General features: G+C 69.3%; 61 protein-coding genes and 3 pseudogenes (1 of these 64 cut by a window edge). 31 read left to right on the forward strand and 33 right to left on the reverse strand.

Going from position 1 to position 53,533, the window contains the following annotated elements:
• The first annotated feature begins 135 nt into the window (after positions 1–135).
• The 5 genes from rpmG to rpmF are packed head-to-tail and all read left to right on the forward strand — an operon-like array spanning position 136 to position 1,241.
• A complete protein-coding gene (gene rpmG, locus ACWEPL_RS40275) occupies positions 136–300 on the forward strand; it encodes a 50S ribosomal protein L33 (RefSeq protein ID WP_364382251.1) in 165 nt (54 codons plus the stop codon).
• Positions 297–536, forward strand: coding sequence for a type B 50S ribosomal protein L31 (locus tag ACWEPL_RS40280; RefSeq protein WP_452439276.1), 240 nt, complete (start codon positions 297–299; stop codon positions 534–536). The genes rpmG and ACWEPL_RS40280 overlap by 4 nt, the downstream gene beginning before the upstream one ends.
• On the forward strand, positions 536–772 hold the full coding sequence (gene rpmB, locus ACWEPL_RS40285; protein ID WP_363973182.1) for a 50S ribosomal protein L28: 237 nt from the start codon (positions 536–538) through the stop codon (positions 770–772). Before ACWEPL_RS40280 ends, rpmB begins: the two co-directional genes overlap by 1 nt.
• Entirely contained in the window at positions 772–1,071 is a 300-nt protein-coding gene (gene rpsN / locus ACWEPL_RS40290; protein ID WP_452439277.1) for a 30S ribosomal protein S14, read from the forward strand. Before rpmB ends, rpsN begins: the two co-directional genes overlap by 1 nt.
• Before the next feature lie 2 nt (positions 1,072–1,073).
• Positions 1,074–1,241: a 50S ribosomal protein L32 gene (gene rpmF / locus ACWEPL_RS40295; protein WP_185074868.1), complete on the forward strand. Its 168-nt coding sequence runs from the start codon at positions 1,074–1,076 to the stop codon at positions 1,239–1,241.
• A gap of 57 nt (positions 1,242–1,298) precedes the next feature.
• Here rpmF and ACWEPL_RS40300 read toward each other — a convergent pair whose 3' ends face one another.
• From ACWEPL_RS40300 to ACWEPL_RS40310, 3 genes and pseudogenes are all read right to left on the reverse strand, one after another.
• On the reverse strand, positions 1,299–1,766 hold the full coding sequence (locus ACWEPL_RS40300) for a recombinase family protein (protein ID WP_452439278.1): 468 nt from the start codon (positions 1,764–1,766) through the stop codon (positions 1,299–1,301).
• 31 nt (positions 1,767–1,797) lie between these two features.
• A pseudogene (locus ACWEPL_RS40305) lies at positions 1,798–2,133 on the reverse strand (recombinase family protein); the annotation flags it as partial.
• 118 nt (positions 2,134–2,251) lie between these two features.
• Positions 2,252–2,713 carry a MarR family winged helix-turn-helix transcriptional regulator gene (locus tag ACWEPL_RS40310; RefSeq protein WP_452439279.1) on the reverse strand — a complete coding sequence of 154 codons (462 nt, stop codon included), beginning with the start codon at positions 2,711–2,713 and terminating at the stop codon, positions 2,252–2,254.
• Positions 2,714–2,847: 134 nt separating this feature from the next.
• On the opposite strand from ACWEPL_RS40310, the gene ACWEPL_RS40315 reads away from it, so the two are divergent.
• A complete protein-coding gene (locus ACWEPL_RS40315; RefSeq protein ID WP_452439280.1) occupies positions 2,848–3,231 on the forward strand; it encodes an FAD-binding oxidoreductase in 384 nt (127 codons plus the stop codon).
• On the forward strand, positions 3,201–4,283 hold the full coding sequence (locus ACWEPL_RS40320) for an FAD-binding oxidoreductase (RefSeq protein WP_452439281.1): 1,083 nt from the start codon (positions 3,201–3,203) through the stop codon (positions 4,281–4,283). The genes ACWEPL_RS40315 and ACWEPL_RS40320 overlap by 31 nt, the downstream gene beginning before the upstream one ends.
• Before the next feature lie 243 nt (positions 4,284–4,526).
• Here ACWEPL_RS40320 and ACWEPL_RS40325 read toward each other — a convergent pair.
• Positions 4,527–5,821: pseudogene (locus ACWEPL_RS40325) on the reverse strand (transposase).
• A gap of 111 nt (positions 5,822–5,932) precedes the next feature.
• Here ACWEPL_RS40325 and ACWEPL_RS40330 point away from each other — a divergent pair.
• Positions 5,933–7,003: a serine hydrolase domain-containing protein gene (locus tag ACWEPL_RS40330; protein ID WP_452439282.1), complete on the forward strand. Its 1,071-nt coding sequence runs from the start codon at positions 5,933–5,935 to the stop codon at positions 7,001–7,003.
• Positions 7,004–7,011: 8 nt separating this feature from the next.
• Here the strand turns inward: ACWEPL_RS40330 and ACWEPL_RS40335 are convergent, their stop codons facing one another.
• Positions 7,012–7,566 (reverse strand): TetR/AcrR family transcriptional regulator, encoded by a 555-nt coding sequence (locus ACWEPL_RS40335; protein ID WP_452439283.1) that lies wholly within the window; start codon positions 7,564–7,566, stop codon positions 7,012–7,014.
• A 112-nt stretch (positions 7,567–7,678) separates the two neighbouring features.
• Here ACWEPL_RS40335 and ACWEPL_RS40340 point away from each other — a divergent pair, with 112 nt between their 5' ends.
• Genes ACWEPL_RS40340 through ACWEPL_RS40350 form a run of 3 tightly spaced genes read left to right on the forward strand, consistent with a single transcriptional unit; the run spans position 7,679 to position 9,956 of the window.
• Positions 7,679–8,023 carry a hypothetical protein gene (locus ACWEPL_RS40340; RefSeq protein ID WP_452439284.1) on the forward strand — a complete coding sequence of 115 codons (345 nt, stop codon included), beginning with the start codon at positions 7,679–7,681 and terminating at the stop codon, positions 8,021–8,023.
• A complete protein-coding gene (locus tag ACWEPL_RS40345) occupies positions 8,020–8,511 on the forward strand; it encodes a hypothetical protein (RefSeq protein WP_452439285.1) in 492 nt (163 codons plus the stop codon). The genes ACWEPL_RS40340 and ACWEPL_RS40345 overlap by 4 nt, the downstream gene beginning before the upstream one ends.
• Complete coding sequence (locus ACWEPL_RS40350) at positions 8,508–9,956, forward strand: MFS transporter (RefSeq protein WP_452439286.1); 1,449 nt, start codon at positions 8,508–8,510, stop codon at positions 9,954–9,956. The genes ACWEPL_RS40345 and ACWEPL_RS40350 overlap by 4 nt, the downstream gene beginning before the upstream one ends.
• 66 nt (positions 9,957–10,022) lie before the next feature.
• On the opposite strand, the gene ACWEPL_RS40355 is transcribed toward ACWEPL_RS40350, so the two are convergent.
• From ACWEPL_RS40355 to ACWEPL_RS40385, 7 genes are all read right to left on the reverse strand, one after another.
• Positions 10,023–11,837, reverse strand: coding sequence for a CocE/NonD family hydrolase (locus ACWEPL_RS40355; protein WP_452439287.1), 1,815 nt, complete (start codon positions 11,835–11,837; stop codon positions 10,023–10,025).
• Between the two features lie 121 nt (positions 11,838–11,958).
• Complete coding sequence (locus ACWEPL_RS40360; RefSeq protein WP_452439288.1) at positions 11,959–15,294, reverse strand: S8 family serine peptidase; 3,336 nt, start codon at positions 15,292–15,294, stop codon at positions 11,959–11,961.
• Positions 15,295–15,545: 251 nt separating this feature from the next.
• Entirely contained in the window at positions 15,546–15,671 is a 126-nt protein-coding gene (locus ACWEPL_RS40365) for a hypothetical protein (protein ID WP_363973216.1), read from the reverse strand.
• 145 nt (positions 15,672–15,816) lie between these two features.
• Complete coding sequence (locus ACWEPL_RS40370) at positions 15,817–16,602, reverse strand: ABC transporter permease (protein WP_452439289.1); 786 nt, start codon at positions 16,600–16,602, stop codon at positions 15,817–15,819.
• On the reverse strand, positions 16,599–17,528 hold the full coding sequence (locus ACWEPL_RS40375; RefSeq protein WP_452439290.1) for an ABC transporter permease: 930 nt from the start codon (positions 17,526–17,528) through the stop codon (positions 16,599–16,601). The genes ACWEPL_RS40370 and ACWEPL_RS40375 overlap by 4 nt, the downstream gene beginning before the upstream one ends.
• Entirely contained in the window at positions 17,525–19,072 is a 1,548-nt protein-coding gene (locus ACWEPL_RS40380; protein ID WP_452439291.1) for an ABC transporter substrate-binding protein, read from the reverse strand. Before ACWEPL_RS40380 ends, ACWEPL_RS40375 begins: the two co-directional genes overlap by 4 nt.
• Positions 18,954–19,895, reverse strand: coding sequence for a class I SAM-dependent methyltransferase (locus ACWEPL_RS40385; RefSeq protein WP_452439292.1), 942 nt, complete (start codon positions 19,893–19,895; stop codon positions 18,954–18,956). The genes ACWEPL_RS40380 and ACWEPL_RS40385 overlap by 119 nt, the downstream gene beginning before the upstream one ends.
• Before the next feature lie 201 nt (positions 19,896–20,096).
• Here ACWEPL_RS40385 and ACWEPL_RS40390 point away from each other — a divergent pair, with 201 nt between their 5' ends.
• The 4 genes from ACWEPL_RS40390 (at position 20,097) to ACWEPL_RS40405 (ending at position 24,218) form a co-directional block, all read left to right on the forward strand.
• Entirely contained in the window at positions 20,097–20,348 is a 252-nt protein-coding gene (locus tag ACWEPL_RS40390) for a transposase (protein WP_452439293.1), read from the forward strand.
• Positions 20,349–21,082: 734 nt separating this feature from the next.
• Positions 21,083–21,688 carry a TetR/AcrR family transcriptional regulator gene (locus ACWEPL_RS40395; RefSeq protein WP_363973235.1) on the forward strand — a complete coding sequence of 202 codons (606 nt, stop codon included), beginning with the start codon at positions 21,083–21,085 and terminating at the stop codon, positions 21,686–21,688.
• Positions 21,685–22,461, forward strand: a complete 777-nt coding sequence (locus tag ACWEPL_RS40400; RefSeq protein WP_452439294.1) for an ABC transporter ATP-binding protein — start codon at positions 21,685–21,687, stop codon at positions 22,459–22,461. Before ACWEPL_RS40395 ends, ACWEPL_RS40400 begins: the two co-directional genes overlap by 4 nt.
• Positions 22,446–24,218, forward strand: a complete 1,773-nt coding sequence (locus ACWEPL_RS40405; RefSeq protein WP_452439295.1) for a hypothetical protein — start codon at positions 22,446–22,448, stop codon at positions 24,216–24,218. Before ACWEPL_RS40400 ends, ACWEPL_RS40405 begins: the two co-directional genes overlap by 16 nt.
• An 89-nt stretch (positions 24,219–24,307) precedes the next feature.
• Here ACWEPL_RS40405 and ACWEPL_RS40410 read toward each other — a convergent pair.
• Positions 24,308–25,770 (reverse strand): annotated as a pseudogene (locus tag ACWEPL_RS40410) (alpha/beta fold hydrolase).
• Positions 25,771–26,070: 300 nt separating this feature from the next.
• Between ACWEPL_RS40410 and ACWEPL_RS40415 the strand changes: the two are divergent.
• On the forward strand, positions 26,071–26,466 hold the full coding sequence (locus ACWEPL_RS40415) for a LysR substrate-binding domain-containing protein (protein ID WP_452439296.1): 396 nt from the start codon (positions 26,071–26,073) through the stop codon (positions 26,464–26,466).
• A 129-nt stretch (positions 26,467–26,595) separates the two neighbouring features.
• Here the strand turns inward: ACWEPL_RS40415 and ACWEPL_RS40420 are convergent, their stop codons facing one another.
• Together ACWEPL_RS40420 and ACWEPL_RS40425 are read right to left on the reverse strand one after the other, a co-directional pair.
• On the reverse strand, positions 26,596–27,189 hold the full coding sequence (locus tag ACWEPL_RS40420; RefSeq protein WP_363973247.1) for a hypothetical protein: 594 nt from the start codon (positions 27,187–27,189) through the stop codon (positions 26,596–26,598).
• The gene (locus ACWEPL_RS40425) at positions 27,186–27,701 is read right to left on the reverse strand and encodes an RNA polymerase sigma factor (protein WP_452439297.1); all 516 of its coding nucleotides are present in this window, start codon (positions 27,699–27,701) and stop codon (positions 27,186–27,188) included. Before ACWEPL_RS40425 ends, ACWEPL_RS40420 begins: the two co-directional genes overlap by 4 nt.
• Positions 27,702–28,060: 359 nt before the next feature.
• On the opposite strand from ACWEPL_RS40425, the gene ACWEPL_RS40430 reads away from it, so the two are divergent.
• Together ACWEPL_RS40430 and ACWEPL_RS40435 are read left to right on the forward strand one after the other, a co-directional pair.
• Positions 28,061–28,366: a hypothetical protein gene (locus ACWEPL_RS40430; RefSeq protein WP_452439298.1), complete on the forward strand. Its 306-nt coding sequence runs from the start codon at positions 28,061–28,063 to the stop codon at positions 28,364–28,366.
• Between the two features lie 303 nt (positions 28,367–28,669).
• On the forward strand, positions 28,670–29,179 hold the full coding sequence (locus ACWEPL_RS40435) for a zinc ribbon domain-containing protein (protein ID WP_452439299.1): 510 nt from the start codon (positions 28,670–28,672) through the stop codon (positions 29,177–29,179).
• Between the two features lie 46 nt (positions 29,180–29,225).
• Here ACWEPL_RS40435 and ACWEPL_RS40440 read toward each other — a convergent pair whose 3' ends face one another.
• The 3 genes from ACWEPL_RS40440 to ACWEPL_RS40450 form a co-directional block, all read right to left on the reverse strand.
• On the reverse strand, positions 29,226–29,510 hold the full coding sequence (locus ACWEPL_RS40440) for a hypothetical protein (protein ID WP_452439300.1): 285 nt from the start codon (positions 29,508–29,510) through the stop codon (positions 29,226–29,228).
• A gap of 309 nt (positions 29,511–29,819) precedes the next feature.
• Positions 29,820–31,028 (reverse strand): MFS transporter, encoded by a 1,209-nt coding sequence (locus tag ACWEPL_RS40445; protein ID WP_452439301.1) that lies wholly within the window; start codon positions 31,026–31,028, stop codon positions 29,820–29,822.
• A 195-nt stretch (positions 31,029–31,223) separates the two neighbouring features.
• A complete protein-coding gene (locus ACWEPL_RS40450; protein ID WP_452439302.1) occupies positions 31,224–32,714 on the reverse strand; it encodes a carboxylesterase/lipase family protein in 1,491 nt (496 codons plus the stop codon).
• A gap of 97 nt (positions 32,715–32,811) precedes the next feature.
• Between ACWEPL_RS40450 and ACWEPL_RS40455 the strand changes: the two genes are divergently transcribed.
• Positions 32,812–33,423 carry a TetR/AcrR family transcriptional regulator gene (locus tag ACWEPL_RS40455; RefSeq protein WP_363973269.1) on the forward strand — a complete coding sequence of 204 codons (612 nt, stop codon included), beginning with the start codon at positions 32,812–32,814 and terminating at the stop codon, positions 33,421–33,423.
• Positions 33,424–33,553: 130 nt separating this feature from the next.
• Here ACWEPL_RS40455 and ACWEPL_RS40460 read toward each other — a convergent pair whose 3' ends face one another.
• Positions 33,554–33,691, reverse strand: a complete 138-nt coding sequence (locus ACWEPL_RS40460) for a hypothetical protein (protein WP_452439303.1) — start codon at positions 33,689–33,691, stop codon at positions 33,554–33,556.
• A gap of 45 nt (positions 33,692–33,736) precedes the next feature.
• Between ACWEPL_RS40460 and ACWEPL_RS40465 the strand changes: the two genes are divergently transcribed.
• Positions 33,737–34,252, forward strand: coding sequence for a tetratricopeptide repeat protein (locus ACWEPL_RS40465; protein WP_363973275.1), 516 nt, complete (start codon positions 33,737–33,739; stop codon positions 34,250–34,252).
• Between the two features lie 222 nt (positions 34,253–34,474).
• Here the strand turns inward: ACWEPL_RS40465 and ACWEPL_RS40470 are convergent, their stop codons facing one another.
• Both ACWEPL_RS40470 and ACWEPL_RS40475 read right to left on the reverse strand, forming a co-directional pair.
• Positions 34,475–35,392: a recombinase family protein gene (locus tag ACWEPL_RS40470; RefSeq protein ID WP_452439304.1), complete on the reverse strand. Its 918-nt coding sequence runs from the start codon at positions 35,390–35,392 to the stop codon at positions 34,475–34,477.
• Between the two features lie 190 nt (positions 35,393–35,582).
• Positions 35,583–36,698: a hypothetical protein gene (locus ACWEPL_RS40475; protein ID WP_452439305.1), complete on the reverse strand. Its 1,116-nt coding sequence runs from the start codon at positions 36,696–36,698 to the stop codon at positions 35,583–35,585.
• Between the two features lie 304 nt (positions 36,699–37,002).
• Between ACWEPL_RS40475 and ACWEPL_RS40480 the strand changes: the two genes are divergently transcribed.
• Together ACWEPL_RS40480 and ACWEPL_RS40485 are read left to right on the forward strand one after the other, a co-directional pair.
• Positions 37,003–37,365, forward strand: a complete 363-nt coding sequence (locus tag ACWEPL_RS40480; RefSeq protein ID WP_452439306.1) for a hypothetical protein — start codon at positions 37,003–37,005, stop codon at positions 37,363–37,365.
• A gap of 230 nt (positions 37,366–37,595) precedes the next feature.
• A complete protein-coding gene (locus ACWEPL_RS40485; protein ID WP_452439307.1) occupies positions 37,596–37,802 on the forward strand; it encodes a hypothetical protein in 207 nt (68 codons plus the stop codon).
• 481 nt (positions 37,803–38,283) lie between these two features.
• Here ACWEPL_RS40485 and ACWEPL_RS40490 read toward each other — a convergent pair whose 3' ends face one another.
• The 3 genes from ACWEPL_RS40490 to ACWEPL_RS40500 form a co-directional block, all read right to left on the reverse strand.
• Complete coding sequence (locus ACWEPL_RS40490; protein ID WP_363973287.1) at positions 38,284–38,838, reverse strand: hypothetical protein; 555 nt, start codon at positions 38,836–38,838, stop codon at positions 38,284–38,286.
• Positions 38,839–38,911: 73 nt separating this feature from the next.
• Positions 38,912–40,369, reverse strand: a complete 1,458-nt coding sequence (locus ACWEPL_RS40495; RefSeq protein ID WP_452439308.1) for an nSTAND1 domain-containing NTPase — start codon at positions 40,367–40,369, stop codon at positions 38,912–38,914.
• Complete coding sequence (locus ACWEPL_RS40500; RefSeq protein WP_452439309.1) at positions 40,347–41,225, reverse strand: nSTAND1 domain-containing NTPase; 879 nt, start codon at positions 41,223–41,225, stop codon at positions 40,347–40,349. Before ACWEPL_RS40500 ends, ACWEPL_RS40495 begins: the two co-directional genes overlap by 23 nt.
• A gap of 146 nt (positions 41,226–41,371) precedes the next feature.
• Between ACWEPL_RS40500 and ACWEPL_RS40505 the strand changes: the two genes are divergently transcribed.
• Positions 41,372–41,551 (forward strand): hypothetical protein, encoded by a 180-nt coding sequence (locus ACWEPL_RS40505; protein WP_452439310.1) that lies wholly within the window; start codon positions 41,372–41,374, stop codon positions 41,549–41,551.
• 718 nt (positions 41,552–42,269) lie between these two features.
• Here the strand turns inward: ACWEPL_RS40505 and ACWEPL_RS40510 are convergent.
• Positions 42,270–42,509 (reverse strand): hypothetical protein, encoded by a 240-nt coding sequence (locus ACWEPL_RS40510; RefSeq protein ID WP_452439311.1) that lies wholly within the window; start codon positions 42,507–42,509, stop codon positions 42,270–42,272.
• A gap of 130 nt (positions 42,510–42,639) precedes the next feature.
• Here ACWEPL_RS40510 and ACWEPL_RS40515 point away from each other — a divergent pair, with 130 nt between their 5' ends.
• Together ACWEPL_RS40515 and ACWEPL_RS40520 are read left to right on the forward strand one after the other, a co-directional pair.
• Complete coding sequence (locus tag ACWEPL_RS40515; protein ID WP_452439312.1) at positions 42,640–42,933, forward strand: hypothetical protein; 294 nt, start codon at positions 42,640–42,642, stop codon at positions 42,931–42,933.
• Between the two features lie 331 nt (positions 42,934–43,264).
• Entirely contained in the window at positions 43,265–43,447 is a 183-nt protein-coding gene (locus tag ACWEPL_RS40520) for a hypothetical protein (RefSeq protein ID WP_452439313.1), read from the forward strand.
• Positions 43,448–43,507: 60 nt separating this feature from the next.
• On the opposite strand, the gene ACWEPL_RS40525 is transcribed toward ACWEPL_RS40520, so the two are convergent.
• Positions 43,508–43,960, reverse strand: a complete 453-nt coding sequence (locus tag ACWEPL_RS40525; protein WP_452439314.1) for a hypothetical protein — start codon at positions 43,958–43,960, stop codon at positions 43,508–43,510.
• Positions 43,957–44,103, reverse strand: a complete 147-nt coding sequence (locus tag ACWEPL_RS40530; protein ID WP_452439315.1) for a hypothetical protein — start codon at positions 44,101–44,103, stop codon at positions 43,957–43,959. The genes ACWEPL_RS40525 and ACWEPL_RS40530 overlap by 4 nt, the downstream gene beginning before the upstream one ends.
• A 386-nt stretch (positions 44,104–44,489) precedes the next feature.
• Between ACWEPL_RS40530 and ACWEPL_RS40535 the strand changes: the two genes are divergently transcribed.
• Both ACWEPL_RS40535 and ACWEPL_RS40540 read left to right on the forward strand, forming a co-directional pair.
• The gene (locus tag ACWEPL_RS40535; RefSeq protein WP_452439316.1) at positions 44,490–44,621 is read left to right on the forward strand and encodes a hypothetical protein; all 132 of its coding nucleotides are present in this window, start codon (positions 44,490–44,492) and stop codon (positions 44,619–44,621) included.
• 6 nt (positions 44,622–44,627) lie between these two features.
• Entirely contained in the window at positions 44,628–44,885 is a 258-nt protein-coding gene (locus ACWEPL_RS40540; protein ID WP_452439317.1) for a hypothetical protein, read from the forward strand.
• 180 nt (positions 44,886–45,065) lie between these two features.
• On the opposite strand, the gene ACWEPL_RS40545 is transcribed toward ACWEPL_RS40540, so the two are convergent.
• The 3 genes from ACWEPL_RS40545 to ACWEPL_RS40555 all read right to left on the reverse strand — a co-directional run bounded on the left by ACWEPL_RS40545 (position 45,066) and on the right by ACWEPL_RS40555 (position 48,839).
• Positions 45,066–46,577, reverse strand: a complete 1,512-nt coding sequence (locus tag ACWEPL_RS40545) for an FAD-dependent monooxygenase (RefSeq protein ID WP_452439318.1) — start codon at positions 46,575–46,577, stop codon at positions 45,066–45,068.
• A gap of 172 nt (positions 46,578–46,749) precedes the next feature.
• On the reverse strand, positions 46,750–47,643 hold the full coding sequence (sigJ, locus tag ACWEPL_RS40550; protein WP_452439319.1) for an RNA polymerase sigma factor SigJ: 894 nt from the start codon (positions 47,641–47,643) through the stop codon (positions 46,750–46,752).
• On the reverse strand, positions 47,640–48,839 hold the full coding sequence (locus ACWEPL_RS40555; RefSeq protein ID WP_452439320.1) for an NAD(P)/FAD-dependent oxidoreductase: 1,200 nt from the start codon (positions 48,837–48,839) through the stop codon (positions 47,640–47,642). Before ACWEPL_RS40555 ends, sigJ begins: the two co-directional genes overlap by 4 nt.
• Before the next feature lie 163 nt (positions 48,840–49,002).
• On the opposite strand from ACWEPL_RS40555, the gene ACWEPL_RS40560 reads away from it, so the two are divergent.
• The 3 genes from ACWEPL_RS40560 (at position 49,003) to ACWEPL_RS40570 (ending at position 50,985) form a co-directional block, all read left to right on the forward strand.
• The gene (locus ACWEPL_RS40560) at positions 49,003–49,176 is read left to right on the forward strand and encodes an Rmf/CrpP fold protein (RefSeq protein WP_452439321.1); all 174 of its coding nucleotides are present in this window, start codon (positions 49,003–49,005) and stop codon (positions 49,174–49,176) included.
• 349 nt (positions 49,177–49,525) lie between these two features.
• The gene (locus tag ACWEPL_RS40565) at positions 49,526–50,389 is read left to right on the forward strand and encodes a metalloregulator ArsR/SmtB family transcription factor (RefSeq protein WP_452439322.1); all 864 of its coding nucleotides are present in this window, start codon (positions 49,526–49,528) and stop codon (positions 50,387–50,389) included.
• Positions 50,386–50,985, forward strand: coding sequence for a dihydrofolate reductase family protein (locus ACWEPL_RS40570; protein ID WP_452439323.1), 600 nt, complete (start codon positions 50,386–50,388; stop codon positions 50,983–50,985). The genes ACWEPL_RS40565 and ACWEPL_RS40570 overlap by 4 nt, the downstream gene beginning before the upstream one ends.
• 42 nt (positions 50,986–51,027) lie before the next feature.
• Here ACWEPL_RS40570 and ACWEPL_RS40575 read toward each other — a convergent pair whose 3' ends face one another.
• The 3 genes from ACWEPL_RS40575 to ACWEPL_RS40585 form a co-directional block, all read right to left on the reverse strand.
• Positions 51,028–51,285: a hypothetical protein gene (locus tag ACWEPL_RS40575; protein WP_452439324.1), complete on the reverse strand. Its 258-nt coding sequence runs from the start codon at positions 51,283–51,285 to the stop codon at positions 51,028–51,030.
• A 207-nt stretch (positions 51,286–51,492) separates the two neighbouring features.
• Positions 51,493–52,335, reverse strand: a complete 843-nt coding sequence (locus ACWEPL_RS40580; RefSeq protein WP_452439325.1) for a tyrosine-type recombinase/integrase — start codon at positions 52,333–52,335, stop codon at positions 51,493–51,495.
• Positions 52,336–52,620: 285 nt separating this feature from the next.
• Complete coding sequence (locus ACWEPL_RS40585) at positions 52,621–53,094, reverse strand: DoxX family protein (protein ID WP_452439326.1); 474 nt, start codon at positions 53,092–53,094, stop codon at positions 52,621–52,623.
• On the opposite strand from ACWEPL_RS40585, the gene ACWEPL_RS40590 reads away from it, so the two are divergent.
• On the forward strand, positions 53,093–53,533 hold the 5' portion of the coding sequence (locus tag ACWEPL_RS40590) for a TetR/AcrR family transcriptional regulator (RefSeq protein ID WP_452439327.1). The gene runs 156 nt beyond the window's last position; the window shows 441 of its 597 coding nt (coding positions 1–441); the start codon lies at positions 53,093–53,095; the stop codon falls past the right edge of the window. The two genes, ACWEPL_RS40585 and ACWEPL_RS40590, sit on opposite strands and share 2 nt — an antisense overlap.

The following is a 53,533-nucleotide window of genomic DNA, read 5'->3' on the forward strand; positions in this document are numbered from 1 at the left end:
GCCTGGGTGGCGGGGCGGGCCGTGGCGTGCAGGCCCGCGACGAGGACGACGGGGGTGGACACTGAGCCTCCAGGAGTTGAAGTGAAAACCGTTTTCGTTATCATTGCATGGCTTCGCCAGTGGAAAGGAACCGCTTTGGCCAGAAATGAGGTGCGACCCGTGATCAAGCTGCGATCCACGGCAGGCACCGGATACACCTACGTGACCAGGAAAAGCCGCAGGAACACCCCGGACCGGCTCACCCTGCGCAAGTACGACCCGACCATCCGCCGGCACGTGCTGTTCCGGGAGGAGCGATGAAGAAGGGCACCCACCCCGGCTATAGCCCGGTTGTCTTCCGTGATCCCGGCGCGGACTTCGCGTTCCGCACGCGCTCCACGATCAGGAGCGACAAGACGATCGAGCGGACCGACGGCAACACTTATCCGGTCGTGGACATGTCCTCAGCGAGCCACCCCTTCTACACCGGCCGCAACCGCGTCCTGGACGCCGCAGGCCGCGTCGAGCGGTTCAACCAGCGCTACGGAAGGACCTGATGTCCGCGCACTGCCAGCTCACCGGCGTCAAGCCGGTGTTCGGCAACAACGTTTCCCACTCCCACCGCCGCACCCGGCGGCGCTGGGACCCCAACATTCAGCAGCGCCGCTACTGGCTGCCCGGCGAGGGCCGCTATGTCCGGCTCACGCTCAGCGCCCGGGCGATCAAGACCATCGACCGGATCGGCATCGACAGGGCGATCGCGCAGATCCGGGCCCGGGGAGAGAAGGTCTGATGGCCAAGAAGAGCAAGATCGCCGCCAACGAGCGACGCAAGGCTGTGGTCCAGCGCTACGCCGCACGCCGGGCGGAGCTGAAGGTACTCATCCGTACCGGCACTCCGCAGGAGCGGGCGCAGGCCGCACGGGAGCTGACCCGACAGCCGCGCGACGCCAGCGCCACCCGCGTCCGCAACCGCGACTCCGTCGACGGCCGTCCCCGTGGGCACCTCACCAAGTTCGGGCTCTCCCGCGTCCGCTTCCGCGAGATGGCCCACCGCGGCGAACTGCCCGGCATCACGAAGGCGAGTTGGTAGCCATGGCCGTGCCCAAGCGCAGAACCTCGCGCAGTAACACCCGGCACCGCCGTAGCCAGTGGAAGGCCGCCGTTCCCGACCTCGTCCCGATCATCGTGAACGGGCGGGAGCTGCGCGTCCCCCGCCGCCTCGTCCGCGCCTACCAGCGGGGACTGATCACGATCGACTGAGGCCATACGGGCCACCGGGCACGACGACGTGCCCGGTGGCCAGTGCATGTCGTCGTCTCATTGGGTGGGTGGCGCGATCTTGCCAGGCTCTCCGGCGAGACGGCAGGTGCCGCAGGTGCCGTAGACCTCAAAGTGGTGACGTTCGGCCTGAAAGCCGTGCTCGGTGTCCAGGCGTCGTAGCCACCGGCGTAGTTCGGGCACTGGAGGCCCCTCGATCACCGTGCCGCAGGACTGACAGACAAGATGATGACGGTGGTTCGGGCCGAACAATCGATAGGTCGTTTCTCCGTGATCTTCGAAGACCGGGGTTGAGGAACCCAGGAACAGCCGTTGGCACTGAAGCTTGCCGTTCTTCTTCGCCAGCGCCATGCCTTCGCGAGTGCGCAGGTGCCCCAAATTGGCCTCGAACTCGGCGACGATGGCGAGGGTTTGCAGGAACAGCCGCCCGAACGGGTCGTTCCAGTCGTAGATGTTGGCGCCCAGGCCGAACAGGACGCCGCTCTGACAGGCCAGTGAGGATCTCATTGGCCTCAGCCATGTTGCGGGCGAACCGGTCGAATTTAGTCACCGTGAAGACGGTGCCGGTCCACCCGGCGGCGAGAGCCTGGTCGAGGCCGGCTCGATTACGGCGCGTGGTGCCGGAGAACCCGCGGTCAATGTAGATCCGCTCCTCCGGCATGCCGAGCGCGAGCAGCTGCTCGGTCTGGACGATCACGTCTTGTTCGTCGGTGGAGCAGCGGGCGTAGCCGACGCGGCTTCCGTTCACGCGCGCCAGTGTTCCGGATAGGGGGCCTTCACCGGAACAGTTCGCGGAACATCTGTACGGAACACCCTGACCTCGGGCGGTTGCCCGGCGGCTGGTGTTCCGGTGGGGGATCCCCTTGCGGAACATCGGTTCATCTCAGCCGCACCAAGCCTCAGCCTTCACCGAGGCCCAGCACAAAGATCGACACTCTGGTACGTGCCGTCGTACTGGGTGGTCGCAGATCGACAACGAGAGGGCCCGACGCCTAGCTTCTTTCGAAGCGGACGACCTCTTCCAGCACTATGCGCATGCCGGCGATTCGATCCTGGCCGAGGCGCTGTGCCCACCGCCGCTCAATATCCCCGAGGATTCGAGCGGCGGCTATCTGTGCCTTCATTCCCCGTTCGGTCAGTCGGATGATCTTGGCACGATGGTCGTCTGGATCGGTCGTCCGCTCGACGTAACCGTGCCGCTCGAGCTCGGTAACCACCTCACCGAGCGCCTGCTTGGAGAGCCCTGAGCGTTCAGCCAGCATGGTCAGCCGCGAGCCCTCATCGTCGATGAACCGGAAAACGGCGCCGTGGCTGTAACGAATCCCCTCGAATCCCTCCTTGTCGAGTTGCCGGTGCAGCTCCGCGAGCGTGACGTCCTTGGCCTGCGTGAACAAGGTGGGAAGCGGGATCTCGCTCACACCTTGGTCGCCCTGCCTTCCGGCGCGCGTCGTCATCCCGGACGTCCCCCTTCCGCCGTGATTCGTCAGGCGACTTGACAATACCGTACCGACAGATAGTACGGTCACCTTACTATCTACGGCCGCCGTGTCCGATCGAGTGCCAATACCGACAGACCCGAGGAATGATCATGAGCAGTTCGCATCCACAACGCTTCCAGCCCGCCGGCATCGACCCAGCCAAGGTCAAGGCCTTGACCAAACGGGTGAGAGGCCCGGTGCTCACACCCGAAGACGAGGGCTACGACACCGAACGAGCCGGGTACCAGCTCGCTCGCCAGCATCGGCCCGACCTCGTGGTCGGCGCGACCGGAACCGCGGACGTGCGGGCCGCAGTGGAATTCGCAAGAAGCCACGCGCTCCCGGTGGCCGTGCAGGGCACCGGACATGCGTCAGCCGGCATCGCCGGTGAGGGCGGAGTGTTGATCAACACCACCCGGATGACGGGTGTCCGGGTGAACCTCTCGAGGCGAACACGGCCTGGGTGGCAGCCGGAACCCGATGGGACGAAGTGATTCACGAGGCCGCGCCTGCCGGGTTGGCACCGTTGTCAGGCTCCTATCCGGGCCTCGCCGTGGTGCCCTACACCCTGGCCGGAGGACTCAGCCTGCTCTCCCGGCGCTACGGCTACGCCGCCGATCACGTACGCAGCATCGACGTCGTCACAGCGGACGGCCAGCTGCGGCATGTCACCGAGAAGTCCTACCCAGACCTGTTCTGGGGACTACGTGGCGGTCGGGACAACTTCGGTGTGGTCACCGGCATCGAGATCGGCCTCGTGCCGATCACCACCCTCTATGGCGGATCACTGCAGTTCCCCGGCGAACTGGCCGCCGAGGTGTTCGACACCTACCTACGCTGGACGGCCACCGTGCCCGATGAGATGAGCTCATCGATCATGCAGATGTCCTACCCGGACATCCCTGCATTTCCAGCGGCATTGCGAGGCCGACAAGCCGTCCATGTCCGCATCGCCTACGCCGCGGATGTACTCGATGCCGCCGAGAACCTGGTCGAGCCGTTGCGGGCACTCGGCCCGATGAGCGACACCCTCGACGTACTGCCCTACACGGAAGCCGGGTCCATCTATGCCGATCCCCCCTTTCCTGGATACATCGAGGCCAATACCACCCTGCTCGGCGAACTCGACACCACGGCGGTACGCACCATCCTCGATCTGGCCCCACCCCACGCCCCGGTGCCGCACATCTTCGAACTGCGTCACCTCGGCGGCCGACTCGCCCTCCCACCGGCCGCCGCCAACGCCGTGGGTCACCGGGACGCGCGATACCTGTTCAACGTGGTCTCCCGGCTGGAACGTGCCGACATCACCAAAATTCGGCCGGCACACAAACGCATGCTCGAAGCGCTCGTCCCGTGGAGCACCGGCGGCCGTCTCCTGAACTTCATGAATGGCGAGGACGCCGCCAAGGAGGTGCGCTCAGCGTACGAGCCCAAGGACTACCAGCGCCTCACCGAAATCAAGGCCGTCTACGATCCTGACAACACTTTCCGGCTCAATCACAACATCCCACCCGCCAACACCGAAGACCCCACATCAGCCTGAACCCGTCCGCCCTATTCCGAGGTCGAAAAGCGACGGGACAGCCATTAGCCGTTTTGAGCTGTTCGAGCAAGTCAAGGCGATGCTCAAGCAACGGCGTTGGTTCAGGTCTTCGGCCCGGAGACGGCGGGTTGTCCCCGCGCTCCTCGACCTCGGATTCGCCGGATCCGATGGGTGACGCTCATCGGATCACAGGGCTCGAGGAAGCTTCGGGAGAAGACCCGGGCCGCAAGCCTAGGTCTACACCTACTCATCGTCCACGCCGCCGCCGTCGGGTATCTCGCCGAGCTGCCGAAGACCATCAGCCGGCGCGGAGGAGGAGATGGAGTAGCGGCCCAGGACGTTGAGGCGGGCGTGGCCGAGCGGAGACAGCCGTGCGGCGTCCTCATCCTTGGCCGGGACGCCTTCGGCGCGCAACTGGTCGACCGCGGCCGACAGGTATCTGGAGTTCCACAGCGCGACCGCGTTGACGACCAGCCCCAGAGCCGCCAGCTGATCTTCTTGCCCTTCACGGTAGGCCTTGCGAATCTGCCCGCCTGCGCCGTGGCAATCTTGCGGGCCAGCCAGTGCCGGGACTCCTGGACGGTGAGCTGCTTGTTCAGCTTGCGGCGGTAGGTGTCGTCGATCGGGTCCAGGATGGACAGCAGGTGCAGGGTCTTGTCGACGCGGCCGTACTCGGCGAACGCCTGCCCGAGCGGGGTGGGCCACCCGTTGCGGGCGAACATGCGCAGCAGGTCGTAGGCGCGGACCTGGTTGGTCACCAGCGACCCGGCGACCCGGATCATGTCCGACCACTGGATGTGAATTTTCTGCCGGTTGATCTTGTTGCGGGCGATCGCCTCCAACGGCCCGCAGTCGCCCGGGGTGTTGCTGCCGGGCACCTCAGAGCGCCAGAACCGCTGGTCGCCCAGGTCGGCGAAGCGGGGCGCGAACCGGTAGCCGGGCATGGAGAAGATGCCGAACACCGTGTCCGAATCGGACGCCTGGTCCGTCGTGACGACCTCGGGCTGCGGGCCCGCATCGATGTTGATCAGGGTATCCAGGATGTACAGCGAGTCGCGCGGCGTGCCGGGTACGACCATCTGCCCGATTCCCATTACTTGATCATTGACTGCGTTGAGAAGCGTCAGACCGCGCTTGTCCCCAAAATACTTCGGCGAGGGAGCGGCGTTGATCGTCTGGACCGGGACGACGAACCGCAGCCCATCGACCGAGGCGAGCAGCCCGCCGCCCCACAGTGCCACGATCGGCACGCCGCGCTGGGCCTCGATCAGGATCGCGTTCGCGGCTGCGTGCGTCTCGGTCCGCACGTAGTTCTGGTCGACATGGCACAGGCGGCCGCGCGTGAGCGCCTCGTCCCCGTCCTTGATCACCGGGGTGTGGCCGACGTTGCAGGCCTCGCTGATCAGCAGCGCCGCCAGTGATCTCGGCAGGTCGTGCATGCGCGTGGAGATGTCGGCCGGATGCACGTAGGCGTCCAGGAACCCGGTCCAGGAGTGCACCTCCAGCAGCAGTTCGGGCAGGTCGATGCGCGGCAGCATCGCCTGGCAGGCCCTTTGCCACAACGGTAGCGGGTGAGCTGCGGTTTTCCGCAGTTGATCGTGCGGTGGCCCGCATGGTCCGGCGCTTCCGGCGTTCCTAGCGTTGCCTCCATGATTCTCATGAAGACCCTGGCCGTCACGCTCGCCCTGACCAGCCTCAGCCCGACGCACGACTCCTTGGAGCGGCAAGTGAACGACCTGGTGACGTCGAAGACCATGTCCGCCGTCCTCGTACGGGTGAGCGGGGACGGTCGAGACTGGACGGCCGCGGCCGGCTACAGCGACGCGGTCTCACGCAAGCCTGCCGACGCCTCCGGCTATTTCCGGATCGGCAGCGTCACCAAGTCGTTCGTGGCCACCGTCGTGCTCCAGCTCGCCGACGAGGGCAAGCTGTCCCTCGATGACCCGGTCGGCAAGTATCTGCCCGCCGCCCCGCCCGAGAGCAGTCCGATCACGGTGCGGCAGGTGCTCAACCACACCAGCGGCCTGTTCGACTACGCGGGAGCGGGCATCCCAGGCTGGTCGGTCAGGGACTACCGGCCGGTCGAGACGCTGTACGACCAGACGCCGCAGGAGCTCCTGGCGGTCGGCCTGTCCAAGCCGCCCTACTTCAAACCCGGCGCAGGCTGGCACTACTCCAACACCAACTATGTCGTGGCGGCCATGCTGATCGAGAAGCTGACGGGAGGCTCGTACGCGGACGCGATCAAGACGAGGATCCTGCATCCGCTCGGCCTCACGCACACGCTTCTGCCCGGCCACGCGAAGGCGATACCCCGCCCGCACGCGCACGGCTACGCCACCTACAACGGCAAGATCGTGGACGCCACACGGATGAACCCGTCGCTGGAGTTCGGCGCAGGCGAGATGATCTCGACGACGGCCGACCTGGCCCGCTTCTTCGATGCCCTCCTGGGAGGCAAGCTCGTCAGTCGATCCGCGCTCGAGCAGATGCGGGCCACGAAGCCGGCAGGCGCGGGCATGGGGTACGGGCTCGGCCTCCAGGAGTTCAAGCTGACCTGCGGCAAGAGCGTGTACGGGCACAGCGGCGGCACCTTCGGCTACCTCACCTACGCCCTCAGATCCGACTCGGGCCGTACGCTCGTGATCTCCGCGAACCCGTACACGGGCAACGCCCCGGCCGACACCCTGCAGAAGGCTCTGACCACGACGTTCTGCTGACCGGCGGGTCAGGTTTCGAGCAGCGCGCGGCAGATGCGGGTGACCTCGTCGAGCAGCCGCCGTTGATCGTCCGGGGCGTGCAGGATGTGATCGGCGGTCCCGTGCATGGCGTGGTAGAGCACGATGGCGGTCGCTCCGGGGTCGGAAAGTGTCGCGGTCTCTTCGAGGAGGTTGCGCAACGCGTCGATCGCCAGGTTGGGGCGAGGTTGCTCGCCCGGCCGGGAGACGTGGGAGTTGTGCCGGAACAGGACGTCGTGCAGGCGGGTGTCGGACAGGTATTCGGTGATTCCGGCCCGCAGCCAGGCGTGCACCCGGGGGGTGCCGCTCTCCGCTTCTGAGGCTTGCCGCTGGCGCGCAACGAACCGCTCGACGTATCGGTCGCGCAGCGCCGCCAGGAGCTCGTCTTTGCTGGCGAAGTGCAGGTAGAAGGTGCCTTTGGCGACTCCCGCACCGACGACCACGTCGTCGATCTTGAGCGCGTCGACACCGTGGGCCAGGACGAGTGACTCGGCGGCGTCGAGCAGGTCGCTGCGCCGCTGCTCGCTGGGTTTGGTCCTGGCCATCTGCCTCCTTCCGGCTGCTGTCGACCTTAGCGGATCTCCGCATCCATCCTCTTGTCAATGAAAATCGTTTCCGTTATGGTCCGACTGACTGTCAGTCATTTAGGAGGCGATAGTGCGGGACCCAACTGTGCTCCGGCAAGCCGGCCGGTTCCGCATCGGTCCGGTCGTGGACCGGTACGGCGACTACTGCGGCTGGCTGATCGGCACGCAGCCGGCGCTGTTCGCCCTTGCCGTGCTGGATCCGGTGGCCGACCTGCCCGCCGTTCTGGCCGTGATGGCCGCGGTGCTGGTGGTCTCCGCGTTTCACGACACCGCCGTCAACGGCCTGCCGGCACGCCTGCTCGCCCCGGACGAGCGCGGCACCGCCAACGGCATCCAGACCGCCGCCGCGTGCCTGTCCATCCTCGTCGGCTCGGGCGGCGCCCTGCCGCTATACACGTGGGCGGGTGGGCGGTGACGCCGGCCGCCGTGGCGGCGGTGTTCTGCGTCCCGCTCGCCGTGCTGGCCAGGTTCACCGAACCCGGCCCATGGCCAGCCGGCGATGCGGTCCCGCCCTGGCGGTCGCTGACCGGGGTGTTCCGGTCGCGCAGATCGGCGGCGTGGACGCTGCTTGTGATGCCGCTCTCGGTCCCTGCGCTGTACCTGGCCACCGCGGTGCAGTCGGCGATGTTGCCGGCGGCCGGATGGGGGATGGAACGCATCGCGCCCGTCCAGTACACCTTCGCCCCCATGGCCGGGGCGGCCGCCACCGACGTCACCGTGCAGGTCTCCGTGCGGGGCGTGCTGCGCATGCTGCTCGGCGCGGCCGAGCTGGTGCTCGCGGGCCTCGCCGGCTACCCGCTCCTCATCGCGGCCTCCGTGCTGCTCTCCCTGGCCGGGACCGCCGTGGCCGTGCTCTGGGCCCGGCGGCACACGTACTCGAATCTCGCACCACAGAGGGGATGACCTTGTCCACCACCCCGCGACGCAGGGGAACGCTGATCGCCGCGTTCTCCGCCACCTTCATCGCCCTGCTCGACCTCACCATCGTCGCCGTCGCGCTCCCCGCCATGCAGACCGACCTGCACACCACCATCACGGGGAGCCAGTGGATCGTCGACGCCTTCTCCATCTGCCTGGCCGCCTGCATGTTGTCCGGCGGCTCGCTGGGAGACCGGTACGGCAGGAAGCGCTGGTTCCTCATCGGCATGGCGCTCTTCCTGGCCGGCTCCCTCCTCTGCGCCCTGGCGCCGACGCTGGGCTACCTGGTCGCCGGCCGCGCCGTGCAAGGGATGGCCGCAGCTCTCCTCGTCCCGGGCGCCCTGTCGATCATCGGGCAGGCCGAGCCGGACCCGGTGCGCCGAGCCCGCCTCCTCGGCTACTGGGGCATGTGCGCCAGCGCCGCCGTCCTCGCCGGGCCGATCATCGGCGGCCTCCTCGTGGACGGCTTCGGCTGGCCCGCGATCTTCCTGGTCAACCTGCCCATCGGAGCCGCCGCCATCCTGCTCGGTCGGCGGACGATCGACGAGAGCGCCGACCCCGACCACGCCGCGCTCGACCCGGCCGGCCAAGCGCTCGGCATCGCCACCCTGGCGATCCTGATCTACGCCATCATCGAGACCCGTGCCAACGGCTGGGGCTCGCTGATCACGATCATCCTGCTGGCGCTGGCCGTGGCCGCAGGGACGGCGTTCGTCATCGTCGAGTGGCGGCAGGCCACGCCAATGCTGCCCGTCCGCCTCCTCGCCGACCGCCGCTTCGCGAGCGTGAACGCCGCCTCCGTCCTGCTCGGCTTCGGCGCCAACGGCGCCTTCACCCTCCTGTCGCTCTATCTCCAGCAGGCTCAGGGGCACAGCGCACTGGCCACCGGGCTGCTCCTGGCGCCTATGACAGTCGCCATCATGCCCGCTTCCGTCCTGGCCGGGCGGCTGACCGCATCCCGTGGCCCGCGCCTGCCCATGCTGCTCGGGTACGCCCTCGTCGGCGCGAGCCTGCTGGGACTCGCCACATTCGACATCGGCCGGTCTCCTTTCGCGATGGGAGCGCTCTTCGTGCTCTGCGGCATCGGCCAGGGCCTGGCCATCACCCCCGCCGTCGCCGCCGCCCTCCAACTCGTGCCACGCCAAAGATCCGGCGTCGCCTCCGCCACTGTGAACACCGCACGCCAGGCAGGCAGCGCCCTGGGCATCGCCGTGCTCGGAGCGATCCTCTCCCAGAGCCTCGCGGATGCGGATCCGACGACCTTGCAGCGGTTGTACGGCACCGGCATGCGCGACGTCATGCTGGCGGCAGGCACCGCCGTACTCGCCGGAGCCCTGCTCCTGGCCCTGCAGCGTGGATGGCGACCCGCGACCGCGGATACGCACGAGCCACAGGCCAGGCAGAAGGATCGCATCCGCCACACACCTTGACCATTCCGGAACATCGAAGTGAGCTTGACCGGTACCCGCTGTTGCGGGTACCGGTCAGCCGGTCGGTCAGCCTTGCCAGACCCTCAGTGGGAAGGTGCCGGGACCGATGTTGCTGAGCGTGGTGGTGTTCGCCGCGAGGTACTGGTCCAGGTACGGCGAGCGGTCACCCTGTGTCGGCACGTCGAACCTCGGGGCCTGCACGTCCAGGGTCAGCCGTGCGTCGGAGACCTTGATCGTGTTGCCCGAGGGCACGTCCCACCAGCGGCCGGAGTCGATGGTCCCGATCTGGACCCCCAGGCGGTGCCCCCGCTCGAAGGTCCAGTCGGTCGACTTCAGGTCGAACGAGATCGGTCCCCTGCGCTCCAGCAGGGCGACATTCTCGTCGAACATCGTCGCCGTGCCGTCCGGGGCGACGTCCCACAGGCGCACCATCACGTTCCCGGTCGTGCTCGCGTTGAGCCTGATCCGCGGTGTGGCGGTCATCCGCAGTTTCTGCGGCGCGGGTGTGGACCAGGTCCAGAAGCTGGTGGCCGCGGTGTCGCCCTGCTTGGCCGCGCTCTTCTCGGTGCCGGACAGCGGCTCGATCCGCGGCGCGTGCTCCATGTCCCAGCGGCCGCCGTCCGCCCGGGCGGCCGCCGCCGAGCCGCCGCCGTCGTCGAGGTACCGGCCGGCGGAGAGTCGCGCGTCGTACGACGTCGTGGCCACGGGCCAGGTCGGCTGGGCACGCCATTCGCCGAGGCTGTCCTCGACGGCGTACGCCGGGTCGCTCACCGACGGGGCGATGCCGCGAAGGTACTGGTCGTAGAAGCGCATCACCTCGTCGAACCAGCCGGCACGACCCTGCAGCAGCCGGCCGTCGGCGTCGGTGTCGTTGCCGCGCACGTGCTCCCACTGGCCGACCCAGCCGCGTTCCCGGCCCCGATGGTTGTCGAGGTACTCCTCCATGTCCTCAGGCTTGGTGTTGGGCTCGATGAGCCCCTGCGTCACGAACAACGGCGTCCTGGTGCCGGCCGCCTGGGCGGCCAGGTTGCGGGCGCTCCAGTACGCCGAACGCGGGTCCGGATTGTTGTTGTTGGTGAGGTTGTCGCTCAGGCACTGCGGATGGCTCGCCTCGTACGCCGCGTTCGCCTTGTACCGGTCGCTGTCGTCGGCCATCGCGGGGATCGTCGCGATCGAGTTGTACGCGTTCGGCGTGCCTGTGACGTTGGGGCGCGGGACCTTGTTGCTGAACAGGTAGTTGTACATGTCCCAGACCGGCTCTTGGGCGACGACCGCCTTCAGGCTGTCCAGCTTGAGGTTGTTGCCCACCAGCCCGGTGACGGCGTCGTACGACTTGCCGTACATGCCGACCTTGCCGGTCGACCAGGACTGCCTGGCCGCCCACTCGACGGCGGCCCGGACGTCGGCCTGCTCGCCCGGGCCGACCCAGTCCAGGCACCCGGTGCTCCCGCCGAAGCCGCGCAGGTCGACCATCACGAAGGTGTAGCCGCGCGACATCAGGCCGGCGCCGTTGATGAAGTCCTGGAAGCGCGCCGACGGTCCGACCCGGTCCCACCCTTCGGGGCCCGTCTGCCCCGCGTGTGCGAAGTAGGGGCCCACCGAGACGATCACGGGCGTCTTCACCTCGGCCGGCAGGTGCGCCGGGCGGAGCACGTCGGCGTGCAGCTCGACGCCACTGCCGTCCGAGGACGGGAAGTACGCCTCCGTCCATGCGGCGCCCTCGGGAACCCGTGGGTTCTGCTCATGCGTGACCGGGACCTCGGTTGCCGCGTTTGCCGCTCGGGCCTGGGCGGCCGCGGGTAATCCGCCCGCGACCAGGGTGGTGATGGTGAGCAGTGCACCGGCCGCCACGGCGGTCGAGGCCTTTCCGCGAATGTTCATGGATACTCCCCGTGATCATTGGCTGCCATGGGAAAGTAGCGATTTTCTCCGGATTTGTCTCCACTTGACATTTGGAGTGGATCAGCCGCGGGCGGACGGGCCGCCCGCGGCCGCTAACGGGTCACTGGATGGTGATCTTGTCTACTTCGACCGTTATCCCCCTCACCTGCGGTGTCGAGGTGGCCGTCGTCACCTTGCCGGCCCCCGTACTGACGCCCTTGACCTTCATCGAGTACGTCAGGGTGCCGCCGGGAACGGCCGGTGTGCTCTTGACGACCAGGTCCTCGGTGGGCGGTCCGGTGATCTGGTCACCCGCCGTGCCTTCGGCGTTCTCGGCGCCCACGGTCAGGCCCGCGGCGGCGGGAGGGGCGCCGGGCAGGTTGGCCGGGTCGTAGGCGTAGCTGATGTCCTCGGCGCCGTTGACCCCGATCCACTGCTGGAACACCTTGAGGTCGGTGGTGCCGAAGAGGTTGACCCGCCACTCCACCACCAGCCAGCGGTTGACCCCGTCCGTCAGGACCGTGGCGAAGACGCCGGGGGCGCCGGTGCCGTCGAGGTCGGTCCAGTAGGAGGCGAGCACGTTGTTCGGGCGCGCCGGGTCGGGCAGCGTCTGCGGCTGGAAGGTGATGTCGTCGCCGCCCGCGGTGCCGCCCGCGACGCTGTAGCCGTTGGAGGTCACCCCGAGCCTGGTGTAGGTCTGGCCCGCGAAGGTGAAGGCGGGCACGGTGAAGTTCAGCGCCTGCTCGTCACCGATCGGGATCGGGGTGACGCCGAAGGCGTCCAGCGGGAGGTAGCCGGCCGGTCCCGCGCCGGGCGCGATCGCCGGGCGGGCGGGTTGCGTGGCGGCCAGCGTCGCCTTGGTGGTCGCGATCTGGCTGCCGATCTTGGTGGCCGCCGTGACGCTGTTGAGGCGCAGGCGGCCGTCGAGCGTGGTGAGCGCGGTGACTTCCGCGTCCTTGGGCGTGTTGTTCTGCACGGTGACCGTGCAGGTGGACTCGCCGGTGTTCCTGGGGATGGTGGACGGCGCGCAGGTCTGGTCGACCGGCACCGCGCCTTCCCGGCGGAAGAACGCGACCGGCAGGTGCAGCGCGCGCGGGCCGCCGACCTGCTTGAGGTTCACCTGGCCGAAGTACTGCCCGTCGGGCAACTCCGGGGCGGTGATGACCACGCTCAGCTTGGCGCTCTTGCCCGGCGCGACTGTGAAGAGCGGCGGCAGCACGGTGATGTCCGCCCCGCTGACGGTCGTGGCCGAGGCGGAGAAGGTGAGCGACTTGCCCGTGGTGTTGGTGACCGTTCGCTTGGCGGTGATGATGCCCGGCATGGTCGGCGCATTCACGGAGGGCAGGTTGAGGTCGATCCGGTCGAGCGGGTCGGCGGCCGAGGCGACGAAGTTGGCCGCGCTCTCGTCCAGGGTCAGCCCGGGGTCACCGGCCTTGGTCAGGTCGATGCGCCCGCCGCCCATGTCGAACGGGTCCGCCGGCGTGGTGCGGTCCGGCTTGGTGACCGCGGTCTTGGCCGTGGTCTCCAGCGCCGACTTCACCTGTCCCGCCGTCCAGGTCGGATGCAGCGCGAACACCAGCGCGGCCGCGCCCGTCACCTGCGGCGCCGACATCGAGGTGCCCTGGATGACCTGGTAGAGGTTGCCCGGCGGCCCCTCCAGCGGCGATTCGGGTGTCGGGGTCATGCCCGCCAGGATGTGCAGGCCGGGCGCGGTGACGTCCGGCTTGAGGAAGTCCCCGCCGGGACCGCGCGAGGAGAAGTACGTCATCACGTCGCCCTGCCAGCCGGCCTTGGCGCTCTGGGTGAACGACGCGGTCGCGCCCGGGTGGGCGGCCAGGAAGGCCATCAGCGTGTCGGTCTCGGGCTTCTCGATGTGCACGGACGGGACCCAGTGCGCGTCGGTGAAGACGTCGAACGGGAAGCTGTTGTAGAGGATCATCCCGGCCGCGCCGCCCTGCCTGACGTTGAAGCTCTTCAGCACCCGGTTCGGGCCACGCTCGCAGGCGACGATCTTCCCGGTGAAGATCCCGGCGGGCGCCGGGACGTCACACAGCGGGCGCGAGTACGGCGGCGCCGACGCGAGCACGACGGGCAGCGGCGAGGCGAGACCCGCGGTGACGGAGGCCCCCTTGATCGTCGCCGTGGCGCCGCCGCCGGACAGCGTGATCGTGGACTGGAACGTCCTGGTCTGCGTGGAGGCGGCCACCGTGGTCACCCAGGGACTGCGGTGGTCGGTGGTGTTGGCGTCGGGCCCGGAGTTGCCCGCGGACGCCGAGACCAGCACACCCGCCGCGTACGCGTCCAGGAAGGCCAGCTCGACCGGGTCGCTGTACGGGTCCGAGCCGCCCGAGATCGAGAAGTTGATGACGCGTACGCCGTCCAGGATGGCCCGCGCGACGGCCTGCGCCGAGTCGGAGGGGAAGCAGCCCTCCGCGCCGCACACCTTGTAGACCGAGACCTCGGCGGCGGGCGCGATGCCGTGGATCGGGCCACGGCTGATGCCCATGGGGTTGGCGTCGGCCACCGCGCCGCCCGCGGAGGTGGTGGCGGTGTGGGTGCCGTGCCCGTTGGAGTCGCGGGCGCTGTCGGGGTAGACCTCGCCGCCGAAGACCGCGTTGTACGTCTCCAGGAACGGCCCGCCGCCGATCAGCTTGTTGTTGCAGGTGAACGGGTCGCTGGCCGGGGTGAGCGGGTTGTCGCCGAAGTTGCACACCCGTGGCGTGCCATCCTTGGTCGGCCCGGGGGCGGGCAGGCCGGGCTTGGCGGCGAAGGACGGGTGCTCGGGCCAGGCGCCGCTGTCCAGCACGCCCACGATCACGCCTTTGCCGGCGGAGTCGCTGCCACCGAGCTGGTTGTAGATGGTGTTGGCGCCGATGAACGCGGGGCTGGAGTCGGTCAGCAGTTGCTGCGGTTTGTCCTCCTGCACGGCGACCGCGCCGGGCAGCTTCAGCACCTCGGCCGCCTTGTCGCCGGGGATCCTGAGCGCGATGCCCCCGTATACGGTCCTGATCCGCTGGCCGACCACCGCGCCGGGGACCTTCTTGGCCAGCTCGCCCAGGAAGGCGTTCTCGACCTCCTGGATGTGCTCGCCGTACCTCCTGGCCTCGGTGCTCCTGGTGTCCAGGGCCCTGCCGGTGGTCGCGGGGCTGGTGGCCGCCAGCCCGGGCAGCCCGCCCCGGTAGGCGGCGAGCGAGTCGTAGTCCAGCTTGACCACGACGTTGACCGGCGCGGGCGAGGTGGCCCGCAGCAGCGCCTGGTCGCTCTTGGCGAGCTTGCCGGTGGGGGATTTGGCGCCCTCGACCAGCTCGGGGCCGGTCAGGGGAGTGGCGCGCCACTTCCCTGGCGGCGGCGTCGGCGTGGCCTGCGCCGCGACCGGGCTCATGACGATCACGACGCTGAGCCCGACGGCCACCGACACCAGCCGTCGTACACGGGATGAGCGGGAACGGGATAACACGAAGAACCTCCTCGTCGAGGGGCTGCGTGGGCCCGCCCGGGAGGCGTCGTGTCACCCCGATTTCCGGTACGCCGGAGAGATCACTGACCCTCCCCGGTGGGTGACGAGCTGGACCGCCGCCCTGGTAAGGGTGGATCGGTCCGAACGGGAGTGTAATCAGCGATGATCCAGCCGAGAACGTACCGACTTGCCAGAATCAGGCCGACAATCCGGCACTTCTCGTGATCGAAACACGACGCCCCCGATGCTCTTCACGCCGTCGCCGGTGCCGCCGACCTGTCGCGCATGCACAGGGCGCCGATGGCGCGGCAGGACAGATGGAGGGTGAAGGCGACGCTGAGCAGCGGCACCGAACGGGGTGAGGCGGTGACACGCATGGCGGCCGCGGCTGGGGTACGACCAGCGGCACACCGCGCGCGGCGGCCACCTCGGGATCGACGCTGGCGAAGACCAGGGGACGCCATACAACGACCGGCCCGATCAGCGCGATGGTGCCGCCGCCGCGAAGTCGCGGGTCACGCTTCAGGCGTGGGACAACTTTCGGCGGGCGTCCACTATGAGCGCGACCGCCAGACCGGTGACGGCGAGGGCAAGGGCGGGCACGACCGCGAGGCGAGGTGCGGCGACCAGCAGCGGCGTGGCTTCGCTCACCATGCCGCCCCAGTCGGTGTCGGGTGGCGGCAGCCCGATGCCGAGGAAGCTCAGGGACGTGACCGCGATCAGCGTCCTGGCGAAGTCCGCGGTGGCGACCGTCAGAACAGGTCCGGCGATATGAGGGGCAATGGTGCGCCGGAGCAGGTAGAGCGGTGACGCGCCGATGGCCCGCACGGCCAGCACATAGTCGGCGGAGGCCACGCGCCGGGTGGCCGTACGGGCGACGAGGCCGCAGTTCACCCACCCGAGCGGCACGAGGGCGGCCAGGACGGTCGCGTACCCGGGCCGCAGCACACCCGCCAGCGCGAGCGCCAGTGTGAGACCCGGCAACGCGAGCGCCACGGTGGCGGCGAAGCGCAGCAGCCGGTCGGGCAGTCCACCGGCAAGCCCAGCCGCGGCGCCGAACATCGTACCGAGAGCCGTGGTCGCCGCCGTGACGGCCAGCGCGAACAGCAGGGATGTACGGCCGGCCGCGGCCGTCCTGGTGAGGAGGTCACGGCCGAGCTGGTCGGTGCCGAGCCAGTGTTCCGCGCCGGGCGGCAGCAGGGCGCGCTCCAGGTCGGGGACGTGCGGATCGTACACCGACACCACCGGCGTGAGCAGGCAGAACAGCACGACCGAGGCGAACACCGCGACGCCGGCGCAGCCCCTCACCGGCGGCGCACCCGCGGGTCGACGGCCGCCAGGCAGAGCTCGACCAGGGCCAGGACCAGGACGGTCGTGACCGCCGTGACCAGCACGTACGCCTGCACGATGGGCAGGTCGCGCTGCCTGATCGCCGACACCGCGAGCTGCCCCACGCCCGGCCAGGAGAACAGCGTCTCCACCACCACCGCACCGGCCAGCAAGTCCGCGAGCACCATGCCGGTTGCCGTGATGGCGTTCGGCGCGGCCACGCGCAGGGCGTGCACCATGACCGCGCGCCGGGGCCGCAGTCCCTTGGCGGTCGCGAGCTTGATGAACGGTAGCCGCAAGGACTGGGCGAGGTCGGCCCGCAGCAGCCGCAGCAGCGTCGCGGCGCCGGCCAGGCCGAGGGTGAGAGCGGGCAGCACCACCGCGCCGGGGCTGCCGTCGCCGCCTGTGGGCAGTGCGCGCAGGCCGACCGCCACAATGCTGATCAGCAGGATCCCCACGATATAGGGCGGAACGCCGGTCATCGCCACCGTCACGAGCGCGACGGCGCGACTGCCGGGCGCGCGCGGCCTGAACGCGGCCCTGATCGAGACGAGCGCGGCGAGCGTGACCGAGACCAGCGCCGCCGCTCCCGCCAGCCGGAGTGTCGCCGGGACGCGCGAGAGGATCTCGGCGGCGACGGGGGAGCGGTCGGTGTAGGAGTGTCCGAAGTCGCCGCGGAGCACGGCGAGCAGCCACCGCAGGTACTGGGTGAACAGCGGCTGGTCCAGGCCGAGTTCGGCGCGCAGGACCGCGACGCTGCGCGCCGAGGGCTGGATGCCACCGCGGCGCAGGATCTCCTCCGCCGGGTCCCCCGGCGCCAGCGAGGTCAGCAGGAAGACCAGCACCGACACGACCAGCAACGTGAGCAGGAGCTCCGACGCACGTCGCAGCAGGACGGCGGTCACTTCAGGGGTGCCAGCTTGCCCAGGTCGACCACATACGCCGCGTTCTGCGTCACCCCGTTGACCTTGCCGATGGTCACGATGGGATTGTCCTGGTAGGCCAGCGGGATCATCGGGCGGTCGGTGGCGAGCAGACGCTGGATCCGGTGGTACAGGTCGCGACGGACGTTCGGGTTCGTCTGCGCCGCGGCCTGGTCGACAAGTTTGTCGAACTCGGTGTTCCGGTAGCCGAGCTTCCGGTCGACGTTCCAGGACGCGTCCGAGCGCAGGAACCGGCGGAACAGGTAGTCGGCGTCGCCGTTGGGCACGCTGTAGGCGCTGAGGAAGAGGTCGTAGTCCCCGGCCTCCATCACGGACTTGGTGGCCTCGGCCACGGTCACCTTCGCGGGCAGGCCCGCCTGCTCGAAGGCCGCGCGCAGCACCTCGGCGATGTCGGCGTAGGGGAACTGGCCGGTCTCGGCAGAGGAGATGAGGATGTTCACGGGCTTGGTAGGCGGCCCCGCGGCGGCGATCAGCTCGCGGGCCTTGCCGGGGTCGTGGCCTGCGGTGATGCCGGGGTCGGCGAGGTCGCCGAAGACCGGTGACAGGAACCCCGCCCCCGCCTTGGCCGTGCCCGCGAGCAGTCTGCCGGCGATGGCCTGACGGTCGATCGCCAGGTCGGCCGCCTGGCGCAGGCGGGCGTCGGAGAACGGCGCGCGCGAAGCGTTGAACGTCAGGTAATGCGTCAGCACCGAGGGGCTGCGGACGACCCGGAAGCCGCTGTCACCGGCCACCGCGGCGACCTGCCCCGGCAGCAGCGCGCCCTTGTCGATCAGCCCGTCCACCTCACCGGCGCGCAACGCCGCGACCCGGGCGTTGGCGTCCGGGATCACCCTGACCACGATCTTCTTGTAGACGGGGGCGGCGCCGTAATAGTGCGGGTTCGCGGCCAGCACGGCCTGCTGTCCCTTGGTCCAGTCGACCAGCGTGTACGGCCCCGTGCCCACCGGCTTGCCGGCGAAGTCCCCCGAGGAGGCGAACGCCTTCGGCGACTGCACCATGCTGTAGAAGCCCGCCAGCCTGCCCGGCAAGTCGGCCACGGGCTCGTTCAGCACGAACGCCACCTTGCCGTTTTCGGCGCGGACGTCGCCGAGCTTGCCGTACGCCACCTCCATGCCGGCGTCGAGGCTGAAGAACGCCGACTGGCGGGGCGCGATCCGCAGGAACCGCTTGACGTTCGCGACCACCGACTCGGCGGTCAGCGGCGTCCCGTCGCTGAACTGCACGCCGTCGCGCAGCGTGAACGTCCACCGCCGACCCCCGTCCGCGGCGGCCCAGGAGACGGCCAGCGCCGGGACAGGCCGTAACCTGTCGTCCACGGTCACCAAGGGCTCCCACACCCGCAACGTCTGGTGCGTGTAGTACGGATCCTCGGGTCCGGCGACCAGGTCACGCGGGGCCGCCAAGGTGAGCTGCTTCCCATCCTGCGCGGCGGGCTCCTGACCGCCGCATCCCGACAGGACCACTCCCAAGAGCGCCACCAGCATGATCGCGGCTCGTCTTCGCACTTGAGCTCCCATCAAAGGCCGAACCAACCCCATGCGAACGGTAACCGTGTTCAAACTGCTTGAGGAGAGCATTCGCCCGGTCACGATCACCTCGTATCTCACGCACCTGCTCTGTCGATGAGATACATGCCGAGTCCGGCCGGACCGGTGGGGGTCGGTGCGAGGGCGTGCCCGCCGAGCTCCGCCTTGAGCTGCCGCTCGTCGAGCACCCACCAGGCATAGGCCACCTCCAGCTCATCGACGAGCTGATCATCGTGGTAGGTGTGATGTGCCAGGTGATCCGGTCGGGGCCTGCGGGCCCGGCGCGGCCCCATCCCTCGTACCTGCGCCGCCCGACCCGCACGTCGGCGAACCGGGACTCCGGCACCGTCATCGGCTCGGTGGGCGGCTGCAGGTTCAGCACCGCTCGGCCGCCGGGGACGAGGCGCTCGGCGAGCAGACTCCAGATCCGTTGTCGTCCGACCGGGTCGAAGTGGCCGATGACGTTCATGGCGACGACGGCGCCCAGCTTCTGAGGCAGCGCCGCCTCGAGGAAACCCTCCGGCAACACGGTCACCCGGTCACGCAGCTCCGCACTCTCGTTCACCCGCGCCAGCAGGACGGACCGCAGCGCCGCCGACGGCTCGACGGCCACGATCTCGGCCTCGGGCACCGCCTCCGCGATCACTCGGGTGCCCTGCCCTCCGCCGGCGCCCACATCGACGATCGGACCGGTGACGTCGCGCAGCACCTGCGACAGCGACGGTGCCAGGGCCGCCCAGTGCGGCGCGATCATCACGTCCACGAACTCCGCTGATCGCTCGTATTGGTCTGCCACTTCCACACCCCTCGTCGTACATTGATAATCATTACCGTTTTTGCGAGGTTAGAGATGGGTGAGGTGATCGTCAAGAGTGCGGCGGTCGTCGCCGGGGCTCTCCGGGCACGAGGAGCCGGGGCCTCCGCCGGTGATCGGAGGGCTTCGCGGCAAAGGTCTTGCCGTCTCCAACGGCAGGTAGCAAGCCACGTCCGCGGCTTCGCCACCATGATGCGCGACCTCCGTGGTGACCGTCTGCCCGCCTGGATCGACGCAGTTCCTGAAGAGGACCTGCCCCACCTGCGCCGGTTCGCCCACGGCCTGCGCTACGACCTCGACGCCATCATCGCCGGCCTGTCACTTCCCTGGAACTCCGGACAGGCCGAAGGACAGAACACGCGAGTGAAGCTGATCAAGCGGCAGGGCTATGGGCGAGCCGACTTCGATCTCCTGCGGAAGCGAATCCTGCTCCGAACATGATCCTCAACCCGTCCCAAGATCAGCGACAGAGCCCGGTTACTCGTACGCACCTCTGCACACCAATGAGTACGCCGACAGCCCGCGTTACCTCAGCGCGGACACCGGCGCCCTCGCGTGGGCGTTCGGCCCTGAGGGGGCGCCCGCCGTCCGCGGAATCGACATCCTCACCGTCAAGGACGGCCTGATCCACCGCGTCATCACCCTGTTCACGCAGTAGAGACCGCCGTCGGCGACAGCGGGCAGTGGGCAGGAGGGTCAACGCGCTGTGGCGCAGTCGATGTGCGGGTCCACCCCTGGCCATGCGGGTCGAGCTCGGTGTAGACGGTCCTGCAGAAGTACTCGGCGGCCCCGGCAGGAGGACACGCTCCTCGCCATGGCGGCCCGGCAGATGTCCGGCCAGCCCGCCGGAGTCAGTCTGGCCGCTCTGGTGCCGCAGACCGGATGTACACCGGTCAGCTGGATCGCCACCTCAGGCGGGCAGGTCGCGATCCAGCCGGGGTAAGCAGCATCGAGAGGCGACGACGGCCAGCTGGCCGAGCCGCACGTGCGGGTCAGGCGGGTCGATCTCAACGCGTCGCACCGTTTGCGCCCTGACGGTGTCGTTGCGTCACATCGACGATCGATGACGGCGAGGGGCGCGTCGTGCCCCTCCTCCATACGGTGGTGACATGGGCCGGCCGTGTCCTGGCCGAAGCTGTTGCCAACCATTTGAATGACCGTTTAAAATTTTGATTGTGTCATCAGAAAGTCGAACGTTCATTGAAGAGGCGCGGCGGGCCCAGATCATCGAGTGCGCCATCGACGCCATCGCCACCCTCGGGTATGCGCAGACGTCGCTGGCGAAGATCGCGCAGCTGGCGAAGATCTCCCCCGGATCGATCTCCTACCATTTCGGGAGCAAGGACGAGCTCATCCAGGCCGTCGTCAGCGAGGTCGCCAGGCTGGCGACCGAGATGATGGAGCCGGCCATCGTCGCGCAGCCCACGGCGACTGACGCGCTGCGCGTCTACCTGGAGACGAACCTGGCGTTCATGGGCCGCCACCGCAAGCCGCTGCTGGCGCTGGTGGAGATCATCACGCACGCACGAGGCGGCACCGACACCCCGGGCCCGTACACGGCGCAGCACGAGATCGCGCTTCAGGACATCGAGAAGGTGCTGGCCTGGGGGCAGAAGAGCGGGGAGTTCCGCGACTTCGATCTGCGTTCGACGGCCATCGCGATCCGAGGAGCGGTGGACGCCGTGCCCGCCCAGCTGTTGCAGAACCCAGAGCTCGACCTGGAGCTGCTGGCTCGGGAACTGACCACCCTGTTCACGATCGCCACGCGGAGGCAGCCATGACGGCGGCACTCGAACCGGCCGCTCTCGATCTGGCCGGTCTCACCAAGACGTTCGGCACGAACGCCGCCGTGGACCACCTCGACCTGACCATCCCGCAGGGATCCTTCTACGGCCTGGTCGGGCAGAACGGGGCGGGCAAGACCACCACCCTGTCGATGGCCGTCGGGCTGGTGCGGCCCGACAGCGGCACCGCGCGGATCTTCGGGACCGACGTCTGGGCCGATCCGCGGCACCGGGCCAAGAGGCTGGTGGGCGTCCTGCCCGACGGCCTGGCGATGCCTGAGCGGCTGACCGGGCGGGAGGTGCTGACCTACCTCGGCCTGCTGCGCGGACTGCCCGAGCCGGTGGTGGCCGAACGGGCCGGTGAACTGCTGGAGGTGCTGGAGCTGGACCAGGCCGGCAGCACGCTGGTGATCGAGTACTCGACCGGCATGCGCAAGAAGATCGGGCTGGCCACGGCGCTGCTGCACGCGCCCAGGCTGCTGGTACTGGACGAGCCGTTCGAGGCGGTGGACCCGATCTCGGCGGCGACGATCAAGCAGATCCTGCGCGCCTTCGTGGCGGGCGGCGGCTCGGTGGTGCTGTCCAGTCACGTGATGGCGCTGGTCGAGCAGCTGTGCGACCACGTCGCGGTGATCGACAAGGGCAAGGTCGTGGCGGCGGGCACGCTGGAGGAGGTCAGCGGTGGCGGCTCGCTGGAGGAGCGGTTCGTGGACCTCGTCGCGACCGGCGACCGTGCCGCGATGAAGGGGCTGACGTGGCTGCCGAGCTGATCATGGTACGGATGAAGACCGCCGTACTGCGGCACTCCCTGACCGGCCGCCGTGCCGGGATCGTGGCCACAGGCGGGCTGCTCGGGATCGCGCTGGCGGGCGGCACGATCGTGCTGGCCCTGTCCGCGCCCGCGCTGCTGCCCGCCGCCTACGCCGTGTGGATGCTCGGCTGGATGCTGGGGCCCGTCTTCGCCGGAGGCGGGGACGAGACGTTGCGGCCCGAGTACTTCGCCCTGCTGGGATTAGCGCCGCGGCGGCTGGCCAGGGCACTGCTGGCGTCGGCGTTCGTCGGGGTGGCGCCCGCGGCGAGCCTGCTCGCGCTGGGCGGGCTGCTGGTCGAGGGGGTACGGCACGGCGCCGGAGCCGCTGTCGTGGCCGTGCCCGCGATGGTGCTGCACCTGGCCATGTTCGTGCTGCTGTCGAAAGTGGCCGTGGCGGTGCTCGCGATCGTGCTGCGCTCGCGGCTGGGCGCGGTGCTGGCCGGGGTGATCAACGCGACGATCCTGGCGGCGCTCGGGCAGGGCTGGGTGTTCGCGGTGGCGTTCGGCGTGAACGGGGCGGTGCCGCAGTTCGTCAGGTATCTGCCGTCCGGATGGGGGGTGCTGGCCGTCCAGGGCGACTGGCGGCGGGCGGTCATGGCACTGGCCGCGATGGCGCTGCTGGTGGCCCTCCTGCTGGCCGCATGGGCCGCGCTGCTGACCAGGCGTACGAGCGCGAACCGGACCAACGGACGAGCGCCCACACCGACAGGTCGCCGAGAGGGCGGCCAGCCGAAAGACAGGCAGGCGGTGCCGCAGAGCCGGGTCGTGCTGGGCAAGGAGCTCCGGACCTGGTCGCGTGACCTGCTGCGCACCCACCAGCTCACCTTCGCCCTCGCCTACGGCCTGGCGTTCGCCGCCGCCCCGCTCATTCTCGGCTGGCCCGGCATGCTCTGCTGGGCGGGTCCAATCTTCGTCGCCATGGCCGCGGGCATGTCCGCCAACCTCTACAGCGGTGACGGCACCGCCTTGTGGCTCACCCTCATGATCCCGGACGCCAAGGACGTACGAGGCAGGCAACTGGCCTGGCTGGCGACCGTCGGCCCGCCCGCGACCGCCCTGACCGTGACGCTGACGGCGCTGGTGGACGGCCCGTGGCCGATGGTGCTCGCCCTCCTGGTGGCACTGCTGGGTGGCGGAGCCGGGCTGGTGCCGCTGATGTCGGTGTACGCGCTGGTCCCCGGCACCGACCCGCACCGCAGGCCGGGCAACCCGCTGCGCTCCACCGACGACGACGGCTCGGCCAGCGGCCTGGTGTACGCCATGCTCGCCCTGTGCGCGCTCACCGCCGCCCCCGCCGCACTGGTGGCCTGGCTGTACGGCTGGCCGGGCGTCGCCGTGGGCCTGCTGACCGGCCTCTCGTGCGCCTGGGGCCTCGGCCACCTGGCCCAGCGGCGACTGAGCACACACGGCCCCGAACTGCTCCACCTGATGCGGACCGGCCGCCCGCCCACCACCGCCAAGACCCCGCAGAACCTGCCCAGACGCGAGCAGATCATCACCGCCATCTGCTGGGGCTTCGGCGCGATCCCGCTCATCCCGCAAGGCATCGTGCCAGGCATCCTCAAGGTGACCGGGACCGGGTCACGCGGCTGGTTCCTGGCCCTGTACCTGCCCGAATGGCTGCAATGGCCGACCATCGTGTGCATGACGCTACTCGGCCTGACCATGTACGGCCTCGGCCTGTGGATCCCACGCCGGCACAGCAGGCAGCCGTAACGCTTCCGGCGACCGAGCCTCACCCAACAGGACCACCCGATCGGGCCTAGCGGGCGGCCCGAGCCAATCGAAGAGGACCAGGGCGAGCGTTACGGGGTGTATTCGTCGTGGCGGCGGACCCAGGCCATCGGGTAGGACAGGTCGTCCTCGTTGCGTCCGCGGGGTGCGCGGTCGAGGAGCTGGTAGGCGGCGATCATGGAGTCGGCGCCGCGGGCGTAGCTGGAGTAGGTGTGGTGGACGGTGCCGTCCTGGAGGGCGAACGCGCTCATCCCGGGCAGCTCGGCGGCCGGGTGCGGCTCCGGCCGGAAGTTGTAGGTGGCGCCGTTGGCCTGTTGCTCGGGCGTGAACGAGACGCGGAAGTCGTAGTTGAAGTCGCTGCCGTGGGAGGAGACCCAGGTGAACCGCCAGCCCATCTGCCGCTTGTAGGCGTTGATCTTCTCCAGTGGCGCGCGGGAGACGCTGATGAGGGTCACGTCGCGGCTGTTGAGGTGGGGGATGGCAGCGTCGAAGTGGTCGGCGGTCAGCAAGCAGCTGGCGCAGCCGGCGTCGGAGCCGGGATGGAACATGAAGTGCTTGACCAGCAGCTGGGACCGTCCGTCGAACAACTCGGCCAGCGTCGCCGGTCCGTCGTCGGTGGCGAAGGTTAGTCCTTGGTGACGGGTACCCAGGGAAGGTCGCGGCGCAGGCGGGCCAGGTGGTCGCCGTTGCGGCTGTGTTGTTTCTCGCGTTCCAGCAGGGCGTGGCTGGCGGTCAGCCGTTCGTCCGGGGTTCCGGTGCGGTGGGTCATCGGTGGTCCTTTCGGTTCGTCGATTGGGTGATGTGGGTGGCGATCGCGGGGATCACGGTGTCCCAGCTGTGGTGAGGGAGTTCGTGGCCGATGCCGGGCAGTGGCAGCAGGCGGGCGCCGGGGATCTCGGCGGCCAGCGCGATGCCGTGCTCGATGGTGAACAGCGGGTCGCGGGTGCCGTGCAGGACCAGGGCCGGCATGTTCAGGGTGCCCAGCCGGTCGCGCCAGCGGGCGTGGCCGCGCATCGCGTAGTGGTTGGTGTGGCTGGCCTGCACGCACGCCGTACGGTCGCAGACGGCCGCGGCTCGTTCGCGGGTGACGGCCCCCTCCTGCGGGGGCCAAGTCCGAGGCGTAGGCGCGGTCCTGGGCGACGACGTAGTCGATGACGGCGGCGCGGTCGGCCCAGTCCGGTGGCACGGCGGTGTCGAAGTGGGTCTGCAGCGGGCCGGTGGTCGGCGGCAGATCTGGGGCGCGTGGCTCCGGGCTGGTGGCGATCAGGGTCAGCGACGCCACCCGCCCGGGCTCGTGCAGGGCGGCGACCTGGGCGAGCTGGCCACCCATGGACAGGCCCACCAGATGCGCCCGCGCCAGGCCGAGCGCGTCGAGGATCGCGATCGGGTCGGCGGCCAGGTCGGCGAAGGTGTAGTCGGGGGAACCCGGCGGGTACCAGGTCGATTCGCCGGTGTCGCGGTGGTCGTAGCGGATGACCAGCCCGCCGGTGGCCTCGGCCGGCCGTTCGCAGAAGCCGATGTCCCACCAGTCCATCGACCGGCTCGCGCCGCCGATGAGCAGGACGGCAGGGCCGTCGCGGCGCCCGAACGCCTGGACACACAGCTTCACCTGGGGGCTGACCTGGAGGAGTTCGCGAGAAGGCCTACCCTCACCATCTCGGGACGGGGGCGGACGATCAATCGCGAAGCACTGGATGATTGATGAGCCGGACTGGACGACCTGCGCCCGGCCCACCAGGCCGTCCTGGACGCCCTCGGCCGGGCCCAGGCGGCCGGGCGCGGCATCAGCGGCGTCCTGCGCATCGGATTCTTCACGCCGGTCGCGGGACGGGTCGTGCCGGAGGTGATGACCGTCGTCCGCGCCGACCACCCCGGCCTGGACATCCAACTGAGCGAGCTCCGGATCGCCGACCCCTGCCGGCCGCTGCGCGAGGACGAGGTGGATCTGGCGCTGACCCGGTTCCCGGTCAACGAACCCGGCATCACCACCGGTCCCGTCGTCCTGTCCGAGCCACGCGTTCTCGCCGTGTCCGCCCGCCACCCGTACGCCCGGCGCGCCTCGGTCAGTCTCGAGGATTTGGCCCGTGATCACACCTTCCGCCCAGCCGGAGTCGGGCATCGACCGTCAGACTGCGGCCGGGCGTCTGACCGCACGCCGACTGCGGTCAGACGACGACCGGCCCTAGCCGTTCCGCTCAGCGCGACTGCCTCGGGGTGGTACCACAACTAGCCTTCAGATCATGGCCGAGTGATCGCTAAATGGTCCCAGGAGTGACCGACAACCGGTCCCATTTCTCACCGCCGAAACCAGTCGTGGCGCCGGACTGGACGGTAGCGCGGGCGTCGCCGTATCGGAGTGCTAGCTTCCCGCTGGAGGTTGGCCCTGCGGGCCATCAACGTCGTCCCAGTCCGTTTTGTCGACGACGACGCACGGGCCGACCTTGCCGGGGATCATCAGCGTCGTGAGCACCCACCAGGTCTTACCCGTCTTCGGCGGCTCCGCTGCGGAAACTTCCTCTTCGTTCCCGGCGAACTCCAGGACCAGCGTCTTGTCCTTGTCGAGCAGCTGGGGATCGATGTCCAGTCCGCCTTCCCGCATGTGAATGGCCCCTTCTGGCAGAAGAGAGCTCATTCCCCTGTTCTTTTCACACTGCTTGCCCGACTCGAGGTACGTGACGTCCGCTCTGACGCCCGCCGCCTGCAGGTCCCGCTCCAGTTGATCGGCGTCTTTGAACTCACGGATCTCGACCCCCACCGTGCCGTCCGCCTTCTTGCTTACCGCGTACGCCGGGCTCTCCGTACCGGTCACCAGCGGTACGGCGACGGCCGCCGCGGCGGCGAGGCCGGCCATCGCCGCTCCCACGAAAATACGGCGAACGGTCCGGCGACGGCGTTCGGCCCGCGCGGCGAATTCGACTTTCAGATCCATCAGCAACTGCTCCTCGAAACTCATGTGCCGTTTCCTTCCATGACGAAGGGCACTTCCTTGAGCGTTCGGCGCGCGCGGTGCAGCCGGACCATGGCGGTCCCTGACCGGATACCGAGGGAGCTCGCGGCTTCGGTAACGGTGAGCTGGTCGAGGACGACCAACTCCAGTACGGCGCGTTCCCCCTCAGGCAAGTCGGCCATGGCCTGGAAAGCCCGCCGAGCGGGCTGCTCCGCGTCGATCCGCTCCTCCAGCCGGGCGATGTCGTCGCCGTCCAGCGGCCGCCGCCTGCTTACTCGGTCGGTCAGCTGGGACTCCCTCAAGGCCCGGCGCCGCTCGGCCGAGAGCGTGTTGCGTGCTACGCCGTACAGCCACGCGACCTCGCTGCCCCGTCCCGGCCGGTAGGTGTGAGCGGACTCCATCACCGCAAGGAACACATCCGCCACCAGGTCCGCGACCGCATGGGGGTCATCGACTCGGCGGGCGAGGAATCGCGTGACTCCCTCGACGTGCCGCCGGTAGAAGGCTTCGAACGCCACGGAGTCTGTGGCGAACTCCGCCTGTTTACGACGCACCGGCCATGCTCCCTTCGTCGATCTACACACATACTTGGTATGAAGCGATCAAAGGCTTACAAGCCGACGTCAAACGGCGAGCCACCCGGCGGCTCTGTAGTCGCAAAGGGAGAGCTGTGCTCGGCTGTGTGGGGCCTGCTGCAGATGTGTCTCTTCACGTGAGTCGCAAAGCCATCTACAGTTTCGATTTGCAGGCGCCATGTGACTCTTTGCAATCGCAAGGTCTCTGCGGGTTGCGCACGGCGCCAGTAGGTGGAGGTGACGCGGCCGCACCGGCGTGCATAGGCTGGTGCTCCCCACGCCGTCGATCCTGAGGCGGATACATGGCCGAGATACCGGAGGACGCGATCCTCGTAGGGCTGCTCACGTGCGGCGCTTGCCTGGCCGATCTCGACGCCGCCATGGCCGATGGCATCACCTCCTACGTGTGTACGGCCGACGGTTGCGGGCTTACCCGGGTTGAGGCGGCCGAGTTGGAGCAGTTCGCCGTCAAGCAGCTGTTCGAGCATCTGCGATCACCGAACCTGACCGGCGAGATGGTGTTGGCCACGGCAGAGTTGCTGGACGAGTTCGACACCCCTGGAGACCTGGTGGGCGGACTCCGGGGCCGTCGGCCAAACGTGTGTTGATGGCGGCGCCCATCAAGCACTTCATCGTGATGGCGCCTGAGCATCCGGCCGCGTTGATGCTCCAGTGGCGGCACAACGGCTGAAGGGTGCGTCCGGGCCGCGACAGCAGCGGCTGGCTGGTCAGGTTCGTAACGCTCTCCGCCCTCGCGCCTACGCTGGGTCAGCGACCACTTCCCCCAGGAGTCGACGATGACCGAGCAGCCATAGCGGCGCCGTCTCTCCGTCGTCCCGCCTCACCCGGACACGACCGACGAACGACCGCAGCCGCCGCCGCGGATGGATGCCGCCGACAAGGTCGAGCACGTGAGAGCCGCGTACGCTGCCGGTGAGTCGTCCCATGTGGAGGCCGCCGGGATGCTCGCGGCTCTGGCCGGCAGGGAGGGCAACGAGGCCGAGTACGGCTGGCGCGCCGACATGATCTTCGAAGGCCTCCTCAGGTGCGGTGCGTGCGGCGCACACCTGCAGCAGGACCAGGCCGCCGGCGTCATCAGCTACACGTGCCCGGCCGACGGGTGCAGACAGGTCCGCATCGCAGCGCGCGTGCTCGCACCCGCCGTAGCCGAGCAGGTGCTGGAACGGCTGCGAACACCCGAACTGGCGCCCGGGCTGCTGCTGGCCATCGCGCAGAAGCGGGGCGCCGACATCGTGCCGCCCGGCACCGACACCGTGGAGAGCTGGTGGGGCAACGCTGACCCGGCGGCGCAGAAGGAACTGCTCGCCATGCTTGTGGATCACATCGCGGTCAAGCCGGTGCACGATTCCCGGATCGACGTGGCCAAGCGGCTGTCCCTGGCGTGGCGACACACCGGCTGACGTCGACGCCGCAGGCGGCAGGCGGCTATCACTGCCCTTCCTTTGTCTACGGCTTCAGTTCCCAAGCCCGCGGCGGCGGTGTTCGCTGCAGCGCAGGACAACTCCGCACCTCAGCGACCGGACAGCAACGTGGTGATGCGCCGCCACGGGCGACGGCCCGGACCGCGGTCTCGAACGTGGCCGCCGCCGCGGCGCCGGGCGGGCCGAAGACGTAGGTGATGGAGTCGCCGCCGCCCTGCCGGTACACGGGCGGCCCCGCCTGCTCGGCCAGCGCGGGCAGCACCTCGCAGATCAGGTGTAGGTCCTCGTCGTCGGGGTGACCGTGGGCCACGGTGATCGGGGCCAGGCCGCCGCCCTGCGTGGCGAGCGCAACGACGCTCGCGGGCGGCCAAGCCTGCGTCAGGCCGCCCGGGAGATCAACATTCGTCCGTGAACCGGCAGAGCTGTTCCACGAGCCCTCGTCTATGAAACACCGCTTGAGGGGTAGCTGCGCGTCTGCGTCGTTGGGACTCGGGGGTTTGAAGCTGATCAGCCTCGATCGGGCAGTGTGCCGCGGAAAAGGCGCTGGCCTCGGTCTGGCGGCCTTCCGAGCTGCTGACGTCCGGCCGTTGCGAGTGGACTGCCCGCCGGGCGGGTGGAATCAAGGAGCGGGTTCTCGCCGCTCCCGCAGTACCGCATAAGCCAGGCACGCCGCGATCACCAGTGCGGGCACGCCGAGCAGAATGGCGGCGCGCAAGCCATACTCACGACCGATCAGACCGCCGACCAGAGCGCCCAGAGGTGAGGCGGTCATCACCACGGTCGTCGAGGCGCTGGTGACGCGGCCGAGCAGGTCGCGGGGGGTGCTGCGCTGGCGTTGGGTGCGGGCGACGACGATCCAAACGCCGAAGGCGGCGCTCGTGGCCGCCAGACCGAGCGCGGCCAGGACCACTTCCGAAGCCAGGCCGAGCATGAGCTGGCCGGCGGCGGCCGCGAGGAGGCAGGTGGTGAGGGTCGGGGCCGGTCCGAGCAGGCGCACGATACGGGCAGCGAGGAATCCACCGATCAGGCCACCCACGGCACCGATGCCGACCAGGAGGCCATAGATCGCGGCGGGCAGTTCAAGTATCTGCTGAACGAAGAGGACCAGGACGACAAACCACATGCTGTCTACGAAGGCGAACGTGCCCGATAGTAGCGACAGCGTGAACATGCGGCGCGAGCGGACCAGCCAGCGCAGGCCCGCCATGGTTTCGCTCCAAATGCGACCCTTCGACTCCGAGGTTGGGGCGGGGGCGAAGACACTGGGAAGACTGAAGATCAAAGCTGCGGCCAGGGCCAGCGTGCCGCCGTTAATGGCGATGGGCAGGACCATGGCTACGCCGAACAGATAGCCCCCGACCGGCGGGCCGATCAGCTCGTTGCCCGCGACTTCCGCGTTGACCAGCCGACCATTCGCCCGCTCCAGGTCGGCGTCGTTCACAAGGGGAGGCAGCAGGGTGGCGGTGGCCGTGTCACGCAACGTCTCGCCCACGCCGCAGGCGAAGGCAACCGCGTAGATCCAGGCCACAGTGGCGGACCCGGTCAGCACGGCCACCGTCAACGCCGCCAGCAGGGCCGTGCGCCCGCAGTCGACCAGGACGACGAGGCGGCGCTGGTCGAACCGGTCGACCAGCGCTCCGGCGATCAGGCCTAGGAGCAGCCAGGGGAGTTGTCCTGCCACCGCGACCCCTGCCACGATGACCGGGTCGGTACTCATTGAGGCGGCAAGCAGCGGTAACGCGGCGCTCCTGATGCCGTCACCGAGGTTGGACAGCGCCGTCGCGGTCCAGAGTCGACTGTAGGCAGGCCCCAGGGACATGGCGGTCATATTTGCGATCATGACATGCCGCCCTGGGGGACTAACAGTGATCAGCCCGGCCAAGCGATCAGGGCCAGATCGCGTCAGTTGGAGTTGACAGGATCGCGCCGGTTGCGCGCCCGCGGCCCTTGTAGGGGTGGGCACCCGAGTGGCCATCGAGTACGGCCAGGACTCCGGAGCCGGCCTGCCTGCATTGTCGCCGCCCTACGAGAGATCGAAGGGGGCGGGAGGGTGGCCTTCCCAGATCCGGCAGGAGGCCTGTTCGGGGTAGGGCAGAGTCTGCGACTCGGCGTCCAGAACGCGGGTGAGCTGCTGGTCGGGCCGGTAGGCGGCCCATCCCGCATCGCCGGTGGTGATGAAGCGGATCCATGCCTCCTGGAGTTCGTGGGAGAGCGCGACGGCCTCGGGAGTGGGCTCCTCGCCGATGAGCTGGGCAGCGATGGGGCTGTCCAGCGTGCCGAACGCCAAGGGGACGTCGAGGCTGTGGCAGGCGCCCAGGGCGCCGCCGAGGGCCGGGGCGCTCCAGCGCAGTTCGAACAGGTATGAGGTGCCGCCGGCTGCGGCGTTCGCCTCGGCCAGCTTCTGTGACGGCATGCGGAACAGGGCGTCGGAGTACACCGTCTCCACCAGCTCCTCCGGGCCGGCCTGCGGAAACGCGGCACGGTACGCCTCCGCACCGTGCGGCTGCGGGGCGAGCAGTTCCAAAGCAGCACGGGCATCCTGCTCGGTGAAGGTGCCCTGCCGTCCGCTCATGACGCTGAACAGCCGGAACTCGTCCCGGGTGTGGCCGACGAGCAGCTCGGTCCCGCTCGCGCGCGCGCCGGTCAGCGCGGGCCAGGGCGTTTCGGGGAGGACCTCGCCGTCGATGACGGGGCACAGGGCGGTGCCGGTCTCCGTGAGGCGTCCCCAGCTCTCCCGGTGCGCGTGGAGGCCGGCGTTGAAGGAGGTGAGCTCGGCGGCCAGGTGCCATGGGTCGATGTCGCGCAGGGCCTCGGCGGTGGGGGCCGCCGCGCCGAGCCGGTCCGCGAACGCGGCGGTGACCTGCCGTGCCAGCGCGGGGGTGCTGTGCAGCCCCGGCACCGAATGGGCGATGGCCCGCCGGAACAGGCCGCGCGCGGACTTCATCGTCAGCAGGGCGGCGACCGAGCCCGCCCCGGCAGACACCCCGCCCACGGTGACCCGGCCGGGGTCGCCTCCGAAGGCGGCGATGTTGCGCTGCACCCACTCCAGCGCCGCGATCTGGTCGAGGAATCCGCGGTTGGGCGGCACGTCGTCGAGGAACGCGAAACCCTCCGCGCCCACGCGGCAGTTGATGGTCACCACGACGACTCCCGCCTCGGCCAGCGCTGCCGGGTCGAACATCGGGTCACTCGACGCCGCCGAGAGGTAGCCGCCCACGGGGATCCACACCAGCACCGGCAGTCCCGCCGCGCCGGGATCCGGAGTGCCGACGTTGAGCGTCAGCCAGTCGGTGCCCTGCGGGGGCACGTCGATCGGCAGGGACAGCGGCACCACGGGGCCGAACTCGACCGCCTGCCTCGTCCCCTCCCAGCGGTGCGGCGGCGCGGGCGCGGCGAAGCGGAGCGCTCCGACCGGGGGCTGGGCGTAGGGGATGCCGCGGAACACCGCGTGCCCCTGCCGCCGGCGCCCCTGCACCACGCCTTCCGTGGTCCGTACCTTTGGCTGTTCGGACATGACGGTTCCTTCCCTCGAGTGGACCCCAGAATTATGGGTCAGGTGTATTATGTCAACTGTATTGGAACAGTCCCGGGGTACGAGGGAGGGGCCGGCGATGCCGAAACAGGTGGATCACCGCGGACGTCGCGAAGCGATCGCCCGCGCGCTGTGGCGGGTGGTGGAGCAGCGCGGCGTCACGCAGCTGACGATGCGCGTGGTGGCGCAGGAGGCGGGCATCTCCCTCGGGCAACTTCAGCACTATTTCGCCTCCCGGGCCGCCATGCTCTCCTTTGCCATGGACTTCGCGTCAGAGCAGACCTCGCTGCGCGTCGGCCAGGGCCTCGAGAAGCTCGGTGACCGTCCGCACCCCCGTGACGTGCTGCGACTGACGCTCGCGGAAATGCTCCCCCTGCATGCCGACGCCCGCGCGACCAGCCGGATGAACGCCGCCTACGTCCTGGAGGCGCTGCACGACGAGGCCGTCCACGAGCAGGCGCGCCACGGCCTCGTCCAAGGACGGGCCCTCGTCGAGCAGTTGGTCCGCCAGGCGATCGCCGACGGGCACATCGACTCCCACCGCGACCCGGCGACCGAGACCAACCTGCTCCTCGCCCTCACCGGCTTCGCCCCCCTGATCGAACTGGACGTGATCAGGCCCCGGGACGCGCTTGCCGCGATCGACCTGTATCTGGACAGGCTGTTCGGCGGGACCGATCGGAGTGCGTGACCTGCGCCTGCGCGCAGGGACCTGCACCATCACCGCTTCCTCGAGCATCTCATCGACCGGCATCGCGTTGTAGGTGGCATCCTGCAGACGGGCCTTGGCGCGTTCGAGGGGGTCTGGGTGGCGGGCGGGCTCAACCGTCTTCTGGCTCGTCGGGGTATGACCCGAACTCGCGCATGTACTCGTAGAAGGCGTCGTCGTCCCAGGGCCGTTCGAGGAACTCGGGTTCGAAGACGTCGTCAGGGCTGTCGAGAGATTCGGAGTACTTCACGAGCATGATCATGAAGTTGCGGGCCTCGCGTAGGACCTGAGACTCATGGAGGGTGCCGAGCAGACGCGCCAGGAGGAGGAGCGGGGCGCCCGCCATCCGGTGACCCTCACCAGCCGCAACAGCCTGGCCTCCGCCCATCTCGCCGCCGGGGACTTCGCGCGGGCGATCGCCCTGCTCGAACGGACGGTGACCGACCGTCGCCGGGCGCTCGGCCGTGATCACCCGCACACGCTGGCGTCCCAGAACGACCTGGCCATGGCGTATTCCGGGGCTGGAGAGCTCTCCCGGGCGATCCAGCTGCTCAGGAGGGTCGTCGCGCGCAGCGAGCGCGTGAGCGGGGCTGATCATCCGGATGTGGTGATCGCGCGCGGGAACCTCGCGTACGCCTATTACGCTGCCGGGCGCGTCGCCGAGGCGATCCCGCTGCTGGAACGGTCGGTCGCCGACCACGAGCGGGTGTTCGGGCCCGACCACCCCAACACGCTGACGACGCACACGGTCCTCACCGACGCGGTTGAGGGAGCGGCCCGGCCTGGAGGCGCGCCCGCGGGGGACCCGTGAGAAATTCAGGGGTCCCCGCATGATGAGCGCGCTCCCACCGGTCGGCGAGCGCGGGGACGACCGTGCGCGTGAGGTTCTACGGTCGATCATTCGAACAGGCGCGCATCGGCCGCCTGGTCACCGGGGCACGCGAGGGCCGCGGCGGCCTGATCGACGACGCCCAGTGGCTCGACCGGCCTCGGGGAACATCGGTACAGCCGTTGGCGCTGAGAACGATCATGGTCAGGGTGTGAGTGCGCTGACTCGGTTCTCGTACTCGTGGCGGGCCTTGCGCTGAGCCGGGACCGCCGGGACGCCGTGGCCGCCGTCGAGCGGTTGGCATCGGGCGAGGAGCTGGCGGTGCACGGCGGGGATGGCGGTGACGCGCAGGGTGTAGCCCTGACCGCGCCGTACGGGCGCCCCCTGGTCGAGTGCGGCCCGCTCGATGTCGTCCAGGTCGGCGGCGCGGAGGAAGTCGGCGACCTTGCCCGGCATGTCGAGGGTGACCGGCAGCTCCGGGGCGGGAGCCTTCTCCTCAGCGGCGGTGTGATCGGGCAGGAGGTCGGCGACGGCGGTGCGGATGGCGCCGCGGCTGACGCCGTGGTCGCGGGCGAGGGCGGCGATGGAGCGGTCTGCCAGGTACGCGGCGCGCACGTCTTCGAGCTTGTCGGCCGAAACGGCGGGGCGGCGGCCGCCCTTGTTGCCCTTGGCCTCGGCGGCGCGCAGGCCGTCGTAGGTGAGCTCGCGCTGTAGGTCGCGTTGTAGTTCGCCGGCGGCGGCGAGGGTCTGCACCATGAACTTCACGGTGGACAGCAGCTCGCCGGTGCGCGGGTGGCGGGCGGTGAGGTCCATGGCGGAGAACGCGCCGTCGTGGATGCGCAGGGCGAGGCGGTCGCGGTGGAGGACGTCGAGCACGTCGAGGATGTGCCCGGTGCCGCGTACGAGGCGGAAGATCTCGGAGATGTGCACGGTGTCCCCGGGCCTGGCGTAGTCGAGGAGTGCGCGGAACTTCGGGCGCTGAAGGGGGTGGAGGCGGCTGGATGTGCCTGGGTCCTCCTCGAAGGTGACCGGATCCTCGATGCCGGCTTCGTCCAGGACGAGGTTCTGCCGGGCGGTCGACTGCTGATCCGTCGAGACCCGCTTGTAGACCAGGTTCGCCACCGAAGGACCCCTTCCGTACGGAGGATCGGACCCTATCTGTCGTCAAACCCTGTCAGCAATCACCATCGGATCTGATTGGATTCGCGGCGCCGTGAACCTCCCGGATTGCACGGGTTCATTGGACGCATTGCCTTCCTGTCGTCAAACGATCATTTGAGGACACCGAAGGCTTCGGCCCGTGTGCACTTGGCTAGGGCCGCGACCTCCAGGTGTAGGGCGCAATGGCCGCAGTTTCCACGTCGGTGTCGGGCCAGCAGCGGCGCAGCACCTCGGCCGTCGACCGGCACCAGGCGGCGAAGTGGGGGAAGACCCCGTAGGCGTCCGAGGTGCGCGCCCCCGCTTCCAGGCCCGCCACCAGCTGGATCCGGGAGTCGTCGCCGGGCTCGCGCGCTTCCCGCTTGCGCAGGTCGTTGGAGCGGATCGCCGTCCAGACCGCAGCCGCCGAGGCGAGGCCGAACCCGAACCGCCGGTCGTCCTCGGCTTCGGGGATGCCGCGCGCCAGGGCAGTGCGGAACGCGGCGATCTGGCGCTCCCCGCAGACCGCCATCCACAGTGAGCCGGGGACGGCGAACCCGGCCGCGGCAGTGAGCGCATGGCGGAAGCCCGCCCCCTCAAAGTCGATCAGCCGACCGTCGCCGTCCGGCATGGTGAGATAGTTGTTCGCCTCGGGGTCGCCGTTGGTGAAGGCCAGGAACGGCCCGGGCTCGGCGAGTTCGGCCCCAGCGGCCCGCAGGTCGCGCTCCGCGGCGTCCGGCATCGGGACGCCGAACTCCGCGGCCCGCTCGGGCGCGGTGCGCCACAGCCCGGTCCAGGCGTGCTCTCCGTCGTCGAGTTCCTGCGCCGGGGTGCCCAGCTCGGCGCGGCGCGTGGCGAAGTCCGCGGCGCGGCTGGCGGAGGCGGCGGCGATCTCGCCCTCGGCGGCGGCGAAATCGGTGAGCCGGTCGTCCAGCTCCGGGGTGAGGCCGTTGTGGCGCAGCAGCCGGGCAAGCTCGGTGCGTGGGCCGAGGTCCTCGATCACCAGCATCTGGGTGTCGGGCTCCGCCGCGAGCAGCCGCGGCCCCAGGTGGGCGAGGCCCAAGTCCTTGTCGAGCAGCTCCAGCGCGGCGCGCTCGCAGCGCATCAACTCCGCGGCGGAACGCAGGCCGTAGCCGCCGGGACGCAGGCGCTTGACGATGATAGGGGAGCCGTCGGCGAGGTGGGCGCGGAGCACCCAGGGGTGCCCGTCCAGCTCCTCCAAGCGGGCGACGGGGACGGCGAGCAGATCCTCGATCTCGGCGGCGACGACGGCATCCACAGGTGAAGGCATCGGCGGATTATCGCACGCTTGCGTCATATTCAAGATCACCCACGCTAACCTGCTGGGCCTTCGTGAGCGGAGGGCCGATCAGAACCTACTTTGGGGCTGGGGCCATGTTCGGGAGCGGAGGGCCTCATCCGGGTGACCGCCGTGAACCTCCAGAGCCGGTCGGTCACGTTCGATCTGACCTTGTGGAAGCGCGACACGTGGGCCGTGCCCGTGGTCCCCATCTAGCGATTGGCACCCCCCGAGGGTTCGATGGGACACGCCGCCGGCGCTGATCGAGTGACTCAACCTGTCCACCCGGGTCAGGATGTTGCCGCCGCGTCGAGGCCCTGAGCGGCTGGAGTGGCTGATCCTGGCCGCTCTGCCGCTGCAGGCGTTCCTGAGCGGTCTGGCTACCAAGATCGCTGATGACGGCTACCGAGGACTCCAGAAGGCCGTGCGTGCGGTCCTTGGTGGCCGCGGCTCCGTGCCTGACTCCGTCCCCGGCCGCCCAGTCGTGCTTCAGGACCCAGCCACTGGGCTGCAGATCGTTCTGGACACCGACCTTCCTGAAGAGGGTTATCAGCAACTCGTCACGCTCGATCTCACCCAGTTCGAGCTCGGGCCCGTCCGGTACGACCGCGTCCAGCGTCGTTGGCGTTCCGACCTCGACGAAGCTCGACCGCGCTGAAGGCAAAGGCAGGGGAGAGTTCGAACGCCTTCTATGGCCGATCCGCTGATGGAACGGGGCGGCGCGTCGACGGCACCGCCGCCTGCGCGGAGCGTGTCTGGCCGTGGCCGGACACGCTTGCGCCTGTGGCCGAACATAGCCGCCTGTGAGTCGATGGCGGGCTTGCCTCTTCGCCTACAGGGTGCGCACACTGAGCGGTGACCCCTTCCCGAAAAGAGGCGAGATCAGCAGTGAAAGCATGGATCCTGCTCGTCGGCGGTGTGCTGTTCGCCCTGCCGGGAGCGGTGTGGACGCTGCAAGGGCTGGGCGTTCTGGGCGGCAGCGTGATGAGCGGCGTCACCGCGTGGGCGGTCATCGGCCCGGTGGTGGTCATCGTCGCCCTGGTTGTCGCCGTCATTGGGGTACGAGGCTTGGCCAAGCGGCAGCCTCGCGACTGATCTACACCACGTTAAAAGAGGCTCGTCCCCCAGCGACACCGGCATAGCCGACGCTCACGGGTCATCCATCGGTGTCGACAGCGGCTTGGCTTCGTCGGCGCGCGACGCCAATCCCCTTGAATTGATGGCTGGCAGGCGCGCGGAGCCCCCGGACGGCTACGGCCGGGTCGGGGCTCGCAGACCACAGACCTCTCGCCGCATGGACGGGCCCCACGACCTCATCCCATGCCGGGTAGGTCACAGCCCAAGTACGGCTGGAAGGGGCAGCCGGTTGACATAAAAGCACTTAGCGAGCAACGCGACCTGCGGAAACGCTCGATCCAGCGTTATCGCGCCGCAGGGCGCCTGACTCATCCCCGAACGCCCGGACCGAAACCGGCCCCCTACGAGTGACACCATCGCGCACGGTGACCCTCGGCGACGCCGCTCGTTGGGGCCGTGTGGCGCGATCCTTACCGGCAGGCCTTGATGCTGAAGTTGTTCATCGAGGCGGGCATATGACGTTCGGCAGTTCTGGTGGCAGGCCGCGGCGCTCGTCTTCGCTGAGGTCGCGTCCGAGAACGTCGCACAGGTGACGCTGCCAGAGTGCGGGGTCGAGCCGGAACAGGTCAATGAGCCCACGGACTGGTGTGCTCCTCAGTAGGGCTTTCCCATCGCGGGTCGTTGCCAGGAAGATCTGCTTGTCCGCGAAGTCGTAGGACTCGATGTCGATACGACCGGCGTCCGCCACGCTTATGAAACGCACGGAGTTCCCGTTGGCGAGGAAGAATTGGGGATCTCCCCAGCCCCCGATCTGCGATTCGTTCACCGTCACCGGTCCGAGCGGGCCCAGCACCTTTTCCGGTCGACGGCGGTCTTGCACCGACCACAGCTCGACCATGGAACCTCTGGTCGCGACGATGGCGAAGCGACCACTACGGCTGACTCTGCCGGTGAGCAGGTCGGGGCCCAGTTGGACCCGCAGGTCCGGGTTCTCCGTGGCCGTCTGGAGATTCACAGCGCGCAGAGTATGGTCGGCCAGGCTCACGATCTGCACGTACCCTGGCTCGGGGTACGGCAGTGGGGTGAAGTAGGCGGGGTCGACCCCGTCAATGCGGAGATCGCGTATGTCAAGGGGGTTCGACAGGCGCCGCGGCCATCCTGTCGTTGCCCCACTCTGCGGCGAAGGTGACCTGCGTGAGTTCGCCGCCGTGCAGCAGGTGTGCCGGGCCCAGGATGATGTCGTGTGCGGTGGGGTGCACCTCGTGCCAGAACACCGAGAGCGAGCCGGACAGGTCCTCCAGCACGTAGGCGATGCGCCGCCCGTCCCGGCTGACCAGGGGAGAGAACGCATTGCCGAGGAGGTTGAGATGCTGACGCAGCACCTTCCCCCCGGCCTGGCGGGCGAACAGCGTCGCGCGACCGAATTTGGATGTCGCCAACGTCACCGAGCCGTCTGAGCTCATTGCGACATCCTCTATGGGCCCCTGGACACCGCTCAGCACCCATGCGGCGTCTTTGAACTGGTCGTATCGGCGCAACAGCGCGCTGCGGGCTTCCTGCGTCGGCGCGGTCTTGTAGGCCGCGACAGCGGCCAGGGCGGCCAGCCCTGGGTCGTTCTTGGCCATTTCTTCCGTGAGGCTGGCCAGCGCGCGTGAGCGCCCCTCCGCCGCCCGCTCCGCGCTGACCCGCATCTGGGCGATCACCGTCATCGCCGTGCCAGTGACGGTGATGAGCAGGACGGCCAGCACCGCGCTCAGCACCGTGCGGTTGCGGGCGCGCCGGCGGGCTGCCTCCCGCTCGGCCAGGTCTTGCCGGATGCTGGCGTCGAGGAAGTCACGGGCGTCGTTCCCGAGCCTGTCACCGTCGTCTCCGCTGGCGTCCTGCGCACTTGCCAACCGCAGACCCCGATACAGGTAGGCCGCATCGCGACCCTTGCCAGCCCACGCGCGGGCGTCCCGGTCGAGCTGCTCCCGTACCAGCAGCGCATCCCGGTCTTCCTCGATCCAGTCGCGCAACTGCTTCCAGGCCCGGATCAGCGCCTCGTGGGTGAACTCGGCCGTGCTGCCGGCGCTGTCCGCGCAGACACCGTCCCCGGTCCAGTTCACGGTCACCAGCCGGTGCTCAACGAACCGATCGAGGACCTGGCGGGCCACGCCATGTCCGGCACCGTCCTCGGGCCCGAGCAACTCGGCCAGCGGCACCTTGCGGCGCGAGGGCTCGCTGCCCTCGCCGAGATGGACCAGCCGCGTCAGCAACCTCCGGGCCCGGTCGCGGTTGGCCAGGCCCACCTTCTCCAGCGCGGTGTCGGCGGTGCGGGCCAACGACGTGCTGACCCCACCGGTCGCCTGATAGCCCGCCAGGGTGAGCTTGCGCCCCTCCCGGCGCCCCCATGTCGCGCGCAGGGTGTGCGACAACAACGGCAGGACGCCACTGGGATCACTGGAGAGTGCGGGGAGAACCGTGCCGCCGGTAGAGGGCAACTCCCAGGTCCTCCACACAATCCGCTCCGCCAGCCCGCCCTCCAGCGTGAGCTCCACGCGTTCGGCGGGCTTCTCGATGACCTCACGCAGCTGCGCCGTGCTCATCGGCCCGACCACGACCGGACGGGCCAGGGCCGGCGCCCAGCTCCGGAAAGGCGGCGCAGTGACCGAAGAAATCAGCGCGCATCCCGACCACCACCACCGCCGCGGATGCCCCTTGCGCGGGGGCGCAGGCGGCGTGCAGCGCCTGGATGAAAACCCGGCGGTCGTCCGCGTCGGCACGGGTGGTGAAGAGCTCCTCGAACTGGTCGACAATCAGGAGTCTGCACTGGGCCCGCGTCAGCAGATCGTGCAGCAGAGCGGGCTTGTCGGCCAGGCGATCCCGGACGTCGTCCGGAGCCTCCTGGCCGCAGAACCGCTCGGCGAGGACCCGGACGGGGTCGCCACCCTGGGATTGGGCGCAGGTGCCGCTCGGTGTGAGGATCACGTGACCCTCCGGCCAGGCCTTGTCGGCGGCGGGGATGAGACCCGCCCGCAGCAGCGATGACTTGCCCGCTCCCGAGGGCCCGGTCACCAGCAGCGGCCCGTCCCGCCCGATCTGCGCCGACACCCGATCCCACAGCACGCGGGTCAGATCCCGGCGCCCGAAGAAGTACTGCACATGTTCGGGCTCGAAAGCTTCCAGCCCTCGATACGGACACCCGTCGTCAGCCCGGCCGGCGCGGGCATGGGCCTGCTTCCAGGCACCCAAGTCGGCTTCGGTGACCCCGACAACGCCCAAGACCTTGCGCAGGGTCGTCCACCGCGGGAAGCTCCTGCCGCTGACCATGTCGTGCACGGTCGCCACGCCGGAGCCCGCCGCGGTGGCCACATCCAGGTAGCTGCCTTCGAACTCCTCGAACAGCTGGCGCAGCGCCGCGTGCAGGTCCGCACGAGTGTCGATCCTGGCCGGGTCGGCCATCAACCCTCCCGATGGAGGCGTCTTCCGGTTCGGCTATTCGGTTTCGTTCGGGATCGTAGAGCTGTCCGTCATCTGCTATCTGTCGGTTTCTGCGAATGTGCGATACCGGATGCGTCTGAATACGGCCGGGCCTGACCGTGGACGTCATGACCACCACGATTCTCACCACGATCGGCGCGACCGTTCTGCTCCTGCAGACCGCCGCCCGCATCCCGCCCGCCCTCACCGATCTCCTCCGCGCCCTCATCCCCGTACGCCAAGCGCTACGCGAACTCCTGCACCGGCCGCAATCGTCCCAGCAGCCCCCACCCCCACCAGAGCACTAACACCCACCTCCGTGTCCACCAGCAACCACGCCTGTTCCTCCGGCGCGTTGACCTGGGTAGACAGGGTCAGACACAGGCACTCACACGCGCACGCGCGAAGACCTGGCTGGAAAGTCCAGAAACGGGCTCGCTCACGGCCCGGTCCGGGTGGGCGCCGACATCGACGCCGGCACCCCTCGTATCGCGCTCCGCCCACGGCCGCCGGGCAACGCCGCGGACGCTATCCCGCCGATACCCCGGCTCGGCGGCACGAGCAAACGCACGAGAGACCCCCGAGCCCACAGCGACATAGACCGAGCAGATCACCCCAAAGGTACTGAAGCGGAAACAGCAAGCATCGACCGGTGTGAGGATATTGTGCTCTCGACCGTTCCGGGGGCTCCGGAATCGCGTGACGTTGCAGAGGCATGGCCTGGGCAGTACCCGTTGGCGACAATCAGCCGTCCACGGGCGGCGGTGTAGGCAGCGGGGTGCGTGGCGGGGACCACGCCTTGGCACGTCGGGCAGATGTCCGGCTGGTCGGCTGTCATGAACGCCCCTTCAAGGACGTGGAGCGAACGGTGAGAGACACGCTCTGGGTCCACGGCTTCTGTCCCGAGAAACGATAGCCGGATGTCTCGCCGGACAACGCGCCGGGTTGTCAACGGGGACACCGTGGACAACTAGGAAATCTACTTTGTAAAGGGCGCCGGATTGAGACAAGATCTCATTCAGAAAATCACAATGGCACGGGCTTCGCCCGTACATCATCCAAAATCAGGGACCCATCGGGGCCGTTGGAAGGCGGTACCGAGGAGTTGCCGGAGTTGCGCTTCTGCCGGCGTTCCAGCTCCGCCACCCGCACGCTCAGCTCACTGCCGGCAACCGGGTCCTCGACGAACGGCTCAAGGCCGCTCGCTTCAACGTCCGTTTCCAAGAGCGGCGAATCGCCTACCATGAAGCCCGCCTTCTCGACCACGGATCGGGGACGTGGTAGCTGTCGCCACTGCATCACGGCCTGCGGCAGCCGAGGGGCGGAATCGGGTTGCAGTGGCGGCCGCCGGGCCGGGAGAGTGCCACGATGATGGAGATTCTTCTCTTGCCCGGCGGTGGGCGGCTGGTGTGAGAATCCCACCTGCACCGACACCGGATACCGGCACGATGTCACCGATGCCGGCGGCCCGCTGCTGGAGGTCCATCACGCCGACGGGGACCCTGCCGCCGCGTTCGCCTGCGGAGCCCGTGACCATCCGTCCACCATGCTGGCCCTGTGCCGCAATTGCCATGGCCTGGTCACCCACGGCCGCAACCGCGCCGCGCTTAACCTGGTCTTCGCCGCAGCGGCGAAGGAAGCACATCAGCGACTCTGGGCGCATGCAGCGCGCTCAGGAGCGTCGGGTTGATCTCAACGACAATCGGGGCGCCCCGGTCAGGCCCATGGGAGTGCGGGCTGGGGAGCCGGTGGGCGAGACGGGTAATCGTGCTGTCCCGACGGCTTTGAACGAGGAAGCGGAGCGGCTGGCAGCGACGACGGCCCCGCAATCGCGGTGCGGGGAGTCCCAGGGGAAGTACACGCCGATCTGGTGGTTGACGTGCTGGTCCTTCATCCGGGCGAGGTGTGGCGGGTGACTGGACCGCCCACGGCAAAGCCGCCGGCCATCAGGTGGGCGCCGCCGCTCCGCTCGGCGGTGGATCACGCGAGGTGTGGGAGGCCGGTGACCCCTGCACACCGTAATGCTGGAGCACATCCTCGACCGCGGCCCCGATGGGGCACGCGAGGCCATGCGACGCCGCCTCGGCCTGACCGAGGAGTTCTACCCGCCAGCCAACCTCGCGGAGGTCATCGAACACGGCCTCGCCTCGCCCGAGAGGCCCTCCGCTGACGACCTGAGGGCGGACCTGCGCACGCCCTCATGACGCCGCACTGCCCCGCTCGCACCCTTGCGTCACTGATGCCGGCACCAACGTGGGGGCGGGTCAGCCGGCGGCGCGGGAGGTGTCCTCCCACTCGGCCCAGGTCTGCAGCCGCTGGGCGTACACGGCCTTGGCGATGTCGAAGGCCGGGCCCGACAGCAGCAGGCGCAGCGGCGGCTCGGCGGCGACGGCGGCGGCGCGGGTGTGGCCCGGTCCGGGTGATGGGCGTGCCGGACCGGCGCCGGGCGGGCCAGCCCGTATGGGCCGGGCCCACGATGCCCGCGGGTCGCCGGCGGCCACGACCCAGTACGCGCCGTCCTCGGAGTCGGGCTTGACGACCCGCACGGCGGCCAGCTCGGCGTCGCTGTACCAGCGGGCGCGCTGGGACGGGTCGGCGTCGGCTTGCAGTCGGGCGGTCGCCGCGGCGGCCTGGGCGACGGTGAGCTGCGCGCGTACGTCGCTGAGCTGATCCTTGGCGGCGGCGAGGTCCTCGCGCAGGCGGTCGGCATCGCTCACATGCTGCTGGCGGGCCCGGTCCAGCTCGGCGCGGGCCTGGCGCAGGCGTCGGCGGCGGCTTCGGCGGTGGTCTTGGCCTGCTCTGCGGGCCGTGGTCTGGGCGCGGTACTGATGGGACAGCGCAGCGCGAACTCCACACTCATGATCGTCTTGTCTGCCGAGGGAATGGATCGAGAACGGGTGACGGTCGAGCAGTTCCACGCCGCGCGTGCCAAGGAAGATCACGCCGGTCCGGCGAGCAGCCCGGCGAGGGTCGTCAGGGGGTTCAGCCCACATAAGGTCAAAACCCACATTCGGTGGATCATGAAGGGGTGTTGGAGTGCTCTTCCTCGCACCACGCGGGGCACTGTTTCATCTGATCGGGCCTCATTCCGGATGGATCGTCACTGCGTTCCAGCGTGCTGGCATGCCGTCGCCATGGCACTCCACCGCGGTCGCTGACCTGCCGCAATCAGCATGCCGCCATAAGGGGCGAGCTCTATGATCAGGTTCGTCCTGATCGTTGAGATTCGGGGAAGATGTCAATCTCATGCGCCGCGACATGGTCCTTCCGGGTGGCGTCGCCCTTGGCGTCGGCGCGTTCGCCCTCTTCTACCGGGGCCCGGGACAACCGTTCGTCCGCGGTTACGTGAGCGACGTCGGCGCCACCATGCTGGTCTAGGCGTTCTTGGGGCTGCTGTGGCGCACCACCGCCGCACGCCGCGCCCTGGCCACGGCCGCGATCGTCGCCGCCGTCGAGTTCTACCAAATAGTCGGAATGACCCCGCCGGGGATCGGCGGTGTCCTGGTCGGTGCGTTCCCCGACCCATGGGACCTGGTCGCCTATGCCATCGGTGTGGTCGCGGCCCTGGCCTGGGAACGCCGATCGGTCCGATCCGGTGATCAGACCGGCTGGCTCTCGGACACCACCCCACCGGCCCGCTGACGGTACGAATGCCCCCACAGCGGCGAGGTCATCGGGTTCGTCCTGCGCGGTGGCCAGCCGTTGCAAAGCAGGACGAGGTCTGGCCCATAGCGGCAGCGCTGGAACGTCATGGGCTCGATCTGGTGGCAAGGACATGGTCGAGGACCGCCCCGATGAGCTGGCTGGAGCGGGATTTGCGCACTAATCCGGGGTTGGCGTGGCCCACGGGGCGGGCCGGTGGCGTACGTGCGCACCGTGAAGGCCGGCCGGGCCGAGCCACGTCGTGAGGGCGGTCCGGAGCGCGTCGAAGTCCGGCCGCTCGCCGGCGCGGGTGACCCAGGCGACATGTCCGTCGGGACGGATGAGTACGGCGTCCGCGCCCAGATCGGAGCCCTCGGCAAGACGGGCGCGAACGAGATCGACTCGGTCCGCCCAGCCGGTCACGACGCTGTCGAGCGGTGGGAGACCGCCAAGATCCAGCAGAACCGCATGGGCGCGGTGCAGGAGTTCGTAGACGCGGCCGCGGTCGAGATCGAGATCCGGGATCCGGCGGCCGAGAAGGTCGTCCGTCCCCTCCATCGGATACCTGACGTCGGCCGCCGTGATCATGCCGGCCAGGCGCAGCCGTACCTCGTCGATGCCGATGAGGTCGCCCAGCACCTCGCGCAGAGCTGAGGTGTGGTCGTCCACCCGCCACAGCGCGGTCTGGGCGCGGGTGTTGTGCAAGACGCGGGCGGCGACCGGGTGGCGTTCGGCGTGGTAGGTGTCCAGCAGCAGGTCAGGGGCCTGGCCGCGGACGACGGCGGCGAGCTTCCAGCCGAGGTTGACCGCGTCCTGCACGCCGGTGTTCAGGCCCTGACCGCCCGCCGGGAAGTGGACGTGCGCCGCGTCGCCGGCCAGGAGAACCCGGCCTGCGCGGTAACGGTCGGCCTGGCGGGCCGCGTCGCCGTGCCGGGAGAGCCAGCGCGGCGAGTGCATCCCGTAGTCCGTCCCGGCGATCTTGAGCATGGCCTTGCGGAGGGTCTCCAGGGTCATCGGTTCGTCCCGGCCGGCGACGTGATCGAACTCGTTGGTCAGCACCCGGTACCAGTCCGGGCCGTACGACAGCACCGAGAACCTGCCGTGCTCGCGCCGCTCCTGGAAGATGTCGGCCACGGGCGGCTCAGCGAGCTCGACGTCGCCGAGCATCGCGGTCATCGTGGCCGGGGTGCCGGGGAAGGCGACGCCGGCGAGCCGGCGCACGACGCTACGGCCGCCATCGCAGCCGACGAGGTAGTCCGCCCGGACGCGCGACCCGTCCGCGAGCTCCGCCGTGACACCCGTTTCGTCCTGGGTGAACCCCGTCACCTCGGCGCCGCGGCGCAGCCGTGCCCCCAACTGCGCCGCGCGCTCCTCCAGCAGCCGTTCCACCTCGGCCTGCAAGATGAGCAGAGCGTACGGATATCGCGTCGCCATATCGGATAGGTCGAGACCGAGTCCGGAGAAGTGCACGTCCTGCCGCGGCCGTCCGCGCTCGAGGAACCCGTCGAGCAGACCCCGCTGATCGAGCACCTCCATCGTGCGGATGTGCATTCCTCCGGCCCGCGATTCCACCGTTCGAGGCTCCGGGAGCCGCTCGAGGACGAGCACATCGATGCCGGCGAGCCCCAGCTCGCACGCGAGCATCAGCCCGGTCGGCCCCGCCCCGGCGATCACTACCTGTGTATCGGTCATGGTCAACTCCTTGGTCGTCCTTCAGTCGAATTGGTCAACACACGCAAAGAGGCGGAGACGCGTTCATCGACCGCCACAGGACGTGTCACCTGCGGCGGCGCATCTGCAGCGGCAACTTCGCTTGCGCCAGACATGCGCGATCGCGACCTACTGCGCTGTGGCTTGCCGACTCCTACCGGCTGATCTGACGCGGAACCGTCAGGGCGAGGAGTTTGTCCGGGTTGCGGATGACGTAGAAGTTGGTGATCTTCCTGTCGCCGACCTCGAACAGGCAGACGCCTACCAGGTGATCGCCGTCGTAGGCGGCCATCGCGGGCGCGTTGTTGCAGTTGACCATCTCGATCCGTGAGTCCGGCAACCGCCCCACGCGGAACAGTTCCGTGACAAGCACGGCCACTTTCTCCGCTCCCACCACCGGCTGGCGCGCCGCGGTGACCTTGCCGCCGCTGTCGGCGGTCCACGTGGCGTCCGGCGCGAGCAGCGAGAGCAGCCCCTCCATGTCACCGGTCGCCGCCGCGGACATGAACTGCTCGGTGATCTGCGTGGTCGTCCCAGCGTCGACGGGGTCGAAACGTCTACGCCGCGCCTGTACGTGCCCGCGGGCTCGGTGCGCCATCTGGTGCACTGTCGCTACGGACTTGCCCACCGCTGCGGCGATCTCGTCGTAGTCGAACCCGAACACCTCGCGTAGCACGAACACCGCGCGTTCATTGGGGGTGAGCGTTTCGAGCAGTACGAGCATCGCCATCGACACCGACTCGGCGAGCACCACATCGGCCGACGCGTCGTTCTCCTCCAGCAGCAGCGGCTCGGGCAGCCAGGAGCCGATGTACTCCTCGCGACGGCGCGTGCTCGCCCGCAAGGCGTTGAGCGCCTGCCGGGTCACCAGCCGCGCCAGATACGACTTGGTGTCCCGCACCGCCGCGAGATCTACCTTGGCCCACCGCAGATAGCTGTCCTGCAGCACGTCGTCGGATTCGGTCGCCGAGCCGAGGATCTCGTACACGATCGTGAACAGCAGCGGCCGCAACACGGTGAACCGCTCGGCGTGCTCGTCGGCGCTCACGGGGAGGTGACCGCCCGCGCAGCGGAGGCCGACTGGTCGGGGCGCGGGCCACCCTTGGGCCAGCCCATGGAACCGGGCTTGCGTGCCTCGCCGCGGATCCTCTTCGACACCACGAACTTGCAGGTCACTTCCTTGATCATTGCGCCCATGCGGCCGGGTATGTAGACGTTCACGGCGGTGTCGTCCTTACCGGCGATCTGTCTGATGCCGGCGTGCCGGCCCAGGCTGACGCACGCGCCCGTGAAGGCCAGATTGATCATCGCCGGTTCGGTCCCCGCGATGCGGCTCAGCACGGTGTCGGCGGCCTGCGCTCCGAGCGGCCCGGCGGCGTAGCCGCTCATCCGCAGCGGCTGGCCCGACGGTGCGGCTGCGTCCCCGGCCGCGACGATGCGGTCGTCGTCGATGCTGGTCAGCGTCTCGTCGGTGAGCAGCCGGCCGAGCGCGTCGGTGCGCAGCCCGCTCGCAGCCGCCAGCTCCGGCAGTCCGAAACCGGCCGTCCAGATGGTCAGTGCGCTCGGACGTACCACACTGTCGGCAGAACCGTCGGCCAGGACGACCGCGTCCGGCCGAACCTCGGTCACCGCGCCGCCCTCGAGCACGGCGACATCATGGCGGGTCAGCCATTTGGCGACGTATCGTCGCCCCCCTGCGCTCAGGTAGGGCGCCAGGGTTCGGCCACACACCAGCGTGACCTTGCGCCCTTGTTCGGCCAGTTCGGCGGCCGTCTCGACGCCGGTCAATCCGCCGCCGACCACAGTGACCGGAGCATCGAGGGGCAACTCCTCCAGCCTGGCGCGCAGCCGCTGCGCGGACTCCAATTCCGCGATGGGCCAAGCGAATTCGGCCGCGCCTGGCACCGAGGGGACCGCGCCGGTGCTGCCGACGGCGTAGATGATGTAGTCGTAGTCCAGCGCGCGGCCCGACGCCAGCCGCACGGTGCGGGCCGCGGTGTCAATGCGCGTTGCGCTGTCGACGACCAGTTGGATGCCCTCGCCGAGCAGCGTGCCGTAGTCGATCGTGGCGTCGCCGGTACGGGCCACGAACTGGTGCAGCCGGATGCGTTCGACGAACTCCGGGCGGGGATTGACCAGAGTGATGTCAACGTTGTCGCGCATCCGCAGACGGTTGGCCGCCAGCGTTCCGGCGTAGCCGCCACCGATGACCACGACCTTGTGGGATGTGTTGTGTTCGGTCATGCCCTCAAGACACCGGGGATCGCAGCTACATGACAGGACGCGACGTGACATGCGTCACTCCACTCAGGAGCGCGGAACACATGCTCGCGGCAGAGCCTTCGGCCCATCCCAACTGTGACACAGAACTCCCGTTCGTCTACGTCACAGCTGGAAAGGGCGCAGCATGGGCACGCGCGAGGACAACACCAAGGCAGTCACGGCCGGCCGCGAAGCAGGCCGCCGCGGCGACCCGCCAACCGTCTGCCCCTACCCGGGAACGTCGACCCTGCGCACCGCGTGGATCCGGGGATACGCCGAACAGCGCCCCCTGCCCAGGCAGGCCGACCGCGACGAGTAGCACGCCCACCGACACCGGCGCCGCACCGCGCCACTGCCACAGACCGAAGGGCCCGCCACCGGCGGGCCCTTTCGCATGCCCGCGACGGCCGGGCTTCTCGATGGTGATCGGGCCCGTTGATGGCATGGGCCTGGGGAGGAACTCCGACGTGCGTACCGACTGGGAACAGGATGAGCTGATCAGCAGGTGGACCCTGGTCCTGGCACCCCGCCGCCGTACCCACTGATCAACCGAGTGGCGGCTCGCCGGAGCTATGGGAGTTCCGGGCCTGCTCGGCCGATTCCCGGCTCACCCAAACTCCCAAAATATTCCTTGACACGAATATTCGTTATGGCGAATACTTCTGCCTATGGAGACAGCGGACGCACTTCTCATCGCACTGGCCGACCCGGCCCGCTGGCGGCTCGTGACCCTGCTGGCCGAGCGGCCCCGCTCGGTCGGCGTCCTCGCCCAGCTCGCCGAGGCGCGCCAGCCGCAGACGACCAAGCACCTGCAGACCCTCGAGCGCGCCGGCGTCGTCACCTCCCAGCGCACCGGCCAGCGCCGCGTCTACGCGCTCCGCTCCGCTCCGCTGCGCCACCTGGCAGCGGCGCTCAGCCGGCTCGCCGACACCGCAGAGCAGGCCGGCGGCCCGCGCGAGACCTACGACCGGTACGGGCTCAGCCTCCAGGCGGAGCGACTCGCCGCGGAGGAGCCGGGGTGGGCCGACGGCCGCTCGTTCAGGTTCCTCCGGTCGCTGACGCAGCGCCCCGAGCTGATCTGGCGCCACCTCACCGAAACGCCCCTGCTCGCCCGCTGGTGGACGCCCGACGACCTGCGCGTCTCCGAACTCGTCTTCGAGGCGCGCCCGGGTGGACGGATCGTCCTGGAATACCGCGACGCCGAGGACGCCGACGGCTCCGACCTGGTCGCCGGGCGCGCGCAGGGAGTCGTCGACGATGTACGCCCCGGCGAGCGCCTCGCCTACCGCTCCTCCCCGATGCTTCCCAGCGGCGACATCGCCTTCACCACCCACGTCGCCTTCGACCTACGGCCCACCGGCACCGGCACCGACCTCGACGTTCAAGTTCAGATCACCGACAGCACCGTCGACTCCGCGGACTTCATCGCGGGCATCGAGATCGGCTACGGCCAGACCCTCGACAAGCTTGCGGCGGCCCTCACCACGTACAACACCGACACGCACAACACCAATACAAGGAGCACGAAATGACGAACACGACCGGCCGCAGGGTGACCGCGAACCTGAGCCTCACCCTCGACGGACGCTACAACGGTCCCGGCGGGCCCGGCGATTTCGCCGCGTTCGCCCCGTATGTAACCAGCGACGTCGCCCGCAACCACATGACCCGCATGTGGGAGCACGCGACGACGGCACTGCTCGGCCGGATCAACGCCGAGGGATTCCTGGGTTACTGGCCGTCGGTCGCCGAAGACGACAACGCCGATCCGCGCGACCGCGGATACGCCAAGTGGCTGGTCGACACGGAAAAGGTAGTCTTGTCGACCACCCTGACCGACGCACCGTGGGAACGCGCCCGCGTGGTGAACGCCCCCGCCGCAGACGTCGTCACCGAGCTCAAGACCAGCGGTGAAGGCGACATCCTCGTCAACAGCAGCGCCAGCATCATCAAGCCACTCCTGTCGGCAGACCTGCTCGATCGGCTCTACCTCATGATCTTCCCCGAGATCGCCGGAGGCGGCCAACGACTGTTCGACGACGGCCTGCCGGCTACGAAATGGACGCTCACCCGCCAGGAGACCGGCGAGCTGGGCGAACTCGCCATGGTCTACGACCGATTCCGCTGAGCCAGCACGTCAGCGCAGCCCGTAAACAGGCTGTGGGAACGGTCAACTCTCCGCCGAGCCAACGTTCGCGGCCACCTTGGCGACCACTTTCTCGACCGCCTTCAGCGCGGCGGCCAAGCGCTCACGATCGCCCGGTTCCAGGGCGGCCTCGCCGAGCTGGTGTGCCAGCAACTCCAGATGTGTGGCGAAGCGCCTGCAGGCGTCAGCGGCAACGTCGACCGGGTCGTGGGTGGGTGGTCCCGGGGGCTCAGTGGTCTTGGCCGAAAATCCAACGAACCCGCCGCTGACCTGCGTTAACACCGGCTCTTAGGTGGGTTGATCGGCACGCTGGACGCCTGCTTGGAGAGGGTTCTCAACCCCGATCCATCCGCTGGTGGAGCGTTCAGGCCCTGGAACTATCGGGAGCGGCCCCGAGCACAGGACCGTCGGGCAGCAACAGCGGAGAATCCAACGAACCCACCCGTGACCAGCGGAGCCTTCGGGATTCGCGGATCGGTCAGCTCCCGGTCATCGGTGTTTGCGTCGGGCGGCGGCGGGGTCGCGGGAGGCGATGTGGTCGGCCACGGCGTCGACGCCTGGCCGGGCGTACCGCTCCAAGGAGCGCACCGAAGCATGCCGGGAACGGGCGAGCAGGGTCGGGGTGTTCGTGCCGTCCTCAGCCTCATGCGTCAGCGCCGAGTGGCAGAGCTGGTGGAGGGTCCATCCGCCGAGCAGTTCGAGTTCGTCGGGGCCGGTGACGCCGGGGTTGGCCAGAGCGCGGGTGTGGAACTCGAACAGCTCGGCGGCGCGCCGGTAGGACAGGCGGGCCCGGCCGGTGGTCCGGCATTTGTCCCTGGTGGCGGTGCGGGCGGGGGCTTTGCGGGTGGTGAGGAACATCGGCCCGGTGTTGCGGCCCTTGGTGAGGCGGGGCAGGAGTTGGGCGGTGCCGGACTGCCAGTGCACCCAGTCGGTCGCGCCGCCCTTGGAGACGACCTTGCCGCGTTTGTCGTCGGGCAGCAGGTCGTCGACGTCGAGGGTCAGAATCTCCTCCGCCCGTGCGCACGTCTCGTACAGCATCCGCCACAGCGCCTGCTCCCGCAGCGCGACCTTCAACGCGAACAGGTCGGCGATCTGGTCGCGGGATAGGGCCTTGGTGCGGTCGGGCGGCGCGGGCCGGCGTGCGATGCCGGCGATGGGGCTGGCCGTCAGCCAGCCGCGGCCGCGCCACCAGGCGACGGCGGCCTTCAGCACCGACAGCTCGCGGTTGACCGTGTTCGGGTCGACCAGGCGTGCCCGCTCGACGAAAGCGGCGGTGATCGCCTCGACCGCGCCGGGCGCGTTCAGGTCGGCGAATGCAACGACCGGCGGCACGGCGCGGCGGCGGTTGACGCCGAGCGGCGCCTGCTCGCCGCGGGCGAGCCACGCCCACGTGGTGAGGGAGATCTTGTAGACGCGCTTGCACGACGCGCCGATCCCTGCGGAGCGGAGCTAGGCCTCGACCGCGTCGGCGTAGGTCTCGGGTTCGTCGCGGCCGAGGGGGATCACCTCGGCGGCGCTCGCGCTCATGGTTCGCGACCCTCCCGTCCTCCCGCAGTAAATCCGGTATTTACTGCGGCAGTCCGGGGCATGGCCCTTCTGGTTTGTGCCTGGTCATCGTTACGGCGTCAGCAGCAGCAGCATCGTGGTTGCCCCGGCGACCACTGCCAGGAGCACGGGAGCCGCGGCGTGGGAGCGGTGGCGCCGATGGGCGAAGTCGCGGGCGCGCACGTGATAGCCGATCGCGCCGATCAGCAGCAGCGTGAGACCGGCCGCTGCCGCTACGGCGATCGGCCTCCACAGGAGGTCAGCCACAAGCCCCAGGGCACCGGCGATCTCCAGGACGCCGATGGTTCGGGTCATCGCCGAGCCCACGCCGAGCCGCAAGAGGTTGGCGGTCACCTGAGGGCGCAGCAGCAGCTTTTGAGCGCCGGCGAGCAGGAAGACAAGAGCGACCAGAGCGCTCAGTGTGGTGGCGGCGAACACCATGGCATGAACCCTTCCTACAAAGAACGAATGTTCCTTCACTATGGCGTGGGCGGCGAAGTTGTCAAGGACGAATGTTCGTTCTACGTTCTGTCCCATGGCACGCATGCCCAAAGAACATCTCGAAGCCCGCCGCCGCCAGATCCTGGACGCCGCCCGCCGCTGCTTCCTTCGCAACGGCTTCCACGCCACGTCCATGCAGGACGTGCTGGCCGAGGCGGAACTGTCGGCCGGAGCCGTCTACCGCTACTTCAAGAGCAAGGACGACATCATCGCTGCGACCGCCTCCGAAGCTCTGGCCGAGGTCGCTTTGGCGTTCGAGGCGGACGAGGCGACGCCGCCGGATCTGGACGACATCGTCGACCTCGTGCTGGGCGTCGGCCGTCCGCCGCTGTCCGGCTCACGCGAGTCCGCGCAGTTGCTGGTCCAGGTGTGGTCGGAGGCGCTGCGCTCGCCGTCGTTGTGCGCGAAGCTGAAGGAGGTCATGCAGGAGGCGCGCAGCGTGGTCGGCGGCCTCGTGGCCCGCCACCAGCGGCGCGGGCTTCTG

Source organism: Nonomuraea sp. NPDC004186, assembly GCF_053603495.1.

What these genes read in the sequence shown, in the direction of transcription:
- ACWEPL_RS40455 (WP_363973269.1), top strand. Translation starts at nt 32,812, where the DNA reads ATGCCGAAACAGGTGGATCACCGCGGACGTCGCGAAGCGATCGCCCGC.
- ACWEPL_RS40535 (WP_452439316.1), top strand. Translation starts at nt 44,490, where the DNA reads ATGCGCCGCGACATGGTCCTTCCGGGTGGCGTCGCCCTTGGCGTCGGC.
- ACWEPL_RS40500 (WP_452439309.1), bottom strand. Translation starts at nt 41,225, where the DNA reads ATGGCCGACCCGGCCAGGATCGACACTCGTGCGGACCTGCACGCGGCG.
- ACWEPL_RS40495 (WP_452439308.1), bottom strand. Translation starts at nt 40,369, where the DNA reads ATGAGCACGGCGCAGCTGCGTGAGGTCATCGAGAAGCCCGCCGAACGC.
- ACWEPL_RS40350 (WP_452439286.1), top strand. Translation starts at nt 8,508, where the DNA reads ATGACCTTGTCCACCACCCCGCGACGCAGGGGAACGCTGATCGCCGCG.
- ACWEPL_RS40400 (WP_452439294.1), top strand. Translation starts at nt 21,685, where the DNA reads ATGACGGCGGCACTCGAACCGGCCGCTCTCGATCTGGCCGGTCTCACC.
- ACWEPL_RS40570 (WP_452439323.1), top strand. Translation starts at nt 50,386, where the DNA reads ATGACGAACACGACCGGCCGCAGGGTGACCGCGAACCTGAGCCTCACC.
- ACWEPL_RS40335 (WP_452439283.1), bottom strand. Translation starts at nt 7,566, where the DNA reads ATGGCCAGGACCAAACCCAGCGAGCAGCGGCGCAGCGACCTGCTCGAC.
- ACWEPL_RS40450 (WP_452439302.1), bottom strand. Translation starts at nt 32,714, where the DNA reads ATGTCCGAACAGCCAAAGGTACGGACCACGGAAGGCGTGGTGCAGGGG.
- ACWEPL_RS40390 (WP_452439293.1), top strand. Translation starts at nt 20,097, where the DNA reads ATGATGCGCGACCTCCGTGGTGACCGTCTGCCCGCCTGGATCGACGCA.
- ACWEPL_RS40480 (WP_452439306.1), top strand. Translation starts at nt 37,003, where the DNA reads ATGTTGCCGCCGCGTCGAGGCCCTGAGCGGCTGGAGTGGCTGATCCTG.
- ACWEPL_RS40430 (WP_452439298.1), top strand. Translation starts at nt 28,061, where the DNA reads ATGGCCGAGATACCGGAGGACGCGATCCTCGTAGGGCTGCTCACGTGC.
- rpmB (WP_363973182.1), top strand. Translation starts at nt 536, where the DNA reads ATGTCCGCGCACTGCCAGCTCACCGGCGTCAAGCCGGTGTTCGGCAAC.
- rpmF (WP_185074868.1), top strand. Translation starts at nt 1,074, where the DNA reads ATGGCCGTGCCCAAGCGCAGAACCTCGCGCAGTAACACCCGGCACCGC.
- ACWEPL_RS40365 (WP_363973216.1), bottom strand. Translation starts at nt 15,671, where the DNA reads ATGCGTGTCACCGCCTCACCCCGTTCGGTGCCGCTGCTCAGCGTCGCC.
- ACWEPL_RS40530 (WP_452439315.1), bottom strand. Translation starts at nt 44,103, where the DNA reads ATGAGTGTGGAGTTCGCGCTGCGCTGTCCCATCAGTACCGCGCCCAGA.
- rpsN (WP_452439277.1), top strand. Translation starts at nt 772, where the DNA reads ATGGCCAAGAAGAGCAAGATCGCCGCCAACGAGCGACGCAAGGCTGTG.
- ACWEPL_RS40560 (WP_452439321.1), top strand. Translation starts at nt 49,003, where the DNA reads ATGGGCACGCGCGAGGACAACACCAAGGCAGTCACGGCCGGCCGCGAA.
- ACWEPL_RS40585 (WP_452439326.1), bottom strand. Translation starts at nt 53,094, where the DNA reads ATGCGTGCCATGGGACAGAACGTAGAACGAACATTCGTCCTTGACAAC.
- ACWEPL_RS40300 (WP_452439278.1), bottom strand. Translation starts at nt 1,766, where the DNA reads ATGAGATCCTCACTGGCCTGTCAGAGCGGCGTCCTGTTCGGCCTGGGC.
- ACWEPL_RS40315 (WP_452439280.1), top strand. Translation starts at nt 2,848, where the DNA reads ATGAGCAGTTCGCATCCACAACGCTTCCAGCCCGCCGGCATCGACCCA.
- ACWEPL_RS40445 (WP_452439301.1), bottom strand. Translation starts at nt 31,028, where the DNA reads ATGACCGCCATGTCCCTGGGGCCTGCCTACAGTCGACTCTGGACCGCG.
- ACWEPL_RS40475 (WP_452439305.1), bottom strand. Translation starts at nt 36,698, where the DNA reads ATGCCTTCACCTGTGGATGCCGTCGTCGCCGCCGAGATCGAGGATCTG.
- ACWEPL_RS40465 (WP_363973275.1), top strand. Translation starts at nt 33,737, where the DNA reads ATGGAGGGTGCCGAGCAGACGCGCCAGGAGGAGGAGCGGGGCGCCCGC.
- ACWEPL_RS40505 (WP_452439310.1), top strand. Translation starts at nt 41,372, where the DNA reads ATGACCACCACGATTCTCACCACGATCGGCGCGACCGTTCTGCTCCTG.
- ACWEPL_RS40420 (WP_363973247.1), bottom strand. Translation starts at nt 27,189, where the DNA reads ATGAGTTTCGAGGAGCAGTTGCTGATGGATCTGAAAGTCGAATTCGCC.
- ACWEPL_RS40555 (WP_452439320.1), bottom strand. Translation starts at nt 48,839, where the DNA reads ATGACCGAACACAACACATCCCACAAGGTCGTGGTCATCGGTGGCGGC.
- ACWEPL_RS40565 (WP_452439322.1), top strand. Translation starts at nt 49,526, where the DNA reads ATGGAGACAGCGGACGCACTTCTCATCGCACTGGCCGACCCGGCCCGC.
- ACWEPL_RS40310 (WP_452439279.1), bottom strand. Translation starts at nt 2,713, where the DNA reads ATGACGACGCGCGCCGGAAGGCAGGGCGACCAAGGTGTGAGCGAGATC.
- ACWEPL_RS40520 (WP_452439313.1), top strand. Translation starts at nt 43,265, where the DNA reads ATGCTGGAGCACATCCTCGACCGCGGCCCCGATGGGGCACGCGAGGCC.
- ACWEPL_RS40355 (WP_452439287.1), bottom strand. Translation starts at nt 11,837, where the DNA reads ATGAACATTCGCGGAAAGGCCTCGACCGCCGTGGCGGCCGGTGCACTG.
- ACWEPL_RS40330 (WP_452439282.1), top strand. Translation starts at nt 5,933, where the DNA reads ATGATTCTCATGAAGACCCTGGCCGTCACGCTCGCCCTGACCAGCCTC.
- ACWEPL_RS40545 (WP_452439318.1), bottom strand. Translation starts at nt 46,577, where the DNA reads ATGACCGATACACAGGTAGTGATCGCCGGGGCGGGGCCGACCGGGCTG.
- ACWEPL_RS40280 (WP_452439276.1), top strand. Translation starts at nt 297, where the DNA reads ATGAAGAAGGGCACCCACCCCGGCTATAGCCCGGTTGTCTTCCGTGAT.